This is a genomic window from Bacillota bacterium (assembly GCA_018333655.1).
Classification (GTDB): domain Bacteria; phylum Bacillota; class UBA994; order UBA994; family UBA994; genus BS524.
This window is the reverse complement of sequence record JAGXTJ010000028.1, coordinates 1-40,975: the sequence shown is the minus strand read 5'-3', so window position 1 is coordinate 40,975 and position 40,975 is coordinate 1. Positions and strand designations below refer to the sequence as shown.

48 protein-coding genes and 3 tRNA genes are annotated in these 40,975 nt (G+C 51.8%); 20 read left to right on the top strand and 31 right to left on the bottom strand.

What is annotated here, in order from left to right; genetic code table 11:
* The first annotated feature begins 100 nt into the window (after positions 1-100).
* Positions 101-391, top strand: a complete 291-nt coding sequence (locus KGZ92_06140) for a tyrosine-type recombinase/integrase (GenBank protein ID MBS3888866.1) — start codon at positions 101-103, stop codon at positions 389-391.
* Between the two features lie 94 nt (positions 392-485).
* Here KGZ92_06140 and KGZ92_06135 read toward each other — a convergent pair.
* The 17 genes from KGZ92_06135 to KGZ92_06055 form a co-directional block, all read right to left on the bottom strand.
* Positions 486-560, bottom strand: a tRNA-Thr gene (locus tag KGZ92_06135).
* A gap of 147 nt (positions 561-707) precedes the next feature.
* Positions 708-1,790, bottom strand: coding sequence for a TRAP transporter substrate-binding protein DctP (gene dctP, locus KGZ92_06130; protein MBS3888865.1), 1,083 nt, complete (start codon positions 1,788-1,790; stop codon positions 708-710).
* 45 nt (positions 1,791-1,835) lie between these two features.
* On the bottom strand, positions 1,836-3,164 hold the full coding sequence (locus KGZ92_06125; GenBank protein MBS3888864.1) for a TRAP transporter large permease subunit: 1,329 nt from the start codon (positions 3,162-3,164) through the stop codon (positions 1,836-1,838).
* Positions 3,161-3,679, bottom strand: a complete 519-nt coding sequence (locus tag KGZ92_06120) for a TRAP transporter small permease subunit (protein ID MBS3888863.1) — start codon at positions 3,677-3,679, stop codon at positions 3,161-3,163. Before KGZ92_06120 ends, KGZ92_06125 begins: the two co-directional genes overlap by 4 nt.
* A 229-nt stretch (positions 3,680-3,908) precedes the next feature.
* Positions 3,909-3,984: transfer RNA gene (locus tag KGZ92_06115), tRNA-Asp, on the bottom strand.
* A 3-nt stretch (positions 3,985-3,987) separates the two neighbouring features.
* Positions 3,988-4,062 (bottom strand) — tRNA-Glu (locus KGZ92_06110).
* Between the two features lie 60 nt (positions 4,063-4,122).
* Positions 4,123-5,457 carry a replicative DNA helicase gene (gene dnaB / locus KGZ92_06105; GenBank protein MBS3888862.1) on the bottom strand — a complete coding sequence of 445 codons (1,335 nt, stop codon included), beginning with the start codon at positions 5,455-5,457 and terminating at the stop codon, positions 4,123-4,125.
* A gap of 1 nt (position 5,458) precedes the next feature.
* Positions 5,459-5,902, bottom strand: a complete 444-nt coding sequence (rplI, locus tag KGZ92_06100; GenBank protein MBS3888861.1) for a 50S ribosomal protein L9 — start codon at positions 5,900-5,902, stop codon at positions 5,459-5,461.
* Positions 5,903-5,920: 18 nt separating this feature from the next.
* Positions 5,921-6,241 (bottom strand): MazG-like family protein, encoded by a 321-nt coding sequence (locus tag KGZ92_06095; GenBank protein ID MBS3888860.1) that lies wholly within the window; start codon positions 6,239-6,241, stop codon positions 5,921-5,923.
* Positions 6,242-6,326: 85 nt separating this feature from the next.
* Positions 6,327-6,554 (bottom strand): 30S ribosomal protein S18, encoded by a 228-nt coding sequence (gene rpsR, locus KGZ92_06090; protein ID MBS3888859.1) that lies wholly within the window; start codon positions 6,552-6,554, stop codon positions 6,327-6,329.
* Positions 6,555-6,577: 23 nt separating this feature from the next.
* Positions 6,578-6,970: a single-stranded DNA-binding protein gene (ssb, locus tag KGZ92_06085; GenBank protein MBS3888858.1), complete on the bottom strand. Its 393-nt coding sequence runs from the start codon at positions 6,968-6,970 to the stop codon at positions 6,578-6,580.
* An 18-nt stretch (positions 6,971-6,988) separates the two neighbouring features.
* On the bottom strand, positions 6,989-7,276 hold the full coding sequence (locus KGZ92_06080) for a 30S ribosomal protein S6 (GenBank protein ID MBS3888857.1): 288 nt from the start codon (positions 7,274-7,276) through the stop codon (positions 6,989-6,991).
* 113 nt (positions 7,277-7,389) lie between these two features.
* Positions 7,390-7,623 carry a DUF951 domain-containing protein gene (locus KGZ92_06075; protein MBS3888856.1) on the bottom strand — a complete coding sequence of 78 codons (234 nt, stop codon included), beginning with the start codon at positions 7,621-7,623 and terminating at the stop codon, positions 7,390-7,392.
* Entirely contained in the window at positions 7,623-8,492 is an 870-nt protein-coding gene (locus KGZ92_06070; GenBank protein MBS3888855.1) for a mechanosensitive ion channel family protein, read from the bottom strand. Before KGZ92_06070 ends, KGZ92_06075 begins: the two co-directional genes overlap by 1 nt.
* A 5-nt stretch (positions 8,493-8,497) precedes the next feature.
* Positions 8,498-8,749, bottom strand: a complete 252-nt coding sequence (locus KGZ92_06065) for a DUF3343 domain-containing protein (GenBank protein ID MBS3888854.1) — start codon at positions 8,747-8,749, stop codon at positions 8,498-8,500.
* Positions 8,750-8,759: 10 nt separating this feature from the next.
* Positions 8,760-9,443 carry a hypothetical protein gene (locus tag KGZ92_06060; GenBank protein ID MBS3888853.1) on the bottom strand — a complete coding sequence of 228 codons (684 nt, stop codon included), beginning with the start codon at positions 9,441-9,443 and terminating at the stop codon, positions 8,760-8,762.
* Positions 9,443-10,636, bottom strand: a complete 1,194-nt coding sequence (locus KGZ92_06055; GenBank protein ID MBS3888852.1) for a hypothetical protein — start codon at positions 10,634-10,636, stop codon at positions 9,443-9,445. Before KGZ92_06055 ends, KGZ92_06060 begins: the two co-directional genes overlap by 1 nt.
* 131 nt (positions 10,637-10,767) lie before the next feature.
* Here KGZ92_06055 and yyaC point away from each other — a divergent pair, with 131 nt between their 5' ends.
* Positions 10,768-11,364, top strand: a complete 597-nt coding sequence (gene yyaC / locus KGZ92_06050; GenBank protein MBS3888851.1) for a spore protease YyaC — start codon at positions 10,768-10,770, stop codon at positions 11,362-11,364.
* A gap of 24 nt (positions 11,365-11,388) precedes the next feature.
* Here yyaC and KGZ92_06045 read toward each other — a convergent pair whose 3' ends face one another.
* The 5 genes from KGZ92_06045 to KGZ92_06025 form a co-directional block, all read right to left on the bottom strand.
* Positions 11,389-12,267, bottom strand: a complete 879-nt coding sequence (locus KGZ92_06045) for a diacylglycerol kinase family lipid kinase (protein ID MBS3888850.1) — start codon at positions 12,265-12,267, stop codon at positions 11,389-11,391.
* A gap of 56 nt (positions 12,268-12,323) precedes the next feature.
* Positions 12,324-12,728 carry a polymer-forming cytoskeletal protein gene (locus KGZ92_06040; protein ID MBS3888849.1) on the bottom strand — a complete coding sequence of 135 codons (405 nt, stop codon included), beginning with the start codon at positions 12,726-12,728 and terminating at the stop codon, positions 12,324-12,326.
* Positions 12,729-13,667: a M23 family metallopeptidase gene (locus KGZ92_06035; GenBank protein MBS3888848.1), complete on the bottom strand. Its 939-nt coding sequence runs from the start codon at positions 13,665-13,667 to the stop codon at positions 12,729-12,731. It abuts the gene before it with no gap.
* A gap of 83 nt (positions 13,668-13,750) precedes the next feature.
* Positions 13,751-14,242 carry a DUF4446 family protein gene (locus KGZ92_06030; GenBank protein ID MBS3888847.1) on the bottom strand — a complete coding sequence of 164 codons (492 nt, stop codon included), beginning with the start codon at positions 14,240-14,242 and terminating at the stop codon, positions 13,751-13,753.
* A gap of 45 nt (positions 14,243-14,287) precedes the next feature.
* Positions 14,288-15,352 (bottom strand): alanine racemase, encoded by a 1,065-nt coding sequence (locus KGZ92_06025; protein ID MBS3888846.1) that lies wholly within the window; start codon positions 15,350-15,352, stop codon positions 14,288-14,290.
* Positions 15,353-15,450: 98 nt separating this feature from the next.
* Here KGZ92_06025 and KGZ92_06020 point away from each other — a divergent pair, with 98 nt between their 5' ends.
* The 3 genes from KGZ92_06020 to KGZ92_06010 all read left to right on the top strand — a co-directional run bounded on the left by KGZ92_06020 (position 15,451) and on the right by KGZ92_06010 (position 18,170).
* Positions 15,451-17,421, top strand: coding sequence for a glycosyltransferase (locus KGZ92_06020; protein MBS3888845.1), 1,971 nt, complete (start codon positions 15,451-15,453; stop codon positions 17,419-17,421).
* 83 nt (positions 17,422-17,504) lie between these two features.
* Positions 17,505-17,801, top strand: a complete 297-nt coding sequence (locus KGZ92_06015) for a metal-sensing transcriptional repressor (protein MBS3888844.1) — start codon at positions 17,505-17,507, stop codon at positions 17,799-17,801.
* A 21-nt stretch (positions 17,802-17,822) separates the two neighbouring features.
* Positions 17,823-18,170 carry a DUF3147 family protein gene (locus tag KGZ92_06010; GenBank protein MBS3888843.1) on the top strand — a complete coding sequence of 116 codons (348 nt, stop codon included), beginning with the start codon at positions 17,823-17,825 and terminating at the stop codon, positions 18,168-18,170.
* 1 nt (position 18,171) lies between these two features.
* Here KGZ92_06010 and gyrA read toward each other — a convergent pair whose 3' ends face one another.
* The 7 genes from gyrA to dnaA form a co-directional block, all read right to left on the bottom strand.
* On the bottom strand, positions 18,172-20,616 hold the full coding sequence (gene gyrA, locus KGZ92_06005) for a DNA gyrase subunit A (GenBank protein ID MBS3888842.1): 2,445 nt from the start codon (positions 20,614-20,616) through the stop codon (positions 18,172-18,174).
* Positions 20,617-20,629: 13 nt separating this feature from the next.
* On the bottom strand, positions 20,630-22,534 hold the full coding sequence (gene gyrB, locus KGZ92_06000) for a DNA topoisomerase (ATP-hydrolyzing) subunit B (GenBank protein ID MBS3888841.1): 1,905 nt from the start codon (positions 22,532-22,534) through the stop codon (positions 20,630-20,632).
* Between the two features lie 85 nt (positions 22,535-22,619).
* Positions 22,620-22,856 carry a DUF370 domain-containing protein gene (locus tag KGZ92_05995; protein MBS3888840.1) on the bottom strand — a complete coding sequence of 79 codons (237 nt, stop codon included), beginning with the start codon at positions 22,854-22,856 and terminating at the stop codon, positions 22,620-22,622.
* 26 nt (positions 22,857-22,882) lie between these two features.
* Positions 22,883-23,992 carry a DNA replication/repair protein RecF gene (recF, locus tag KGZ92_05990; GenBank protein MBS3888839.1) on the bottom strand — a complete coding sequence of 370 codons (1,110 nt, stop codon included), beginning with the start codon at positions 23,990-23,992 and terminating at the stop codon, positions 22,883-22,885.
* A gap of 2 nt (positions 23,993-23,994) precedes the next feature.
* Positions 23,995-24,204: a S4 domain-containing protein YaaA gene (yaaA, locus tag KGZ92_05985; protein ID MBS3888838.1), complete on the bottom strand. Its 210-nt coding sequence runs from the start codon at positions 24,202-24,204 to the stop codon at positions 23,995-23,997.
* Entirely contained in the window at positions 24,201-25,310 is a 1,110-nt protein-coding gene (gene dnaN / locus KGZ92_05980; protein ID MBS3888837.1) for a DNA polymerase III subunit beta, read from the bottom strand. Before dnaN ends, yaaA begins: the two co-directional genes overlap by 4 nt.
* 241 nt (positions 25,311-25,551) lie before the next feature.
* Positions 25,552-26,874, bottom strand: coding sequence for a chromosomal replication initiator protein DnaA (dnaA, locus tag KGZ92_05975; GenBank protein MBS3888836.1), 1,323 nt, complete (start codon positions 26,872-26,874; stop codon positions 25,552-25,554).
* Positions 26,875-27,356: 482 nt separating this feature from the next.
* Here dnaA and rpmH point away from each other — a divergent pair, with 482 nt between their 5' ends.
* The 15 genes from rpmH to KGZ92_05900 all read left to right on the top strand — a co-directional run bounded on the left by rpmH (position 27,357) and on the right by KGZ92_05900 (position 39,070).
* Complete coding sequence (gene rpmH, locus KGZ92_05970; protein ID MBS3888835.1) at positions 27,357-27,491, top strand: 50S ribosomal protein L34; 135 nt, start codon at positions 27,357-27,359, stop codon at positions 27,489-27,491.
* Between the two features lie 41 nt (positions 27,492-27,532).
* On the top strand, positions 27,533-27,874 hold the full coding sequence (rnpA, locus tag KGZ92_05965) for a ribonuclease P protein component (GenBank protein MBS3888834.1): 342 nt from the start codon (positions 27,533-27,535) through the stop codon (positions 27,872-27,874).
* The gene (gene yidD / locus KGZ92_05960) at positions 27,871-28,080 is read left to right on the top strand and encodes a membrane protein insertion efficiency factor YidD (protein ID MBS3888833.1); all 210 of its coding nucleotides are present in this window, start codon (positions 27,871-27,873) and stop codon (positions 28,078-28,080) included. The genes rnpA and yidD overlap by 4 nt, the downstream gene beginning before the upstream one ends.
* Positions 28,081-28,091: 11 nt before the next feature.
* Positions 28,092-28,796, top strand: coding sequence for a YidC/Oxa1 family membrane protein insertase (locus KGZ92_05955; GenBank protein MBS3888832.1), 705 nt, complete (start codon positions 28,092-28,094; stop codon positions 28,794-28,796).
* A complete protein-coding gene (locus KGZ92_05950; GenBank protein MBS3888831.1) occupies positions 28,771-29,391 on the top strand; it encodes a protein jag in 621 nt (206 codons plus the stop codon). The genes KGZ92_05955 and KGZ92_05950 overlap by 26 nt, the downstream gene beginning before the upstream one ends.
* 58 nt (positions 29,392-29,449) lie before the next feature.
* Positions 29,450-30,799 carry a tRNA uridine-5-carboxymethylaminomethyl(34) synthesis GTPase MnmE gene (mnmE, locus tag KGZ92_05945; protein MBS3888830.1) on the top strand — a complete coding sequence of 450 codons (1,350 nt, stop codon included), beginning with the start codon at positions 29,450-29,452 and terminating at the stop codon, positions 30,797-30,799.
* 7 nt (positions 30,800-30,806) lie between these two features.
* A complete protein-coding gene (gene mnmG / locus KGZ92_05940) occupies positions 30,807-32,672 on the top strand; it encodes a tRNA uridine-5-carboxymethylaminomethyl(34) synthesis enzyme MnmG (protein ID MBS3888829.1) in 1,866 nt (621 codons plus the stop codon).
* 5 nt (positions 32,673-32,677) lie between these two features.
* Complete coding sequence (rsmG, locus tag KGZ92_05935) at positions 32,678-33,391, top strand: 16S rRNA (guanine(527)-N(7))-methyltransferase RsmG (GenBank protein ID MBS3888828.1); 714 nt, start codon at positions 32,678-32,680, stop codon at positions 33,389-33,391.
* A 77-nt stretch (positions 33,392-33,468) separates the two neighbouring features.
* Entirely contained in the window at positions 33,469-34,290 is an 822-nt protein-coding gene (locus KGZ92_05930; GenBank protein ID MBS3888827.1) for a ParB/RepB/Spo0J family partition protein, read from the top strand.
* Positions 34,291-34,340: 50 nt separating this feature from the next.
* Entirely contained in the window at positions 34,341-35,105 is a 765-nt protein-coding gene (locus KGZ92_05925; protein MBS3888826.1) for a ParA family protein, read from the top strand.
* Positions 35,098-35,952, top strand: coding sequence for a ParB/RepB/Spo0J family partition protein (locus KGZ92_05920; GenBank protein ID MBS3888825.1), 855 nt, complete (start codon positions 35,098-35,100; stop codon positions 35,950-35,952). The genes KGZ92_05925 and KGZ92_05920 overlap by 8 nt, the downstream gene beginning before the upstream one ends.
* A 1-nt stretch (position 35,953) precedes the next feature.
* A complete protein-coding gene (locus tag KGZ92_05915; GenBank protein ID MBS3888824.1) occupies positions 35,954-37,111 on the top strand; it encodes an aminotransferase class V-fold PLP-dependent enzyme in 1,158 nt (385 codons plus the stop codon).
* Positions 37,096-37,770, top strand: a complete 675-nt coding sequence (locus KGZ92_05910; protein ID MBS3888823.1) for a DUF554 domain-containing protein — start codon at positions 37,096-37,098, stop codon at positions 37,768-37,770. Before KGZ92_05915 ends, KGZ92_05910 begins: the two co-directional genes overlap by 16 nt.
* Before the next feature lie 105 nt (positions 37,771-37,875).
* Entirely contained in the window at positions 37,876-38,220 is a 345-nt protein-coding gene (locus KGZ92_05905; GenBank protein ID MBS3888822.1) for a demethoxyubiquinone hydroxylase family protein, read from the top strand.
* 13 nt (positions 38,221-38,233) lie between these two features.
* Complete coding sequence (locus KGZ92_05900; protein MBS3888821.1) at positions 38,234-39,070, top strand: bacteriocin family protein; 837 nt, start codon at positions 38,234-38,236, stop codon at positions 39,068-39,070.
* Positions 39,071-39,173: 103 nt separating this feature from the next.
* On the opposite strand, the gene KGZ92_05895 is transcribed toward KGZ92_05900, so the two are convergent.
* Both KGZ92_05895 and KGZ92_05890 read right to left on the bottom strand, forming a co-directional pair.
* The gene (locus KGZ92_05895; GenBank protein ID MBS3888820.1) at positions 39,174-40,490 is read right to left on the bottom strand and encodes a hypothetical protein; all 1,317 of its coding nucleotides are present in this window, start codon (positions 40,488-40,490) and stop codon (positions 39,174-39,176) included.
* Between the two features lie 100 nt (positions 40,491-40,590).
* A partial coding sequence (locus KGZ92_05890) for a hypothetical protein (protein ID MBS3888819.1) occupies positions 40,591-40,975 on the bottom strand: 385 nt, incomplete at its 5' end.

Sequence of the window (40,975 nt, the reverse complement as noted above, 5' to 3'; positions counted from 1 at the left end):
TCGACTTCACAATGTAAAAAACATTGCACAGGCGCTGCGCACATGTAGTCGAAGGCCGGAAAACTCCTTGCGGTATATGGGGTTCTAGGTAGTCGTACCTATGAGTTCTGACTTTGACGAATCCCTGGACCCTATGCACCCAGACACCATCACTGGGTGGTTCCCCGCGTTTCTAAAGCGCATAGGTTTGCCGATTGTGCGGTTCCATGATTTGCGACACACACACGCGACATTACTATTGGAGCAGGGCGTAACCCTGCCGGAAGTCTCCGAGCGGCTGGGTCATGCCGACATCCGCACAACCCAAATCTACAGTCATGTGTTACCGCAGAAAAAGCGGGAGATCGCCACCAAACTTGATCACATCGCTACTACTCACCGAGCACCGTAAGGTGCTCTTTTGTTGGCTCGGCACCTTTCGGCACCTTTTGGGCACCTTCCGAACAAAAGAGCTCTTGGGAAAACCCCAAGAGCCTTGATAACACTGGAGCCGATGAGGGGATTTGAACCCCTGGCCTGCTGATTACGAATCAGCTGCTCTACCACTGAGCTACATCGGCACAAGCTAATTATAGCGGGGGGACCGGTGTGCGTCAATCTGTGGTTCTAGCAGAGCTATTCCCAAGCGAATAGCAGAGCTATTCCCAAGCGAATAGCAGAGCTATTCCCAAGCGAATAGCAGAGCTATTCCCAAGCGAATAGCAGAGCTATTCCCAAGCGAATAGGGTGCCTTTGAACGTGCGGAAGTCAGTGCGGAAGGCAAGTTGTGCCTGCCATATCTTCGCTAGGTTTGCATTTCCAGCTGCTTCTCCATCTAGGATGCCATCGAGAGTGCTGCGAAATGCTAGTGCCAGCTCGTCGCTAACGCTTACGAAGACCGTACCATGCTGATTAGCCCTTTGCATTGCTTCTTGGTCTAGGCGAAGCAAGTGTCCGTATCCCGTCGAAGCATGGCGCAGAGTTGAGGTTTTAACTATGTTTTGCAGGTCCGGAGGAAGTTCTTTCCAGCGGTCGGCATTAATCAAAAGATCATCGTTAATTACCGGCGCGCGAGGGCCAACCATGGCATACCTGGCAGCCTCGTGGAAGCCCATGGCCATGTCTTGTACGAGGGAGCCAAATTCGCCCGCATCAATGGTTTTCTTCATGAGGGCAGGGGGAGTCTCGCCGCCCGGCATGAAAGTGGCCGCTGCACCAAGGGCGGTAAAGACGTCTAAGGAGTAGCCTGCTGCCCTGAGTTTGAGTCCGCGCAGGTCGGCGACAGTGCGCACGGGCCGATGTGCCCAAAGAAAAATCTCTGATGGAATAGGAATGGCAGGCAACCAGTGGATATTGTGGCGCCCGTAGGCCTCCTGAATCAGCTCTAGTCCCCCGTAGTTGTGCAGCCAAGTCTGCATCTCGGCGGATGTAAGCCCCGCGGTTTGGCCACAGGAGAGGGGCAGCACCGGGTCTTGCCCGCGCCAGAACGGCCCCCACATTATGGCCCCATCAAGAGTGCCTTGAGTGACAGCCCCTAAGGATTCCAGCAGCGGTACTACTGTCCCCACGGGATGGATGGTGATTTGCAGGCGCCCACCCGACATTTCTTTAATGTCGGCGGCCCACTGCTGGTAGAGGGGGAACACAGGGTGAGCTGAGGTACCATGCATCTGCAGAGTCCACTGGAAGGTTTCTCCTGCAGCACCCTCTGGCCCCGCTGCGGTAGGCGCCACCAGCGGGCGCAGGGCGAAGCCCAGCACGAAGGCCACCAGGATGAGTACGATCGAGAGAAGAGAAAGACCTTTTTTCAATTTACAACCTCCATTCCTTGGTTTGTTCCGACAACAGAGGCGTCGTCAGCGCTGAAAGAGTAGACGAGGCAGCCACAACACTAGGTCGGGGAAGATTATAATTAGGAGTAGCCCCAAGGCCTGCAAGGCGATAAAGGGCCAAACACCGCGATACATATCGCCTAGGGTGACCTCCGGCGGGGCTGCCTGTTTGAGATAGAATATGGAATAGGCAAAAGGCGGGGTTAAGAGCGACATCTGCAAGTTGACGCACACGAGCAGGGCGAACCAGAGCGGGTCAAAGCCTAGCGAGGCGGCAATGGGCGTAAAGATGGGGACAGCGATAAGCAAGATGCCGACCCAGCAAATGAGCTTGCCCAGCACAAACAGAATGAGCATCATGATGGCAATCACTACGGCAGGGCTACCGCCAGAAATGCTGAGCATCAGATCTCTTACTACATTTCCACCGCCAAGCGTGAGAAAGATAGCGGTAAACATACTAGCGCCCACAACTAGCCACAGAATACTGGACGAAATTTCGAGTGTGTGCTTGGCGGCCTTCTTCATGATGTCAAAAGTTAGTTTGCGCCCAAAAACGGTCAGTAGCGTGGCACCAAAGGCGCCTGCCGCTGCAGCTTCGACTGGGGCGGCTACGCCACGAAAGATCGTCCCAAGTACCGCCACGATGAGAAACAAAGGCGGCAGCAGGGAAGTCAGTAAATCCAAAAGAAAAGGACCCCATTTGATTGCGCGCCTCTCTTCAAGTGGCAACGATGGCCCCAGTTCTGGGTTACGATAACACCGGACGGCGACATAAACAATGTAGAAAAAGGATAGCAGCAACCCGGGCACGACTGCAGCGGCAAAAAGCGAGACGATAGAGACTCCGGCCGACAGCCCATAAATTATAAGCATATTGCTGGGCGGAATTAGTATGCCTAGGCTACCGCCCGCGCAGATAATGCCCGCCGCCAGCGGCTTGTTGTACCCAGCCTTAAGCATGCTGGGTAGCGCTAGGGCGGCCATCATGACGATGGAGGCGCCGATAATGCCGGTGGTCGCCGCTAATACGGTGGCAAGTACAATGGCCACAATGCCTAGCCCTCCGCGCATGGAGCCAAGTAAGATGCGCAAGTTCATAAATAGCTTGTCGGCCACCCCTGAGGCCTCCATCATGCACCCCATGAAAACAAAGAGCGGCAGGGCGATTAGCACATCGCTGTTCATAACGCCGAAGATAGCTGATAACAGAATAGGAATAGAACGCATGCCCCATACTCCAAGCCCGGTAAAAAGGCCAAGCCCGGCCAGTACGGAAGCCACGGGCATGCCCGACCCAATACCGATGAGCAGGGCGAAGAACATCACAGCTGTAAGTAAAGATGGGTTCATGCTTTTTCTCCTTGGAGCAGGGCCGAGAGCGACTCAATTATCCCGCGTAGGCCCTGCAAGCCTAGTAGCAGCAGCGTTATGGGTATAACGGCGCGAAAAGGCCAGAGCACGGGGCGCCACGTGGTCATAATGGAAAGCTCGTGCATATTGATTGATCTCGTTACGGCCTGCACTGAAGGCCAGAAGAGAAAGCCTGCCAGCGACAGCAGGATTAGATTATGGGCTAGGTTGATCGCGGCCCGCTGGGTATCTGTCAAGCCGAAGGTGTGGGCTAGGTCTTCGGCGGAGATGTGCATGTTCTTTTTGTAGTAGAAGGCTACGACTAGCATGAAGGGCACCGCGAACAACCAAGTTGACACATCTCTCACCCAGGGCAGTGGATTCGCGAAAGCATATCTCGCGATGATTTCGGCGACCATGACGGCGATGAGTGGGTAGATTAACCATAGCGCAACGGTCTCAATACCCTCCTGCAAGGCGTCTAGGGCACGAAAGGACGGAATTTTTCTCTCCATCTTGCTGTCCTCCTCGTGGCTTCACTTCACATCTACACCGAATAGAAGCCGCTCTATTTATGGCGTAGTATGATAATTCGCAACTTTCACCCTAGTTCCTGCAGGGAGGTAAACTTTTTTGGCTGCTTCGCTACTGCATGCAAAAACTGGCGACGCTACATCTGCTTTATTAATACCGTACTAAAAAAGAACCCGCCCCCAGAAGGGCGAGTTCTTTGTCAATTTACAATGGCGGAGCTGACGGGAATCGAACCCGCGGTCTCCGGCGTGACAGGCCGGCATGTTTACCGCTACACCACAGCTCCAAGTGGTGACCCCAGCGGGATTCGAACCCGCGTCGCAAGCGTGAAAGGCTTGTGTGTTAACCGCTTCACTATGGGGCCAATGATGATACTGTCTCATGCTACAGCATCAGAACGCAAAAGTCAAACGAAAAAACTGCCTTAAGTGTTAAGTGCTGCATTTTCAAAACGGCCATAGTCTTTACGAAAGACGAGGGTTACATTTCCCGTAGGGCCGTTACGGTGCTTACGCAGCAACACCTCGATCGGGCCTGCGCTGTCGGTGGGCGCAGCACCTGCACTTTGATAATCTTCACGATAGAGGAACATCACCAAGTCGGCTGCCTGTTCAATTTCGCCTGATTCACGTAGATCAGAGAGATTAGGTGTTTTATCAGTGCGCTGCTCTGAGGCACGCGTGATTTGGGCTAAGGCAATGAGGGGCACTTCTAGTTCGCGCGCTAGCGCCTTAAGGGTGCGCGTAATCTCTGCTACCTCTTGCTGGCGATTCTCTGACCTTTGGGGAAAACGTAAGAGCTGCAAGTAATCAACCACAATGAGCCCGATGTCATGCTCCATTTTAAGCCGCCTCGCCTTGCTGCGCATTTCCATGACGGAAAGGGAGGGGGTATCGTCAATGTAAATTTTGGCTTCAGACAGGTCGTGAATGCCCTGCGCGATGCGGTCCCAGTCCTTGTCGCCTAAGGTGCCATTACGCACGGCCTCAATGCGCACCAGGCTTTCTGCGCATAGCATGCGCATGGTTAGTTGCTCCTTGGGCATCTCTAGGCTGAAAAAGGCTACCGGAATCTTTGATCTCACCGCCGCATGCACCGAGAAGTTGAGACTGAGGGCGGTCTTGCCCACGGAGGGACGCGCGGCTAGGATAATCAGGTCACCCTTTTGAAAACCATGGGTGAGCCTATCTAGCTGGTAGTAGCCAGAGGGGACGCCGTTAATATTGCCGCCAGGAAGCTTACTGGCGTTAAGTTGGGCATAAACTTCATGCAGGACATTGACTAAGGGCACAAAATCGCGCGACTCCTGCATTTGGGCCAGGCGAAAAATGCGCTGCTCGGCATGGTCTAAGAGATTGGTGGTTTCGCCCGTAGAGGCAAAGGCCGAGGCCGAAATCTCGCTGCCGGCAGCGATCAATTGGCGCAGAATATATTTATCGCGCACAATTTTGGCGTAAATGGGGGCGTGACTGATGACCGGAGTGGCGTCAAGCAGCGAGGTGAGGTAGGGGAGGCCGCCGCAATCTGAGAGCCTGCCTTGCTGGCTCAATTTGTCGGATACGGTCACTAAGTCTACCGGTTGATTTTGCATGTAGAGAGCGAGCATACAGTCATAAATGTAGCGATGCGCCTCTTTATAGAAATGCTGAGGCTGCACAGTCACGGCGATATTAATGAGCATTTCTTTGTCGAGAAGAATGGCGCCGAGCATGGACTGCTCGGCCTCTAAATTGTGAGGAGGAACGCGGAGCTCTGACATACTACTCGGCCACCACAATGACCGTCATACTGGCCATCGTCTCTGGGTGAACGCGCACGGCAACTTTGTAAGAGCCAGCCACCTTGATGGGAGACGCTAGTTCAATGCGCCGCTTGTCGATTTGAATGCCCGCTAAGGCAAGTTGATTGGCGATATCGGTCGCCGTAATGGCCCCAAAAAGCTTGCCGTTTTCTCCCGCCTTGGCCCCAATTTGTATGGTGACACTGTTTAGGCGGGCAGCCAGTGAGGCGGCCTCTTTTTGTTCGCGCTCTTTTTTGCGCGTTTGCGCGAGCTTTTCTTGCTCTATATTGCGCGCTGCTCCCTCTGTGGCTATAGCGGCAAGTCCCCGCGGCAGAAGGTAGTTACGAGCATAACCTTCGCTCACCTCTACCACCTGACCACGTTTGCCGAGGTCTTTGACGTCTTTATTTAAAATAACTTTCACTACCAGTACACCTCCGCCTTACTTTGTACGCCGAGCCTCGAGATGAGCCATTAAAGTGGATAAGTCCTGATACCACTCTTCGAGTTCATGGCCCTCCTCAGCATGAAGGCGCGCCTTGCGCTCTACCGTCGCTTCTAATTTGGCAAAACTTATATTGAGCCGCTTGCCAAGCAAGTAACAGTACATCATTACCCTGGCTAGGGCACTCGCGATAGCTTCATCTCTACCCTTGGGCATCTCTTTATATATCTGCGCTAAACCACTGACAAGCTCTGTTTTAAGCCATTCGATCATGCGCACATTGCGCCCGATTTCAAAGTCTCTGCCTGTTTCATTCATGTGCAGCCCCCCATTCTCTGTTATATTCTGCGGGGACTGCCTTTTACCTGCATGCATGAAGGGGAGCTTTCGCTCCCCTTAAAAATTACTCGATTGTATATGGCAGCAGGGCTATATTGCGAGCACGCTTAATCGCATCTGTTAGTAGGCGTTGGTGCTTCGCACAATTGCCAGAGATACGGCGTGGCAGTATCTTTCCGCGTTCCGTAATAAAGCGGCGCAACTTGTCGATTTCTTTGTAATCAACGGCTACGGCCTTATCGACGCAAAAATTACATACTCGCTTTCTCGGCTTCCGTGAGCGTTTGCGCAAAGGGATTCCCTCCTTTTTTAGAGCTAAAAAGGAACGTCTTCGTCATCAAGGTTTACTTCACGAGCAAAAGCTTCTGTTTCTTGTTTTTCGCTCGTTCCGCCTTCTTTGTTGCCAGAACCCAAGAATTTGACCTGTTCCGCTACAACCTCAGTAAAGGAACGCTTTTGCCCGTCCTTCTCATAGGGACGGATTTCTAGGCGGCCCACAACGGCCACTAAGCGACCCTTACTCAAATATTGTGCACATAATTCAGCTTGTTTTTCCCAAACTTTAATGTTAATGAAGTCTGTGCCTGCGTTCTTCCCACCGCGGTCGACGGCTAGGCCAAAAGTGACCACTGCCGTACCATTGCTTGGTGTGTAGCGCATCTCAGGATCACGCGTAAGTCTGCCAATTAAGATTACCTTGTTTAACATCTACATCGCCCCCAAGGATTACTCGTCTAGGCGAAAAACTGCGTAGCGAACGATGTCTTCAGTGATTCTGAAGACGCGCTCGAGCTCTTTAGTCACGCTTGGTTCTGCGGTAAAATTGATAAGGAAGTAGTAACCTTCCCGTTGCTTGTCGATTTCGTAAGCCAAGCGACGCTTGCCCCACTCAGAAATCTTATCAATTTGACCACCGTTACTTGTAATCAGCGTGGTAAAGCGCTCAACCTTACTTGGCAGCTGCTCTTTCGAGAGCCCAATGTTAAGGATGAACATCGTTTCGTACTTGCGCATTGCTGCACCTCCTCCCCCTGGACATAAGGCCCCACGACGTTGCGCGGGGCAGGGTGGCAAGAACGATTTATTATAACACCCGTGTCAAGACAAAGCAAATAAAACGGAGCTTACTAATTGTTATCTTCCGCTTGAGCCGTAACATTGTTCAGCGTACTGCCCATGGACTTGACCACTCTCTTAATATCCTTTTCTAGTTTTACCCGCGCAATCATGACGCTGTGCCCACATTTTCGGCATTTGATACGAAAATCCATGCCGGTACGCAGCACCTCCCATTCCGCACCGCCACAAGGATGCTCCTTCTTGAGGAGCAGTATATCACCAATGTAGAGTTTCATCGGCATCATTCTTTGCTTCCTGCCTTTCTTTCCCCGTTCTCTACGACTATGCGTCGAGGGTAGGGGATTTCAATGCCTTCACGGTCAAAGACTAATTTGATGCGCCTACGTAGTTCTCTCTCTACTGCCCATTGCTCCTGGGGCAAGGTACGGGCCCAGAGACGAAAAACAAGCGCGGAATCGGTGAAATCGGCAATGCCTAGTACCGTCGGTCCCTCCACTATCTCCTTAATGTCTGCCGCCGCCCCTGCCGCTACTTCTTCGAGCAGTATCTTTACTCGTTCGTGGTCTTCCTCGTAGGCGACTCTTACATCGACTAGAGCGCGCAAATGACCGCGGTTATGATTGGACACTTTGTCGATAGCGCCATTCGGAATGATGTGCAGCACACCACTAAAGTCTCGTAGCTTAGTGACTCTAAGCCCCACTTCTTCTACCACGCCCGCCAAGCCAAAAATCTCTACGTAGTCGCCCACACTGAACTGGTCTTCAAACAAGATAAAAAACCCAGTCAAGACGTCGCGCACAAGGTTTTGCGCGCCAAAGCCTACTGCTAACCCGACGATGCCGGCGGAAGCGATGATGGAGCTTGTGGGGGCGCCAAGGGCGTCGACAACAGAGATGGCCAAGAGAAAGTAGACTACGTAGCGCAGTACACTTTTTAGTAGTGCCCCGATGGTCTTAGCTTGGCGTGCCTCCATGCGGCGGCGCGTATTTTCGGCCTCAAATACATTGGTAATGACTATGGCGCCAATTTTTAGCCCTATCTTGGCCAGCATGATGAGTAAAATCACCCGCAGGAACACCAAGATCACCCCTGCATAGGGGGCTAGTATAGGTACCCGCTCTAGCATGGGGCGCACTACTTCTAGCACTGCCATCACTCCTTCGTGGTCAGTTCTTTATAGTCGCCATGCTCGTCTTCTCTGGTGTAGATGGCTGCTAGGCCAGCGTTATCCCCTAGCATGGCTTGTACAAGCCAAAAGTCACTTCTCTCCAAGCGTAGACTTAGACCACAATGGGCCGTAATAGCCCGGGGAGTCGGTAGTAGCTCGTAGTTAATTTGTTGCTGTCGCAAAAGGCTCTCGGCCGCCAGAGCATGGTGGGTGGAGAGAAATGTTAAAATCAGCATAGTTGTCCCCTCACAGTAAGCCGTAAAAGTTGATGTGGTGCAAGATGTAGTTAAGAAGAAAGACCAAGCGCGAGTTTCCTAGTTGTTCGAACAACCCTCGTGGCATGGCCGCAAGACCGCTTAGGGGCAGTAGGGCAGCTAGCAGCAACAAACCCACCAAGGTACTCTGGGTCATACCTAGAGCTAACTTCAGCGCCACATTGTCTCCGGCTGTCTCCTTGGGCAGAGCCCAGACTACCGCCTTACTGGCCACGTTAATGAGAGCACGCAGGCCCACAAAAAGCGCGAGCAAAAATACTAGGTTTACCATGGCCTCCGCCAGGATGTGCCTAGCACTGCCTAGCAGTATCGAGACATCGCTGCCGCTATCTCTCTGCCAAACACCCGCTATGGCCCTAGCGATGGCCCTTGGTAGCTGTACCTCCTCAAGCCACTGCAGGGCGCCAGAGAAAGTAAGTCCTCCCCCTGCTGGGAGGGCGATATGTATGTCCATCGTGGCGGCAAAACGTGGGAACCATGGCGATCTAGTTACACCTACGGATAGCGGCGCCCGCAAGAGTAACGCTAGGGCCAAGGCGACTATATCGCGGCAGACAGCGAAGAAAGAACGCCGCCATCCCTCTGCTAGAGCAAGGTAGATGTGCCACCCAGCATTTCCTAACAGCAGGATATCCATGTAGTTCACATTGCTCACTACTTTCCTTCCGGCCTCACCTGCACCACTTGGCCGTCGCCATTTAGGAGGAAGTACTGATTGGCGCCCACTGCGACTCCCTTGTAATTTGCACCAAAAGCATGTTCCACAGTAAGGCTCTGTTGACCGCCCTGGCTATACACCATGATGCTTTGTGCCGTACCTATGACTATGTCGTGGCTCTCTCTGGCAGCACTGATAAACAAAACCCTCTCGCGCTGGCGAGACTGCCATAGTTGTCGCCCATTTTCTTCGAGTACAGCTACGGTGGACTGCAGGCTAAAATCAAGAAAAGACCTTCTGTCGAAAGCGAACGCTAAATGCGGGCCTGTACCCACAAACTGCAGCGCAGATAAATTACCTGGCGTTTGGTAAGCAAACTGCTTGTGCCCAGTCTTGGTGAAACTAACGATACTTCTTTGTGTGCCCACGACTACTCGTTCTCCGTCAGGCTGCACCATCAGCGAGAGGGGCTGCCCCATAATTTCGGCCTTAAAGAGCGTCTCGCCATGGCGGCCAAGTACATTGAGCACAGTGCCTACTTCTTGGCCAAAGGTCAGGTTTAAGACGGCATTTACGGCACCATCAGCAGACTGAGCCGCGAGCAAGGGCAGCTCATTATGCAGTGACTGCCGCCACATCTGCTGTCCTTGAGAGGAATATTTAGCGACCTCAGTACGTATGGCCAGAGGCTCGGCCGCGGCCACGGTAAAGACGGCTAAGACCTCACCTTGCTCGTTAACCGATACAGCTTGCACTTCTCCTGGGGCAGTAATAGCAGAAACGAGTTTATGACGAATGTGGTAAACAAAAATCCTCGGCTGCCCTATCCCCGCGATGGCGAGAAAGTTGCCTTGCACCGCCATGCTCGAATCTGTGAACATAACTGTTTCTGCCCATAGCTCGTCACCGTGCGCGTTAAGATAGCGAACTAGTTGCCTTCCCTGCGGGGCCGTGGAGTGTACGGCCCACATACCGGTAGCTGTTTCACGCGCTAAAAGAGGCCGCCCATGGCTCACTTCGTTGAGCATGCTTACTACGGCCGCCTGTGTAGTTTGGGGCACGGCATTGGTATTGCGAGGGCCAATTTGGGGTCTAAAGATAAATATACTGCTGAGAAAGAGCAGAATGAAGATAAATACTACCCAAGTATAGGGTTTGTCTGCGCGTGCCTCTTCATAATCTTCCCACATCTCTGCCCCTCCTTCCTGCTATCGATATCACTTATTGTTCGCCATGCGCAAGGGTATCCCTGCTACCTGAGGCCAGTGCATACCCAAGCCCCCCCTGTCATATAATACCTCAAGCAAGGGGGGATGAGGCTATGTGGCCTAAGGGCGGTTTGTGGTCAACCTTTTGTGCCCATGAGACTAGGATTAATGTCGACTCGCTTTCTGCCACGCAAGATGTTGGCCGTGCCGTAACTTTGGCCTTAGCGGCAGGCACTTCCTCTAACTGTGGGGTGGTTGTAGTATGTATAGGCTCCGATCGTTCCACGGGTGACTCTCTAGGCCCCATTATCGGCACTTTGCTTAGCCAAAGAAGATTACCCAACACGCATATCTATGGCACGCTGCGCGACCCAGTTCACGCGGTAAACTTGCATGAAACTGCGGCCCTTTTGTCGCGCACGCACGCGGCGGCTAAGGTTGTCGCCGTCGATGCCTGCCTAGGGAAATCTGAGAGCATCGGCTTGATTACGGTCGGTAGGGGAAGCCTACGCCCTGGGGCCGGCGTTAATAAAGATCTGCCCCCCATTGGCGATATCTACGTAACCGGAGTGGTAAATGTGGGGGGCTACATGGAGTATTTTGTCTTGCAAAACACTCGCCTCTACTTGGTCTACCGCTTGGCTGAGACAATAGCCGCAGGGCTATCTCAGGCGCTTCTGGCTACAGACTGCGATAGGATTCGAGCCTAAAAAAACCCCCTTGCGGGGTTTTTTCTAGGGCAGAAAAACTTTCTGTTTGTTTGGCGCAATGCAAAATTCTCGCGGCAAGGTGCCCAAAACCTCACCATCGGCCTGCGTAGCCATTTTGCTGGAGGCAGAGAGGTAGACCCGCCGTGAACGGTGTATTTCCACGGCTCGATGATGAATATGATCCCCCTTAAAGACCTTAGGAATCATCTTGATGAGCTCGAGCTTCGCTAGGTCCTTCACTATACAAACATCGAAGAGACCGTCGTTAAGATCCGCATGTGGGGCAATCATAAGGCCGCCACCAAAAAAGCGCGCATTGGCAATCGCTACAAACCATGCCTTGGTCTTAATTGTTGTATGATCTAGCTCAATAGTTATTTCTTGGGGCTTAAAAGAGAATAACTGCCGCAGTATGGAGGCCACATAGGCCGTGTAGCCGCGAAAATACTTCTTGCCCCATACATTGGCCATTAAACCGACTTCGGCATCCAAACCGGCGCCAGCGATATTAATGAACCTCCGCTCGCCTATCTGCCCAACATCTATCTCTTGAACTTTTCCTTTTACTATAACTTGGCAGGCAGTCACAATGTCCTGTAGTTTTAGACCAAAAGTACGCCCAAAGTCATTGCCCGAACCAGCTGGTATGAAGCCTAGAATGGCACTGCTACCGGCTAAGCCATTGACTACTTCGTTAAGCGTTCCGTCTCCCCCCATAGAAACTACCGCTTCATACCCGTCATGTACTGCTTGTTTAGCCAGAGCTGTGGCATGACCCGGGCCTTCGGTAAACAGGGGAGTGAAGTCAAGGCCTGCCGACTTAAAGTACTCGGCGACATGGGTATATTTTCGGCCGCACTGACCGTGCCCGGCACTACGATTGACAATTAGGGCTATGCGCATCGTCTAGCCTCCGCATCAACTTGCCCAAGGCCAAAACTTGCCCTGGGCATGGCGATTTAATCTTTCTTATTCGCAGTGACTTCCGGGCTATGCATCTTACATTGGCCCTGGAAAACAGCTCCATCGCTGATGACTACCTTACCGACCTCTATATCACCATAAAGTTTACCTGTACTAGCGAGTTCGAGCGTGCCAGAGGCGAAGGCATTTCCTTTAAGTGTGCCAGCTAGTTTTATGGAGCGCCCGCGCACCTCGGCTTCGAGAGCTCCGGTCTCACCCACGACGACATCCCCTGAGCTAATCACTTTTCCCTCTACTCGTCCATCGATGCGTAGGGTTCCTTTAACATGGATGTCGCCCACAAACAAGGTTCCCGCACCTACTATAGTGTCCACCTTATCGTGCAGACGTTCCTGCTCTTTCTCGCTCTTAGGCTTGTTACTACCAAACACTTCTCTCACCTACCTTGCTTCTAGGAAACGCATAGGATTCACTGTCGCTCCGCCCACCCGCACTTCGTAGTGCAGATGTGGTGCGGTGCTGCGCCCGGTGCTACCCACCAGACCAATAACCTGGCCCTTGTCTACTTCCTGCCCTACACGAACTGATATACGCGAGAGATGGGCGTACACGGTCACAAAACCGAACCCATGGTCTAGGAAAATTACATTGCCGAAGCCGCCGTTCCAACCTGCCATGCGCACGGTACCAGCAGCGGTAGCATGCACCGACGTTCCTCGTGGGGCGGCAATATCTATAGCGGGATGAAACTCGCGGCTAGCATCAAAAGGAGAACGGCGGTACCCAAACCCAGAGGTAATGTTGCCCGTGACGGGCCACAAGGACGGAGTGGCCTCTTCTCTGGCCCGCTGCGCTTCTACTTGCTTTTCTAATCCTTTAAGACTGTCTTCTGTTATTGGTATGGCTTCTTTTATAGACTCGATATTTTGCTCGGTGCGTAAAAGGGTGGCCGCTAGGCTCAAGCTGCGATTAGCTAACTGCGGACGCATATCGCGCGTTTGGGCCATGGCCACAGTCGGCGCCGCATTGGTGGCGGGCGTTGTTCTGCTACTGCCTAGCCTCATCATTTCTCTAATAGATGAATCTAAGGCCTGAATCTCTTCTAGCTGCGCTTGCAGCTCATTGGTCTGTTTCGCCAAGTGAAGTATATGCTCCTGCTGCTGTCTGTTTTCTAACATCAGGCCATGATAATTCGCCAATTGCAGCTTAGTCTGCCGCAAAGAGTAGACTATACTGATGGAGCTAATAAAGAGCACCACTAAGGCAATGCCCCCCCAGTGTACCCACCACTGAGGCATACGAACAGTAACTGTTTCTTCCTCCCCATGAGGCACAATGATGATGGTAAACTCTTTGCCATGTTTTTTAATAAGACTCAAGTCACCAAACCTCCAATCGCGCAAAGAAGACTTTTCTCTAAGGCTATCATATTCTCCTGCCAATAGCTCTTCTTTTGCATCAACTATTTACGAGTTTGCATGGCTTCGTCAATGGCCTTGCTTTCCTCGGCACTCAGGGCGCTTGTCGCTACCCGCTTCTCTACTGATTTAGCATAAACTCTTGCCTCCGCACGTCCGTAGATCGAACTGACCACGATACCACTGCCTGCGGCATCTAGGAGGGCGATAGCAAAGCTCATCTCGCCGCCCACATCGTTAAAGGCGTTGAACTTGACCATGCCCACGCGCTGTATGGCGAACGACAGCCTGCGCTCTAGCTCGCGCAGCTCCTTGCCCTGAATTTGACTATCACTGGTCAAGTTTTCTATTCTCGCGGCTAAGCCTAGTAAGCCTTGCTCGAGATTGCCTTTATCGACTCCCGTCATAAAGACGCGGTACATGCGCCGCACCTTCGCGAACTCATGCCAAGCATATGCTGCTACTAGTAGCGCCAAAATGGCGACTACGCCTACTACAGCCCCTATAATAATCAGTTGCGTTTCTGTAATGACCACCTGCATCCCCCTTGCCCATAAGTATGCGTTAAATTACTGCTTAGACTAGTCCGAGCGACCACGCGCCGCAACTGACCAATACTCGCGGTCGTTTACCCACAGCGCCTCTGCTAAGTTTACCACTACACAGGCATGGTTGGGAACAATCCGCACTTTCTGGCCGATGGCGGGAGCTGCGCCTAGAAAAGTGACCACCCCATGTTCTTCAGATAGTCGCTCAATGGTAAGCTCTGGCCATCCGATAATGCGACCATAGCCTGTGACTATGCTAAGACCATGCGCCCCCTTATCTAAGCCTAGCACCTTACTGCCCGCGTCAATAACAAGGCGACCCGGCATAGGTGAGCTGACGACAGTGGCTTCTACAGTCAACGCGCACTGCGAAAGACGGGCGACGCCGAGCCCTACCTGGATGGCATCGTTCCACACGTAGTTGCCGGGGCGAATCTCAGTGACACCCGCCACTTCAACATTGTGCTTGGCGGTGGGGGTAGAGCCTGTGCTGACCGTCTCAATAGTTATATCGTACTTTTCTAGGGCATCGCGCACCGCTACTACCGTGTGCGCCTCCATAAGACCTATTTCATGTACCTTTTCGGGCGTAGCTCCATAGACTTGTCCGGCATGAGTGAAAACCCCTTTTAACTTCAGGTTTGGCACCGCCAAGAGCGCACGGGCGAGGTCGACAGCCTCATCTGGCAGGACGCCACAGCGTTTTAGCCCGCTATCTACTTCAATGAGCACCCCAATTGGCCTGGTGTCAGTAAAGCGCTCTGCCATGCGCTCTGCCACCTCTAGGTTATCTACCGCGACTGTCACCTCTGCCACTTGCGCAAGAGCGACAAGCCGGTCTAGTTTTTCTTCCCCAACGAGGGGATAGGCCACAAAAATATCTTGCGCGCCGCCCTTGTGCATGGTTTCGGCTTCACCTAGTTTCGCCACTGTGATGCCGCTACTCCCGGCTTTAAGTTGCATGTTCATGATTTCGAGGCATTTATGGGCCTTGATGTGGGGGCGCAGCTTAATACGCCGAGACGTTGCCAAATCCTGCATCTCTCTGATATTGCGCTCTACTATCTCCCTGTCAACCAACAGCCGTGGAGTACTCATGTACTTCATCTCCTTACTTAGTTTCTCTGGATTAGGATATTGTCAATTACTCTTTCACACACTAAAGAACGGATAACTCCGGGTAGAGGTGAGAGGAATTGACAACGCCCCAACACATTTATTTAATCGCGGTCGCTATCTATGTGCTTCTTTTTCTCATGTTCAGCCGTTTCTTTCTCTGGAAACGCTATGCTGAAGCGCGATACTGGCGCGTGCGACCTAGCGTATCGATCCCCAGCCTAGTTGAATTAAGCACTACCAGCCAGCAGTTGCTGCCCTTCTTTTCTATTCTGATTCCGGCCCGCAATGAAGCCCAAGTAATCGAAAAGACCCTTAAGCACATGCTCAAGCTCAATTATCCCAAAAATGCTTACGAAGTGATAGTGGTAACCGATGAGAAAGAGTCTTTAGACGCTTTGCGCCTGCAGGCCGATATTTTGGCCAAGACCTTAGCTTTTTTAAACGGAGAGAAGCATGGCTTGGCCGGTCCACAGGGCAATGCCGAGCGTTGTCTGGCCCTGCATGTTCTGAGCGAGCTAGCGCTTACGGAGTACTATGCGGCAGAATTCAAAGACCACGCGTCTCTCTCTCCTGCCGAGCTAGCCAACTATCCTAGATGGCTGATGCGCGAGCTTATCTCGACGCTGGCCACCGAACTAATTTCTAGTGGCGGCCGTTTACATATCGGCCGCGTCTACTGTCTCTTGCGGCGCGCCTATCCCGATAGTGCGGACGTAGAGATTGCGCGTATCTACCCCAAGTATCTCTGCTTGGCCCTGCCTATCATCGCCGCCTATGCCAAGCTCTCAGGTGATTCTCACCTGAGACTGCTGCATACTGCCATTAAATATACTGCTCAGGCGGGTCATAAAGTGACACAGGATATCTTAGCCAGCTTTACTAATATCGTCACGCAAGGAATGTTTTCCGCCTTGCGTGAGGTACTACGCGAGGACAAAGTGCACGACTTACTACACAATCTGTACCCCTACTGTTTTCCGACCACGCAAACCATCGTGGCTAGGGTGCTAGATGAACGACAGGAGACTCACCCCGTACTTAAACATATCGATGTGCCGCATGACTATGATGGGCTTATGCCGGGCCGCCTGCTAGGTGTGGCTGTGCCTTCTACTAAGGGTCGCGCCTTAAACTATGCCCTCTCGCGAGCCGTCTCACGGGAGACCACAATTTGCGGCTTTTATGATGCTGAAAGCAGGCCGCAGGCTGATGTACTTTTGTATGTTGCCTACAAGAAGCTGACCGGAAATGATCATACTAAAATTTGGCAAGGGCCTGTTTTTCAGGTCCGCAACTTTTACGAAATGGGGCCCTTTAGTAAGATTGCCTCTCTTTACCAGGCTGTAGCCCATGATTGGTACTTGCCAGTGGTCTTTCGGCGCCTACCGTTTGTAGGTGGCACCAATTTATATGTGGACTACAAACTCCTAATGGCTCTCGGGGGCTATGACCATGAGTCGCTGACTGAGGACCTGGAGCTGGGCACGAGAGCATATCTCTCTACAGGAGCTTGGCCAGATTACCTACCGTATGCCAGTAGTGAGCAAACTCCTCCTAGCTTTCTCTCCTTCTACCGGCAAAGATTGCGCTGGGGGGCCGGGCACCTGCAAGTAATGGACAAAATCCGCCGTAATCAGGTCGGTCCTGTAGGCCGGAGAGAACAGCTTCTGCGTCAATTGTCCATCAAAGGACCTTATGAGTGGATCTTTTACCAGTCCGTCACCTTACTCCCCCCGACCATGCTGTTTCTTTATCTGACGGGAAATGTCGACCCTTCTATACTGCCACCCTTTATGCGCACCATGCTGAACTTTTTGAGCTTAGTCTATATCAGTTTTACCTTCTACGCCTTCTTTCGTTACCGCAGTCATCTTGACCAGACTAGTCGCCCTATTGCTTGGTACGGCCACCTAGGTGTTGCTGCCGAGCTCTGCTTCTTGCCGCTGGCCGCTTTCTTTTTTCCGGTACCCTATACTAGTGCCATGCTCCTCAAAGTGATTGGGCGTTCGCCCACCACCTGGACTAAGACACCTCGTACTCGTGAATGAGGACTAAGTAGACAAACAGCATGAGTTTGGGTACAATGAGGTAAAAATATCCCCCAAAGGGGGATATTGAAGGAGGTTGCCTAATGGATAAACATACCCAGAACAAGAATGTTGTTAACCGATTGGCGCGTGCTAGTGGACACCTTGAAGCAGTAAGGAAGATGGCAGAAGAAGGGCGCGATTGTAGTGATATCCTGGTGCAAATTTCTGCGGTAATCGCTGCCCTCAACAGTGTCAGTAAAGTTATCCTTGAAGACCACATTAGCCACTGTCTAGTGGAATCTCTCGGCGAGGAAAAGCATGAGGTTCTAGAAAAGCTGTTTGACGCTATTGATAAATACGTGGGCACAAACACCAAGCGCTTAGAGGGTAGACATTAGCAAAGATAAGGAGATAGAACAGTGCAATTTGTGATAAAGACGCTTGTTTCTGCTCTGCTAGTAGCTTCCATCTCTACCGCCAGCAAACGCCTCCCCATGCTAGGAGCGATTATTGCCTCGCTTCCTCTGACCTCAATTTTAGCCATGGTCTGGCTCTACACTGATACCAAAGATGTAAACAAGGTCATCGCTCTCTCCCAGGGCATTAGCTGGATTATACTGCCTTCTCTCATCTTCTTTATTGCCTTACAGTTTCTCCTGAGGCGCAATCTCGGTTTTTTTAGCTCTCTCTTTATAGCTTGCGGCGTCATGGCTGCTACATACGCACTGTACGTCAACCTGCTGGGACGCTTGGGCATCAAAATTTAGACTACTGCTCTTGCACTTCGGCTTTTTGCACAACCCGCGCAATGGCCACGACGGAATCGCCTTGGTCAAGCCGAATAATGGTGACCCCTTGGGTAGAACGTCCTAGTTGCGAAATACTTCTCATATCCATGCGAATGATAATGCCTTGCTCGGTGATAACCATCAAGTCATCTTCAGAATTGACGGCTCGCAAGCAAACTACTTGACCATTTCTTTCGCTCATCTTGACGGTGCGAATCCCCTTGCCGCCGCGTGTCTGCTTGCGGTACTCCTCGATGGCCGAGCGTTTGCCAAAACCATTCTGTGTTACGACCAGAATGTCTACCCCTTCTCTGACTATATCCATGCCAATACAGTAATCGCCCTGGTCGAGTTCTATGCCCTTGACGCCTTGGGTATCGCGTCCCATCGGTCGCACATCTTTCTCGTCGAACCTGATGGCCATGCCCATACGTGTGCCGAGTACTACTTCTTGCTGGCCATTAGTTAGACGCACAGAGATGAGTTCGTCGCCCTCGCGCAAAGAAATGCCTATGATGCCATTGCTGCGCATGCTCGCGTACTCCGCAAGGAGGGTTTTCTTGACCATGCCTTGTCTTGTCGCCATAAACAGATATTCTTCCTCGCCCGAGGCCTCACGCACAGGAATAACCGCCGTAATTTTCTCCTTAGCCTCTAAAGAGATAAGGTTAACAAGGGCTAGCCCGCGTGCTTGGCGGCTCGCTTCTGGTATTTCATGCACCTTGGTGCGATATATCTTTCCTTTGTTGGTTAAAAAGTAGAGGTAGTGATGCGTGGTAGTGATGAATAGATTTTCGACAAAGTCTTCCTCACGTGTACCCATAGCAGTTATACCTCGGCCCCCGCGACGCTGGCTGCGGTATGTTTCTAGTGGCAGGCGCTTGATATACCCTTGGTGTGTTAAGGTGACGACTACATCTTCTTCCGCAATTAAGTCTAGGGCGCCGACATCCCCAAGGGCTTCTACCACTTCAGAGCGTCGCGGATCACCGTGGCGTTTTTTAATTTCGGCAATCTCACTTTTTATAATCTCAAGGAGCACTGCTTCGTCACCTAGAATCTTTCTTAGCTCCGCGATAAGAGCTAGAACCTCACGTTCCTCGTCCTCTAGTTTATTGCGCTCTAGTCCGGTAAGGCGAGCGAGTCGCATATCTAGAATCGCTTGTGCTTGCTTATCCGAGAAGGTAAATTGTTCCATTAAACCCTTCTTGGCCTCTTCCGTACTAAGCGAAGCGCGAATTAAAGCAATAATGGCGTCGATAAAGTCAAGGGCACGGCGTAACCCAGCCAGTATGTGTGCTCGCGCTTCAGCTTTGTCTAAGTCGAATTGCGTTCTCCGTGTAACCACGTCTTTTTGGTGCTCGACAAAGTAGTAGAGCATCTCCTTGAGAGTCAGTGTTTTCGGCTGTCCGTCAACTAAGGACAACATATTGACCCCAAAGGTAGTCTCCATTTGGCTGTGCTTGAACAGCTGTTTAAGAATAACCTCACTCTGCGCGTCGCGCCTAAGCTCAATGACCACCCTGATGCCATCGCGATCACTCTCGTCGCGCAAGTCGGTAATGCCGTCAATCTGCTTGTCTCTGACTAGTTCGGCAATGCGCTCGATCATTTTTGCCTTATTGACCTGGTAGGGTATTTCACTGACGATAATCCTCGTTTTGCCGTTATTCATTTTCTCAAGGCGGGTCTTAGAACGTATGCGAACGGAGCCCCTGCCTGTTTCGTAGGCTTGCATAAAACCTTCGCGCCCGAGAATGAGCCCGCCTGTCGGGAAATCGGGCCCCTTAACATGCTCTGCGAGCTCATGCACAGTCATTTCTGGGCGGTCAATCAGGGCAGTAACGGCGTCGATGAGTTCGCTAAGATTGTGCGGCGGTATGTTCGAAGCCATGGCTACCGCGATGCCAGAAGTTCCATTGGCCAATAGATTGGGAAATCTCGCTGGCAGCACTAAAGGTTGTTCCAGGGTGTCGTCAAAATTAGGGCCCATATTGACTGTTTTCTTGTCTAGTTCATCTAGCATATCCATAGCCAGCGGATCTAGACGTGCTTCGGTGTAGCGCATGGCCGCGGCTGAATCGCCATCGATAGAGCCAAAATTACCATGTCCATCTATCAGTGGGTAGCGCGAAGAGAAAGTCTGCACGAGCCGCACCATGGTGTCGTATATAACCATATCACCATGGGGGTGGTACTTACCAAGCACTTCACCCACGATACGCGCACTTTTTTTGTAGGCCTTATCGGGCGTAAAACCCATCTCATGCATGGCATAGAGAATGCGCCGATGTGCCGGTTTAAGACCATCTCTGACGTCGGGTAAGGCGCGTGAAACAATAACACTCATCGCATAGTTAATATAAGATTTCTTTACTTCGCTTTCGATTTTGATCTGTTCTATTCTTCCATGGGTGTAGTCCATACCAGCCACCTCCTTAAATGTCTAAATTAGTGACTTCATGAGCGTAACGCTCTATGAACTCGCGCCGTGGCTCCACCTTGTCGCCCATCAGGATGGTAAAAATCTCATCGGCTACCATAGTCTCGTCAATCGTGACCTGTAAAAGTATGCGCTGATGGGGATTCATTGTGGTCTGCCAAAGCTGATCGGCATTCATCTCGCCTAGGCCTTTGTATCTCTGAATAACGACTGAACTGCCGCGACCGATCTCTTTAAGCGTTTTCTCAAGATCATCGTCGCTGTAGCAGTACCTCTCCAACTTTCCTTTTTTAACCAAGTAAAGGGGTGGTTGCGCGATGTAGAGGTAGCCTGCTTCAATGAGTGGCTGCATGTACCGGAAGAAAAAGGTAAGGAGAAGAGTGCGTATATGCGAACCATCGATATCGGCATCAGCCATGATGATGACTTTATGATAACGAGCCTTAGCGACTTGAAAATCTTCGCCGATACTAGTTCCCATGGCCGTAATGATAGTGCGTATCTCTTCATGGTTGAGTATTTTGTCTAAGCGAGCTTTTTCAACATTAAGTATTTTTCCGCCTAAAGGTAAAATCGCCTGAAATTTACGGTCACGCCCTTGCTTGGCAGAACCGGCAGCCGAGTCACCTTCTACCAGGTATAGTTCGCACAAACTAGGGTCAGTGACCGAGCAATCGGCTAGTTTGCCCGGCAAGGCAGTAATTTCTAAAGCACTCTTGCGCCTAGTCAATTCACGCGCCCGGCGTGCGGCTTCCCTCGCTTGTGAGGCTAGCACGGCCTTTTCAATAATCTTCTTGCCGATACTAGGGTTTTGCTCCAGGAAAGCCGTTAAACCTTCCCCCACAAAAGAATCTATCATGCCACGGACATCGGAGTTACCGAGCTTCGTCTTGGTCTGCCCTTCAAACTGAGGCGACAGCAAGCGAACGCTAACTACCGCGGTCAAGCCCTCGCGTATATCTTCTCCGGTCAAGTTGGCGTGCTGTTCTTTGAGAATATTGAATTTACGGGCAAAATCATTCAGAGTGCGGGTTAGAGCGATCTTAAAGCCAGCCTCATGGCTGCCACCTTCGACCGTATGAATATTATTCGCAAAAGAGTAGATGTACTCTGTGTAGCTGTCATTAAACTGCATGGCCACTTCAAAGTGACCACCTTCTTTATCGGCCGCGAAGAATATAGGGTCTTTGTGTAGCACATTCTTGTTCTTATTAAGAAAATTAACGAAAGATTTTATGCCACCCTCATAGTGAAACATCTCATGTGTACCATTACGTAGGTCAGTAAAAGAAATTCGTAAGCCCTGCATGAGAAAGGACAACTCGCGCAAGCGCAACATCAGAGTCTCCGTCGAAAACTCTGTCTCTTCAAATATTTCAGGATCGGGTTTAAAGTGAACAAAGGTCCCTGTAGCCTGGCTTTCTCCTAAGTTGACTAACTCTGTCTGAGGAACGCCACGCACATACCTCTGTTGATAGAGCCCGCCATCTCTTTGAATCTCTAGCACTAACCATTCGGACAAGGCATTTACCACCGAGGCGCCAACTCCATGCAGCCCGCCCGAAACCTGGTACCCGCCACCACCAAATTTTGCACCCGCGTGCAGCACCGTGTAGGCCGTCTCTGCTGCAGTGCGGCCTGTTTGATGATGTATGCCTACCGGGATACCCCGCCCATCGTCGCGCACACTAACGCTGCCATCTTCTAGTACCACAACATCAATATGGTGGCAGTGCCCGGCTAGAGCCTCGTCCACTGAATTATCGACAATCTCCCACACCAGGTGATGTAAGCCCCTGCTGCTAGTAGAACCTATATACATACTAGGTCTGCGCCTTACTGCTTCGAGACCTTCTAACACTTGTATTTGAGATGCCTCGTAATTCCCATTATCCTTCATTGTCATCTGACCACCGCCTCTTTTTTGTGCCCACTTTGAATCATATCAAACATTTACCTTCTGTGCAGAGAAAAACCGTGATTTCTCACGGCTCACGTGGAATACTGTTTAACAGGCTAATACTGCGGCGACGAAGAGTGGCGCCAGTAATAGGAGAAAGATAAACCTTATCATTGGTCACCACAAAAGCTTTTGTTTCATGTCCTAAGGTCACTGTGACATGCATATTTTTCGATTGTGTTCGCTTAAGGAAGTCTCTGGTTGAGGGGTTTTTGGCGATATTTATATCGAAAACACCTATAATTTCAGCACTTGAGACCACGACCTCGCCACCTAGATGAAGATACACTAAATCACCTTGCCTTGTCGTACACGGATAAGTTGCGGAGAGGCTTCTAGAGGTGACAAACTAAACGCCGGCACTTCTGTGCCCGTTACTAGCGCCTGCACCTTGCCATGTAGTGTTGACAAGAGCAGCTCACGGCGCGACTGATCTAACTCCGAAAAAACATCGTCAAGAAGTAGTATCGGATAATCTCCTGTTACTTTATACATGTACTCTAATTCCGCCATTTTCAAGCCTAGCACAGCGGTGCGTTGCTGCCCTTGCGAGGCATATTCTGCTGCCTGTAGGCCGTTAATCGTAAATAACAGGTCGTCGCGGTGTGGTCCTACACTGGTGAGACCTCGTGCGATGTCTTCTTGTTGTTTTTTTAGTAGTACTTCATGAATGCTGACATTAGACAAAATGTCTTTTACTTTTAGTAATTGGCTAATATATTCGAGAGCTAATATTTCTTTACCTTGATTTATGGCTCGAGAATACACCGCGAAGTACTTGGCTATCTCCGTCACTGCTTCTGCTCTTCGCCTGACTATTCTTTCGGCTAATGAGGCAAATTGCTCATTCCAGGGCGCTAAATCCGTGGTGCGCATTGTGCCTCGCTGGATCGATTTAAGGCATTCATTGCGCTGTTTGAGGACGCGAGTATATTGCTGCAGGGTGTAAAGATACAGTTTGTCAATCTGCGAGAGAAGGATGTCCAAAAAGCGACGACGCAGGCCCTTGGGCCCTTTTACTAAGTTTAAATCCTCTGGCGAGAAGAAGACAACATTGAGTATCCCCATAAAGTCCGTGAGCCTAGTAACAGGTACACCAGATACTTTTACTTGTTTCTTTTTTTGCACCTGTGAGTAAGCGAGCTCTAAAGTATGCTTGATATCGCCCGTTAAAGTGGCCGCGCCTGAAACATAAAAAGAATCACAACTTAAGGCCACCATGTCTCTTTCGTGCGACTGACGATAAGAACGTGTGGTAGCTAGTAAGAATATGGACTCTAAGAGATTTGTCTTGCCTTCACCATTACTCCCTATGATTAGGTTAATGCCTGGCGAAAAAACAATGGTTTCCTTGGCGTAATTGCGGAAATTAATAAGCGTGACTTCTCTAATCCACATAGCTAGGTAATTGTATAGCTTTGTTGGTCTATATGCACGGTATCTCCAGGGTAAAGTTTGCGCCCGCGCCTTTGTTCTTTTTCTTGATTAACCAGCACCACATGCTCAATAAGAAAGTGCTTGGCTTCTCCGCCGCTCGAGATAAAATTTTGTGCCTTGAGAAATTGTCCTAGGGTAATGTGTTCCTTCAAAGCCTGTTTCTCCTCTCCTATGATAACCTGACAGGCATGACCAGACTCCAGTAATTCTTCTCGTTAATACGGCTACGACAAACAGCCGGACCAAATTGACCGGTAAAGGAAATGGTGGCGTCACCGTAATCTAGTGACCTCATGATATCACTGAGCACTTTAATATTTAAAAATATTTCTAAGGGCTCGCCGGTCATTTCTACCGGCCACTCTTCATGGTGGCTACCTAGCTCAGCGGAATGTGCTCTGATCGTCAGCATTTGCTTGTCTAAGGATAACTTAACAATGCCAGTGAGGGCGTCTTTTGCTACTACAGAACTACGGTCGAGGGCCGTAAGGAGCACTTTCGGTTTTATCTCCACAACATTGGTAAAGTTAGTCGGCACATACTGGTCGACATTAATATAATTGCCTTCTAAGAGCTTGGTGACCACGACTGTCTCCTGCATCTGTATAAGACAGTGACTTTTCCCGACGGCTACTTGCACTTCATCGTCTGTATCTGAGAGTAAGCGAATCAGTTCATTTACCGTTCTACCTGGCATAACTAACGAAAAAGAGGTGTCGTCCTGTTCGCTGATTTCTTCACGTCGAGAGGCTACTTTGGTGCCATCGGCAGCGACAAGGCGCAGAGAGTTGCCTTTATATTCCCACAGCATGCCAGTAAGTATGGGGCGAACACTATCTTGCGACATAGCAAAGCTAACTTGCCGGAGCATGGATTTTAACTGACTCTGCGGCAGGGTGATCACTTTTAAACCATCTACATCAGGTAGCTCCGGAAAAAAGGCGGCACCCATACCCACTAATTCTAAGTCAGAAAAACCACTAGATATTCTTAGCACCTGTCTTCCTTCCATGACATGAAGGGTTACGTCATCATGGGGGAAGCGCCGCGCGGCCTCACCGAGCAACCTACCCGGCACAACTATCGAGCCTGGTACGATAATTTCAGCCTTGATGCGCGAAGAGATGGCTAGTTCTAAGTCATTGGCGGTGAGGATTAGGGTGTCATTCTCAGCTATAAGGCGAATACTAGCTGAGGAGCCACCTGTTTTAGAGCTAATGACTCGACTTACGGCAACGGAAGCGGCGACAAAGTCATCTTTTTTTACGGAAATGTGCATGGGTGTCCTCCGTTCTATAGATTTAGTGAAGTGCATATAGTATTAGTTAAAAAGAATCGTAGCACTAGTACTAAGGGCTGTGGAGATGTTGATAAGTACAAAAGGCTATGCGAGGGCAGAGTGTAAACAATACATTCGCCTGTGAGTTATATATTTTACTATTCCCGAGCATGTTAGTTGCTCTAGGTAGCGTTGTGGTCATCCACAAGGGATGGTGGATAAGGTTGCAAGGGGGTGTGGACTATATTGTTTTCAGTTTGGCCTCTATTTCGCGCACAATGGCGGCAAAAGCAGCATCGCTGGCTATATCGGTGGCGATTTTTTCGCAAGCATGGATAACAGTGGTGTGGTCACGTCCCCCAAACTCGTCCCCGATACGGGGGAGGGAAGCCTCGGTGTTTTTTCGCGCTAGAAACATGGCCACTTGGCGCGGTAGGGAGACATTGCGGGTGCGTTTTTTGGCCGAGAGCTCTTCTATTTTAAGGCCGAAATGAGCAGCGACGACTTTTTGGATGTCTAGGATTGTCAAAATGCGGGTTTTCTCTTCGGGGAATAGATTACGCAAGACTTCGTCGATGAGTTCGCGTGTAATTGGTTTTTTGCTGAAAGAAACATAGGCCATAATGCGGTTTAAGCCGCCTTCTAGTTCGCGAATATTGCTCTTGATGCGGCCTGCGAGGTAGGACGTTAACTCTAAAGGAATACGGAAATTTTCGCTATCCGCTTTTTGCCGCAGAATAGCGACGCGCGTTTCATAGTCTGGTGGCTGTATATCAGTAATAAGACCCCACTCAAAGCGACTACGGAGCCTTTCTTCTAGCGTGGCGATTTCTTTAGGGGGACGATCACTAGAGAAAATAATTTGCTTGTTGGCCTCATGAAGAGCATTAAATGTGTGGAAAAACTCCTCCTGGGTTTGTTCTTTACCTGCTAAGAACTGGATATCATCTACTAGTAGTAGGTCTATTGAGCGATACTTAGCGCGAAATTCTACTGTTTTGCGCGTTTGAATGGAAGAAATAAACTCATTAGTAAATTTCTCACATGAGATATAGACAACCTTTATCCCTGGGTATCTTTGCAACACAAAGTGGCCAATGGCATGCATAAGGTGCGTTTTGCCAAGACCGACTCCTCCGTAGATAAAAAGAGGGTTGTAGGCTCGCGCTGGTGCTTCCGAGATAGCCAAGGAGGCTGCATGCGCGTAGCGATTGCTTTCGCCGATGATAAAATTGTCAAAAGTATAGCGAGGATTAAGTATGGGCCAGTCTTCACCCGCCATTTTCTCGACGAGAAGGGGTTTTTGTGGTTCATCTTTGGCGAGAGTGAATTTCACAAGCATTTCTCTGTTAAGAATAGAAGAGAGCGCTTTCTGTACGGTGGGAGTGTAGTTGTTTTCGAGCCAATTACGATTAAACTCGGTGGCTACAGTGATATGGAGGGTGTTGCCATGCAAGGTATGTGCTTGGCATGGTTGTAGCCAAGTCTCGAATTGGTGTTTACTAATTTGTGCTTCTAGCAAACCAAGAGTAGTCTGCCATAACTCGGCTGCGCTCATTACCATTTTAGAACCTCCCCAGAATGTGTAGATGTATACGTTCAACATATATTGAGTCGAATCCTATGGCGTCATCCCACCCTGTGGATATTTTTTTGCGTCTTTCGACGATGAGCCTATTCACAAGGCTTGTGGATGGTCATTTTAGGCCTAGAAGAGCTTGTCGCTGCAAGTGATTTCGCCCTTTTTCGAGGTTTTTGGCACTGCAAGATGTCCACAAAGTTATCCACAGGTGTGGAGAACGCCTGTGTGTGGTAAAATACGTGGCCCGCCGACACAACCTGCCTAGTCGGCCTCCCTAACTTCGCTAAGCTGCGTGAGGGTTCGACATAATATACAACTTATCTACAAGGTTATCAACAGGTGTGCATAAACGACAAAGTTCGACATGGATACTAAAGCGAGTTTATTTATTGCGCCTGGGACATCGTTTTGGTATAATTTCAAAGATAGTCTGGCGTTATGGACTCTGAAGGGAGAGTGAATATATGAAGCGTACATTTCAACCCAACAATAGACAGCGTAAGAAGGTGCACGGTTTCCGTGAGAGGATGAGTACGGCTAATGGGCGCAAGGTGCTCAGCAGGCGTCGTCTAAAGGGAAGAAAAGTTCTGTCTGCCTAAGGCCGCGCACGTGGCCTTTTAATCATGAGGAGCTGATACTGGTGCGCCGCTCTTTTAGACTGAAGAAGAGAAAAGATTTCTCACAAGTTTTCGGAACCGGTAGGTCTGCTGCTTCGAGTCTCATGGTAGTTTATACCATGCCGCGCGAGTCCACCAGTGTTCGTATTGGCTTCTCTGCGGGCAAAAAGTTGGGGAATGCCGTAGTGCGTAATAGAGCGCGCCGGAGACTCAAAGAGATGGTGCGCCAGTTCTTACCGCGTCTAAAAGGGGGAAGGGACTTGGTAGTCATCGCCCGAGCCGGCGCAGTAAAGGCCACTTGGCCGGAGCTCGAAAGAGAGTTTCAGCAGATCTGTCGCCGTCTAAAAATGTGGAGTGAGCCATGAAAAAGTTTTCTTTAAGCTTGATACGTATTTATCAACGCTATATTTCGCCCTATAAGGCCCCTAGCTGCCGATTCCGACCTACCTGTAGCCAGTATGCTGCAGAGGCAATCGAGCGGCACGGGGCTTTGCGTGGATGCGTGAAGGCGGCACATCGTGTGCTTCGTTGTCACCCGTGGTCTAAGGGCGGATACGACCCTGTGAAATAAGTGCCGGAGGGATGATAGTTATAATGGAAATGATCAACATGATGTTGCGGGCCATGCTAGATTTCTTTTTTGACTTCACGCAGAGTTATGGTTGGGCGGTAATACTACTTTCACTGGCGGTAACCGTGGTCACCTTGCCGCTGAATATCAAGCAAATGCAGTTTACGCGCGCTATGCGCCGTGTGCAGCCTGAGCTTGATGCCATCAAAAAGAAGTTTAAAGATGACAAGACGAAGGTGAATGAAGCAACTGTAGAGCTGTGGGCCAAGCACAAGGTCAATCCTGCCTCAGGCTGCTTACCCATGATCATTCAGATGCCGGTGTTGTGGGCTATGTTTAATGTGCTCCAGGTTCCGGGTATTTTTGACAAACAACCTTTATTCTTGGGCCTAAATATGACTATCCCGAATCCCGAGAACGCCATCATGACGCTTGGTTGGTACTACTGGATACTACCTATCTTGACCGTTGGCACGACTTTCTGGCAGTCCAAGCAGACGATGCAGAGTACGGAACCTTCGCAACGCACCATGCTGTACATGATGCCCCTGTTTATGGGCTGGTTTACCCTGCAATTCCCCACTGCACTGGCTCTATACTGGGTCTCACGCAACTTGTTTACTATTGGGCAGGAATACTTGTACACCGTTTTTACCAGCCGCCAAGTCGTGGAAGTGGAGGCAGAGACGAATGCTAAGCGTCGAAAAGACGGCTAAAAGCGTAGAGGAAGCTATTCAAGCAGCTTTGCTTGAACTAGGTCTCGTGTTGGAGCAAGTTGAGGTCACGGTGCTTGAGGAACCTACCAAGGGCGTTTTTGGTTTGTGGGGAGTGAAGCCTGCCCGCATCCTGGTGACCAAGAGACTGCAGCCTGAGGACAAGGTCATTGACTTTGTCCTCGATTTAGTGGCGCACATGGGTGCGAAAGAAGCCAGCTGCACTATTGTTCGTGAAACCGCAGACGAAGTTGAAATCGCGGTGGGTTGTCTTAACACGGGCATGTTGATCGGCAAAAGAGGGCAGACTCTAGACGCTATACAGCAGTTGGCCGCGGTCATCTACTCGCGCGTGGGCGGGGATAGACGCTTGCTAGTCGATATTGGTCAGTACCGTGAGCGTCGCAAACAAACCCTAGTTGACCTCAGTAAGAGCTTGGCGGAGAGAGTTCGCAGTACGGGACGGAAGGCCATACTTGAGCCTATGAGTGCGGCTGAGAGGCGCATTGTGCACATGACCTTACAAGATGAGGCTGGCATTGTGACCTACAGTGAGGGGGACGAACCCTACCGCAAAGTGATTATAGCGGTGCGCTAATGGCTTGTTTACCCAGTAACTGCTTGTTACTGGGTTGTTTTGTTAAGGAGGAAGAAATTTGTACCAAGATGTTATCGCTGCGATAGCGACTCCCCCGGGGGAGGGCGGCATTGCCGTGGTGCGCTTATCTGGAGAACTGGCGCTCGCCGTTGCTAAAAAGTGCTTTAGGCGCCGCAGGGGGCGCTTCTCGCCTAAGCCCTGGCGCGTTTACTATGGAGAGGTTTGCGCTTTGGGTGGAGAACGTATTGATGAGTGTCTGCTGACTTACTTTCGCGCGCCCCACTCTTATACGGGCGAGGATGTGGTGGAGTTTGGCGTACACGGGGGCTCCTTTGTGGCGGGCCGGGTACTAGAGAGGCTGCTAGAGTGCGGTGCGGCTTTGGCCGCCCCCGGCGAGTTTACTAAGCGAGCTTTTCTTAATGGACGCATCGACCTTGCCCAGGCGGAAGCCGTAATCGATGTTATTCGCGCCAGTTCCGATCTGGCTTTACGAAACGCCAATTTACATTTGCAGGGCTCTTTAAGGCGCGAGATATTGGAGATTCGCCAGCGCCTACTCGGGGCTCTAGCTCTGGTTGAGGCACATCTTGATTTCCCCGATCTTGACGCTCCGCTCCTCACCCACAGTGAGGTGGAGGCCGAGCTGGCTCTGGCCGCAGAAAATTTAGACAGCCTGGTCGCTACCGCCCGAGGTGGGCGGGTGGTTAGAGAGGGGTTTCGCGTCGCCTTGATTGGGCGCCCTAATGTCGGCAAGTCTTCATTGTTTAACTACCTCGCAGGTCAGGAAAGGGCCATTGTGACTTCCATCGCCGGCACTACGCGGGATGTCTTAGAGGTTACTATCAACCATGAGGGCCTGTTGCTCAAACTGTTTGACACGGCGGGGCTTCGCGCCGAAGGCGATTTCTTAGAGCGTTTGGGCATGGAGCGCACCGAGCAGACCATGGAGCAGGCGGATTTTGTTTTGTTGCTGATCGATGCGTCAGAGGAGCTACATGCCGAGGATCTCAGTTTACTAGAGAGAACAGCGAATTTTAAGCGCCATATTGTACTGACCAAGAGCGATTTGCCACCGCGAGTTGTTCTGCCTGGTGAGAACGCTTGGTTAGGTGTCAGTGCCCACACAGGGGTTGGCGTTCATGAGCTTAGGGAGTTAATTGCGGCCGCGGCGCGGGTTACGCTCGGCACGCAAGCCCAATTTGTAACCAATATTCGGCACACCTCCGCGCTTAGTAAGGCTCGCTTGGCTACGGAGACCGCCATGTGCGCAGCTAAAGCGGGCTGGGAACTGGAGATGGTGGTGATTGATGTGCGCAGGGCCTTGGCCTTATTGGGCGAGATAACTGGTGACGACGTCACACATGGCCTGACAGACGAGATCTTTGCACAGTTTTGTATTGGGAAATGAGGAAGGTATTTTGAACAGGGCAGAAAGCTATGATTGCATAGTGGTAGGGGCTGGCCATGCTGGCTGTGAGGCTGCCCATGCGGCTTTACGTATGGGGTGCCGCGTTCTCTTACTGACCCAAAGTCTAGACTCCATTGCCCTGATGCCCTGTAACCCCTCTGTAGGGGGGCCGGCCAAGGGACATGTGGTTGCTGAGATAGATGCGCTTGGCGGGTTGATGGGGCTGGTGGCAGACCGCTCCTACTTACAGATGCGCATGTTAAATACAGGCAAAGGACCTGCGGTACGCGCTTTACGCGCTCAATCTGACAAGAGGCAGTACCACGTAGAGATGAAGCGGCTGCTTGAGCAGGCCGAGGGTCTACGCCTTGTGCAAGCCTTAGTTGCGGAAGTGCTTACTGAGGACGGACGCGTACAGGGTGTGCGCACCCATTACGGTGTTGTTTATACCGCGCCGACAGTAGTTATCACGGCGGGGACTTACCTTGGCGGCAAGGTCATTGTAGGCAGTTCCACTCTACTCAGCGGACCGAATAGTCTCTTGGCGTCTACCGGTCTAGCAGACAATTTGCGCGGCCTTGGCATTGAGATGGGACGCTTTAAGACGGGAACTCCGCCGCGGATTCATCGGCGGGGGGTAGATTTGACCCGTATGGAGGAACAACAGGGCGATAGGGAACCATGGCGGTTTTCCGCGCGCAGCAGTAGCGAGCCAAAAGAGCAGTTGTCTTGCTGGTTGACGTACACGACTCCCCGCACCCATGAGATAATCCGCGCGAATTTACACCGTTCGCCACTTTATGCCGGACTGATAGAGGGCAGGGGTCCGCGCTACTGTCCGTCTATCGAGGATAAAATCGTGCGCTTTGCTGATAAGGAGCGCCACCAGATCTTTTTAGAGCCTGAGGGTTATGACACGGACGAGATGTATGTGCAGGGATTTTCGACCAGTCTGCCCGAGGATGTGCAGGTAGAGATGCTGCGCTCAATAATAGGACTGGAGCAGGTAGAAATGCTCCGCCCTGGCTATGCCATTGAGTACGACTACGTTGTGCCGACGGGGCTAACGCTCGCCCTAGAAAGCAAGGTTTGTGCGGGCCTTTTCTTCGCCGGTCAGATAAACGGTTCTTCAGGCTATGAGGAGGCCGCCGGGCAGGGGCTTTTGGCTGGGATAAATGCCGCGGCGCAAGTAAAGGGGCTACCGCCCCTGATCCTGCGTCGTTCGGAGGCCTACTTGGGGGTACTGATTGACGACCTCGTTACCAAGGGAGTAGTTGAGCCATACCGTTTGATGACCTCGCGCGCAGAGCATCGCTTACTGCTACGTCTCGATAATGCGCACGGCAGGTTGGGGCCGCGAGCAGCCCAGTACGGGCTGATATCTCCGGCCGAACTCCAGGCCATAAAAGAGGAAGAGGATGAGTTAGCGACTTGGGTGGCTTGGATGGAGAAGCAGCAGGTTCGCTCTACGGAGGAGGTCAATGTGCTGCTGCAAAGTGTGGGCACCACGCCTATTGCCGAGGCCCAGGCAGCGGCCCAGCTTTTGCGCCGGCCCGAAGTACGCTGGAACTTACTGTGCCAGATGGTAGTAGAGCTTGCGGCGGTACCTTGGCAATTGGCGACAAGAGTAGAGATCGAAGTCAAGTATGCGGGCTACATTGCTAAAGAAAAGGAACAGGTGGAGCGGTTTCTCGGCCTAGAGAACCGCCAGATACCAAGCGACCTCCGCTACGAGGAGATTAAGGGCCTGTCTAGCGAGGCTAGGGAGAAACTAGCCCGCCAAAGGCCGCAGTACATTGGTCAGGCTTTGCGTATGAGCGGGGTCTCGCCGGCAGATGTGGCCGTGCTACTAGTCTATATTGAAGGTAGGTGAGCGCAGTGAACTGGCAGGATTTTAAGGCGGCCGTAGCGGAGCTAGGTGTCACACTAGAGGATGCACACCGCGAGCGCTTCGCTCTTTACTGTGCGCTACTGCAGGAATACAACCAAAAGGTGAATCTCACGGCCATAGTCGACGAGGGCGAGATTTGGCGCAAGCACTTTTTAGACAGTTTGTCGGCGCTCTTGGTCTTACCGCACCGCGGTACGGGCATTGACATTGGCAGTGGCGCAGGGTTTCCCGGTTTGCCCTTGGCCATTGCTGGCAAGGACTTACAAATGACCCTCCTTGACAGCCTCAGGAAGCGGGTAGGTTTTTTGCAGGAAGCAATTAACAAGTTGGACTTGGCCGAGCGCGTGGTGGCTCAGCATGGGCGGGCCGAAGACATGGCCCACCAGGCGACTAAGCGTGGGCAGTTCGATTTTGCCGTCTCACGGGGGGTGGCAAAGTTCGCGGTACTCTGCGAATTGGCCCTGCCCTTTGTCAAAACAGGCGGCTTATTTTTGGCCATGAAGGGACCGCGAGCACCTGAGGAAATAGAGGAAGCGGGTAACGCGGTGCAGAAGCTTGGCGGGGGCCAGGTTAGGGTGGTGCGCTGGCAGCTGCCGGGCAGTGGTGAGGAGAGGGTCTTGGTAGTTGTGCCTAAGATTGCGGAGACTGAGCGCCGCTTTCCACGCCAGGCGGGCACTCCGGAAAAAAATCCACTGCAGTGAGCCCTTACGAAAGGTAACGGTTTTTACGGCAGCGAATTATAGGTGGTACACCGCGAAGCAAGGTAGGGAGGAGTGGTTTGATGAGGTGGTTTGGTGGCCGCAACGTTGAGCAGGTCCTACAACTCAATGTCAATGACGTAAAGCCTAACCCGTATCAACCGCGCAAGACTTTTTCAGAGGATTGTCTAGCTGAGTTGCGCGATTCGATCAAGCAAGTCGGCATTATTCAGCCCCTGGTGGTGCGCAAGGTGGGTAATATTTACGAGCTGGTGGCGGGTGAGAGGCGCCTGCGGGCCGCTAAGGCCGCTGGCTTTAGCACAGTCCCTGCGGTGGTACGACAATACACTGACCAAGAAGTGGCGCAAGCGACGCTTATCGAGAACATTCAGCGCGAGGAGCTCAATGTTCTGGAGGAGGCTGTAGCTTACGATCAGCTGCTGACGCAGTTTCAGATCACCCAGGAGGAGTTAGCAAAGCGCGTAGGCAAGAGCCAGTCGACCATTGCTAATAAGCGCCGGTTGTTGAAGCTGTCCACTGAGGTTAAGGAACTACTGGCCAGCGGCGCTGTCAATGAACGACAGGCGCGCGCTTTGCTAAAAATTGAGGACGGAGACGTACAGACGGACGTGGCGGCCAAGATCATCAGCGAGGATATGACGGTTCGCCAAGTGGAAGAGGCTGTAGAGAGGTATCTCGCCGGGGAGCCCGTAACGCAGGCGATTGCGGCCACAGCTGTGAAGCCAGTGCGCAAACTGCTGGTGCGCGATGTACGCATATTTGTCAACACGGTTCGCCAGGCGGTAGATTTAATGAAACGCAATGGCGTCGCCGCTTCGGTGCAAGAGAGAGACAGCGACGAGTACTACGAAGTGGTAGTGCGCATTCCTAAGAGCAAGTGAGCTAGGGGAAGGCGCAGTAGCTTAGAATAAGGGTGTCGAGGTGAAGACGCATGCCAGCAAAAGTGATTGCCATTGTTAATCAGAAAGGCGGGGTAGGAAAGACTACCACCGCTGTTAATTTAGGAGCCGGTTTGGCGGAGCTCGGGCAAAGGGTCCTTGTCGTGGATATCGACCCCCAAGGGAATGCTACTTCTGGGCTAGGAATCAATCGGCGCCGCATCAAGAAGTGCATTTACAATGTGTTGATCGAGGGACTAAGTCTTGACGCTGTAATTATACCGACCGCTATCGCAGGGCTGGAGATCGTGCCGGCGACCATTCAGCTGGCTGGGGCCGAGGTAGAGTTGGTATTGGCCATGCAGAGGGAGATAAAGTTGCGAGAGGCCTTGTCCCCTTTACTAGGGGGTTACGATTTCATTTTGATCGACTGCCCGCCCTCCCTTGGGCTGTTGACCCTTAATTCATTGACGGCTGCGACCGGGGTGTTGATCCCCGTGCAGTGCGAGTACTACGCTTTGGAGGGCTTGACTCAGTTGATGAATACAGTGGCTTTGGTGCAGCGGCATCTCAACCCCAGTCTTGTCGTCACGGGCGCGGTTCTGACTATGTTTGACTCGCGCACCAATTTGGCCTCGCAGGTAGCAGATGAGGTCAAGGTCTTTTTCAAAGAAAGGGTTTTCGAGGCCATCATACCACGCAATGTGCGTCTGAGTGAGGCGCCAAGCCATGGGCAACCGATTATGACCTACGATCCGCGCTCTCGGGGGGCGGAGGTTTACATGGATCTCGCCAGGGAGGTGTTGGCACGTGGCTAAGTCGCGCCTAGGCAAGGGACTGCAGGCTCTGATTACCGACATGGAGAGCCTTTCTGAAGATGGCGTGCAGAACATCGCTCTCGACCGTATTTCGCCAAACCCGCACCAGCCGCGACGTGTTTTTTCGGACGACCAACTGCGCGAGCTCGCTGACTCGATTAAGCAGCATGGCGTGATTCAGCCGGTCACGGTTCGCCCGCGCGGCGACCGTTTTGAATTAGTGGTGGGGGAGAGGCGCCTGCGGGCCGCCAAGCTCGCTAATTTGCGCGAGATACCGGCTATGGTGCGCGATATGACCGATTTAGAGAGCGCAGAAATCGCTATTATCGAGAACCTACAGCGCGAGGACTTGAACCCGCTAGAGGAGGCAAACGCCTTCAACCATTTGTTGCAGACCCTTGACTACACGCAAGAGAAGATTGCTGAGCGCCTTGGTAAGAGCCGCTCTCATGTGGCCAACACCTTGCGCTTGCTGGCTCTACCGCAAGTCGCAGCCGACCTTGTGGCCAAGGGCCTACTAAGCGCCGGTCAGGCGAGGGCGGTTCTAGCTGCGCCTGAGCATTTACGAGAGGCCTTCTCCCTGCGTATCGCAGACAAGGGCTTGACAGTAAGGGAGGCTGAGAAGGCCGCCCAGGGCCTGCAAAATGTTTCACGTGAAACAATCAGCCGACAGACTACCCCTGCCTTGCCACTGGAGTACCGGGAGGCCGAGGCGCAATTGCGAGAGCGCTTGCAGGTTAAAGTGTTGCTTAAGCACCAGGGGCCGGGGGGAGAAATTCAAATCAGCTACCACAGCGTGGAAGAGTTAGAGCGTTTGCTTGAAATGCTGGTGAGGTCGGGAACATAGCATGAAGAACACTATTTATCTAGACAATGCGGCCACTGCCTGGCCCAAGCCGCCCAGCGTGGGAGAGACGATGGTGAGCTTTCTCCGCGATAACGCCGCCAACCCTGGCCGCGGCGGGCATGCCATGTCCTTAGAAGCTGGCAGAACCGTTTTTCTCTGCCGCCAGAGCTTGGCGGCGCTCTTTGGTGTTGCCGATGCCTCGCGCCTGATTTTTACCGCTAGTGCGACGCAGGCGCTAAACATAGCGCTGTTTGGCGTACTGCGCCCGGGGGACCATTGCATCACCACTTCCCTTGAGCATAACGCCGTGGCGCGCCCGCTACATCACTTGGCAGAGCAAGGCGTAGAGGTAACTATCGTGCCTGGCGAGGAAGATGGCTCGCTACCCTTTGAGGCGGTCGCCAAGGCCATGCGCAAGAACACGCGCCTTGTAGCCATGACCCATGCCTCTAATGTCTGTGGAACTATGCTCCCCGTAGAGAAAGTGGGTCAGCTAGCTCGGCAGGCGGGGGCGTTGTTTTTGCTGGATGCCGCGCAAACAGCGGGGGTCTTTCCTATAGATGTAGAGAAGTTGGGGGTAGACTTGCTGGCTGTACCAGGGCATAAATCGCTCCTAGGGCCGCCAGGAGTCGGCGCCCTCTATGTCAGAGAGGGTGTTGACGTTGTTCCGCTGCTCTATGGGGGCACGGGCAGCTTCTCTATGCATATGGCCATGCCTGAAGTCTACCCAGATCGTCTGGAGGCCGGCACCCTTAATACCGTAGGAATCGCCGGGCTAGCCGCCGCTTTAGAATATATAACCCTGCGCGGACTACCCAACATTTACCGGCATGAAAGCGAGCTAGTAATGAGACTGCGCCATGGGCTGAGCGCTATCGCCGGAGTTAAGGTCTATGGGCGATCTGAAGGCGCACCTATCGTGGCCTTCAATATTTACGACTTGGGCTCGACGGAGGTAGCGCATATCTTAGACGCTAATTTCGGCCTGGCTACACGGGCTGGCCTGCACTGTGCACCCCTGGCTCACCAAACCTTGGGTACTACAACGCAGGGAGCAGTCAGGGCGAGCCCCGGTCCGTTTTCCACAACAGCAGAGGTAGATGAACTCCTCGCGGCGGTAGAGGAGATTGCGCGGGAGGAACAATGTTTGGCACGATAGTCAATGCGGTAGCAATTATGCTCGGCGGACTGCTCGGTATACTCCTAGAGGGGGGTATAAAGACGCGAAGTAAGGAAACCATACTGCATGGTCTGGCGTTAGCGGTCATGCTCATTGGACTTAAAATGGCACTTACTACAGAAAGCGCCTTAATAGTCATCGGAAGCCTGGTGCTAGGCGGGCTAGTTGGCGAGTGGCTAGATATCGAAGGGCGCCTTTACCGCCTTGCCCAAAGGGCCGAAAAGAGATTTGGGCGGGGCGAAGGTCAGGCGGGGCAGGCCTTTGTCGCCACCAGTTTAATTTACTGCGTGGGGGCGATGGCCATCACGGGCAGCCTACAAAGCGGACTTACGGGGGAACACACCATCCTCTATGCCAAAGCCATGCTCGATGGCGTTTCAGCCGTAGTTTTTGCCTCCACCATGGGAGTGGGTGTGGTCTTTTCGGGGTTTGCCGTGCTCTTCTACCAGGGAGCCATCACCTTGCTGGCGGGCGTAATCGCACCCTTACTATCGCCTGCCGCAATTACAGAAATGTCAGCTACGGGTGGGCTCCTCATTGTAGCCATTGGAATCAATATACTGGAACTAAAGCAAATCAGAATTGGCAACCTCTTGCCCTCCATGTTGTTTGCCGTAGTGCTGGCAGGGCTGCTGTAGTCGTGGTTGAGCACAAAAGAGAAATTTTTGTTAAGATAATGCTCAATAGCACATAATGGTATATAGTATAGGTGGAACAATTTTTAGAAGGAAGGTGTCGTGCACGTGCCAAATTTTGCTAATCCGTTCCAAGGCAATGTCAACAGAAAGATATCCAAAGAAGAGCTTATTCAGGCCATCCGCCTCAATATTGCCGGAGAACTCGAAGCCATCTTTGTCTATGATGCGCATGTCTTAGCCACGGATGACCCAGTGGCCAAGAAGGTTATTGGCGACATCCGCGACGAAGAAAAAGTTCATGTGGGTGAACTAATGGCCCTGCTGCGGCATTTAGACCCGCAAGAGGCCGAGCATTTTGCTGAAGGCGAAGGCGAAGTTAGAGAAATGCTAGAGTCCCTCGGTATAAGTTCTACTGGGCGCGCGACCATCGGCAGTCTCAAGAAAGAGTAGGGAGGTGCGCAATATGGAATTCTTGTCAAGGCAGGACGCGCCATTTTCCTTGGAGCAATGGGCCAAAATAGACGATAAGGTAGTCAAAATCGCGCGCCAAGTACTGGTGGGCAGACGTTTTATTAGCCTTTATGGTCCACTAGGTGCGGGTGTGCAGAGCATCAACATAGATTCTTTTGACTCCACGGACTGCGGTCATATCGAGTTTTTTGGGGAGAACGAGTGTTTTCCTTTGGGCGTTAAGAGTCGGCGTTTCATGGAGATTCCGATGGTGTACAAGGACTTTAAGATCACGTGGCGCGATGTCGAACATAGTGCGCAGTTCAATCTGCCGCTCGATTTATCGAGCGTGGCCGGGGCTGCTGCCATATGTGCCAAGAAGGAAGATGAGCTTATTTTCCTTGGCAATCTTGAACAAGGCTATGAGGGGTTGCTAACTGCCACCGGAGTCGAAAAAATCGCCAAAGGCAACTGGGCCGAAGGCGAGACGGCTTTTACAGACGTCGCCCGGGGGATCGAAATCCTAGTCGGCAACGGCTTGGTGAGCAATTTTGCCTTGGTCGTAAGCCCAGACCTTTATCGGCAAATGCAGCGTGTGCAACCGCACACTGGCTTGCTCGAGTCCGAGCGGGTGGGCAAGTTGGTTGATGGCCAGTTATTCCAATCTGCTGTTCTCGGCACCAATTCCGCTGTCCTGGTATGCAGTGAAGCACAAAACATGGATCTCGTTATCGGGCAGGATATGATTACGGGCTACCTAGGCCCCGACAAGCTAAACCACAGCCTGCGCGTGCTCGAGACGGTGATGTTGCGCATCAAGAGAAAAGACGCCATTGTGGTTTTTGCCTAAACTTACTCACACAACAAAAGGCTGCCCCGCAACTTCGGGGCAGCCTTTTATTGTGTGAGTGGAGAGTAACAGCGATGCCTTATGCCTTGACCTACACTAGGGCTTAGTTGCCGCGCCCTCTGCCTTTTGGCAAGTTCTTATTGTCGGATTTATCATCGTCGTCTTTGTCCTTGTCTTTGTCGTCCCTTTCGTCATCGTTATCATCTTTGTCTTGGTCGTCTTGGTCGTCTTGGTCGTCTTGGTCCTCTTCGTCTTCGTCGTTATCGTCTGACTTGTCATCTTTGTCGCGGCGGCCTTGGCCTTTATTCTCATTGTTCTTATCATCATCGTCGTCAGAGCGTCCACGTCCGGGGCTAAGGCCCAGCATTCCATCCAGGTTCTTCAAGGTGGGATCGGCACTGATGGCGGTATTTATACTGGCCAAGGCGACTTCGGCGGTGGCGCCTTTGTCAACAAGATCAATCAGGGCAGAGACAATGGTGTCGATTTCTTTAAGGGAGGGGTCAGCCAGCATGGCCGCCTGGAGAGTGGAGAGGGCGACAGCGCTAGGAACACCGACTTCGTGCATGTCGATCAGGGAGGAGAAGAGAGAATCTGACTCCCGGCGGAGCAAGGAGGGCGAGAGCTTGAGGTCGCGATGCAGTTCTAGAGCGGCCGACATATCGCTTGGGGATAGGCCAGCTTCGTGCATATCTATCAAGCCGGAGACGAGGTGGTACACATTCTTTAGTGCGCCATCAAGTTGCAGGGACTCCGAGAGTAGGGCTAGTGCCGTGTCCTCAGGCAGACCTGCCTCGCGCATATCGGCAAAGGACTTGACCACTTTGTTAAACTCTTGTGCAAAGGCTGCCGCGTCTAATTTAAGCCCATCCTGCAGCGCCATAATGGCGGTCAGATTGGCCTCCGTAACCCCTTTGCGGAGAAAGCGAGCGAAAGAACTCAGTGGAATTGAGAGTTGCTGTGCTACTTCAGTGAGGGGGGTGCTGACGAGAACAGAGGTGACAGCAGGAGGGAGATTAGCTTGCTGCTTGAGATGGGTCTTAAGCTTCTCCTCGGCCGCAGCGGCAATGCCCTGCACCTTTTCGCTATTGGCACCGCCCACGGGATTGACGACAATCAATACCTCCCGGTCTGGTGTTAAGAGGCCTAGTACAGTGAGGGCCGCGTTCACTTTATCTAAGGCCTCGCCCACAGATAGATTGACTAGGGCAAGGTCTCCTAAAGTAGGGTGAGCCAGAAGCCCCGTAAAGCGGGCTGCCAGTACCTTTTGGTGTTGATCGAGAGTGAGTACAATTTCCGGATTTACTTGAACCGTCAGTTCGGCGAAAGCCCTCGGCGCCGAATATGTAGTGTAGCCAGCGAACAAGAGAGCGGCGACCAGGGTCAACGCGGTGAGCTTAGCAGCTCGAGATTTTAACAATTTAATCACTCCTTCATGGTAAAGGCCAAGACTATTCTCGGCCTTTACCTAGATAATGCACTCCCCGACAAAAGGTTGCACTCTCACCGAGAGAAAAGTTTTACTCGTCGCCCCCATCTTCATCGTCATCCCTGTCACTATCGCCGGCGCGAGGCTCGTCTTCTGGTCCATCTTGGTCTTTGTCGCTAGGGCGTTGCACAGTCTTCTGCGCAGGCCGGTCTTTCTTCTCGTCAGCATCTTCCTGAGTTTCGTCACTATCCTTAACTTTGTCGTCGTCCTTAATGTCGTCATTGCCCTTAGCTCTGTCATTGTCTTTAACTCGGTCATTGTCCTTAATTTTGTCGTTATTATTAACTTCATCGACATCTTTGCCTTTGTCGTCATCCTTAACTTTGTCGTCATCCTTAACTTTGTCGTCATCCTTAACTTTGTCGTCATCCTTAACTTTGTCGTCATCCTTAACTTTGTCGTCATCCTTAACTTTG

What these genes read in the sequence shown, in the direction of transcription:
- KGZ92_06140 (MBS3888866.1), top strand. Translation starts at nt 101, where the DNA reads ATGAGTTCTGACTTTGACGAATCCCTGGACCCTATGCACCCAGACACC.
- KGZ92_06125 (MBS3888864.1), bottom strand. Translation starts at nt 3,164, where the DNA reads ATGAACCCATCTTTACTTACAGCTGTGATGTTCTTCGCCCTGCTCATC.
- KGZ92_06120 (MBS3888863.1), bottom strand. Translation starts at nt 3,679, where the DNA reads ATGGAGAGAAAAATTCCGTCCTTTCGTGCCCTAGACGCCTTGCAGGAG.
- dnaB (MBS3888862.1), bottom strand. Translation starts at nt 5,457, where the DNA reads ATGTCAGAGCTCCGCGTTCCTCCTCACAATTTAGAGGCCGAGCAGTCC.
- KGZ92_06095 (MBS3888860.1), bottom strand. Translation starts at nt 6,241, where the DNA reads ATGAATGAAACAGGCAGAGACTTTGAAATCGGGCGCAATGTGCGCATG.
- ssb (MBS3888858.1), bottom strand. Translation starts at nt 6,970, where the DNA reads ATGTTAAACAAGGTAATCTTAATTGGCAGACTTACGCGTGATCCTGAG.
- KGZ92_06080 (MBS3888857.1), bottom strand. Translation starts at nt 7,276, where the DNA reads ATGCGCAAGTACGAAACGATGTTCATCCTTAACATTGGGCTCTCGAAA.
- KGZ92_06075 (MBS3888856.1), bottom strand. Translation starts at nt 7,623, where the DNA reads ATGCCGATGAAACTCTACATTGGTGATATACTGCTCCTCAAGAAGGAG.
- KGZ92_06065 (MBS3888854.1), bottom strand. Translation starts at nt 8,749, where the DNA reads ATGCTGATTTTAACATTTCTCTCCACCCACCATGCTCTGGCGGCCGAG.
- KGZ92_06055 (MBS3888852.1), bottom strand. Translation starts at nt 10,636, where the DNA reads ATGTGGGAAGATTATGAAGAGGCACGCGCAGACAAACCCTATACTTGG.
- yyaC (MBS3888851.1), top strand. Translation starts at nt 10,768, where the DNA reads ATGTGGCCTAAGGGCGGTTTGTGGTCAACCTTTTGTGCCCATGAGACT.
- KGZ92_06045 (MBS3888850.1), bottom strand. Translation starts at nt 12,267, where the DNA reads ATGCGCATAGCCCTAATTGTCAATCGTAGTGCCGGGCACGGTCAGTGC.
- KGZ92_06025 (MBS3888846.1), bottom strand. Translation starts at nt 15,352, where the DNA reads ATGAGTACTCCACGGCTGTTGGTTGACAGGGAGATAGTAGAGCGCAAT.
- KGZ92_06015 (MBS3888844.1), top strand. Translation starts at nt 17,505, where the DNA reads ATGGATAAACATACCCAGAACAAGAATGTTGTTAACCGATTGGCGCGT.
- gyrA (MBS3888842.1), bottom strand. Translation starts at nt 20,616, where the DNA reads ATGGACTACACCCATGGAAGAATAGAACAGATCAAAATCGAAAGCGAA.
- gyrB (MBS3888841.1), bottom strand. Translation starts at nt 22,534, where the DNA reads ATGAAGGATAATGGGAATTACGAGGCATCTCAAATACAAGTGTTAGAA.
- recF (MBS3888839.1), bottom strand. Translation starts at nt 23,992, where the DNA reads ATGTGGATTAGAGAAGTCACGCTTATTAATTTCCGCAATTACGCCAAG.
- dnaN (MBS3888837.1), bottom strand. Translation starts at nt 25,310, where the DNA reads ATGCACATTTCCGTAAAAAAAGATGACTTTGTCGCCGCTTCCGTTGCC.
- dnaA (MBS3888836.1), bottom strand. Translation starts at nt 26,874, where the DNA reads ATGGTAATGAGCGCAGCCGAGTTATGGCAGACTACTCTTGGTTTGCTA.
- rpmH (MBS3888835.1), top strand. Translation starts at nt 27,357, where the DNA reads ATGAAGCGTACATTTCAACCCAACAATAGACAGCGTAAGAAGGTGCAC.
- yidD (MBS3888833.1), top strand. Translation starts at nt 27,871, where the DNA reads ATGAAAAAGTTTTCTTTAAGCTTGATACGTATTTATCAACGCTATATT.
- KGZ92_05955 (MBS3888832.1), top strand. Translation starts at nt 28,092, where the DNA reads ATGATAGTTATAATGGAAATGATCAACATGATGTTGCGGGCCATGCTA.
- KGZ92_05950 (MBS3888831.1), top strand. Translation starts at nt 28,771, where the DNA reads ATGCTAAGCGTCGAAAAGACGGCTAAAAGCGTAGAGGAAGCTATTCAA.
- KGZ92_05925 (MBS3888826.1), top strand. Translation starts at nt 34,341, where the DNA reads ATGCCAGCAAAAGTGATTGCCATTGTTAATCAGAAAGGCGGGGTAGGA.
- KGZ92_05915 (MBS3888824.1), top strand. Translation starts at nt 35,954, where the DNA reads ATGAAGAACACTATTTATCTAGACAATGCGGCCACTGCCTGGCCCAAG.
- KGZ92_05910 (MBS3888823.1), top strand. Translation starts at nt 37,096, where the DNA reads ATGTTTGGCACGATAGTCAATGCGGTAGCAATTATGCTCGGCGGACTG.
- KGZ92_05900 (MBS3888821.1), top strand. Translation starts at nt 38,234, where the DNA reads ATGGAATTCTTGTCAAGGCAGGACGCGCCATTTTCCTTGGAGCAATGG.